The sequence below is a fragment of the Curtobacterium sp. 1544 genome, from assembly GCF_040544915.1.
Lineage (GTDB): Bacteria > Actinomycetota > Actinomycetes > Actinomycetales > Microbacteriaceae > Curtobacterium > Curtobacterium pusillum_C.
The window spans coordinates 1-56,736 of sequence record NZ_JBEPKX010000015.1; the positions used below are offsets into that span (position 1 = coordinate 1).

The following is a 56,736-nucleotide window of genomic DNA, read 5'->3' on the forward strand; positions in this document are numbered from 1 at the left end:
GCCCCCCACCCGGCGCGCCGGCCCGCGCCCCCCCCGGGGTGGGGGGGGTGGGGCCCCCGGGGGGGGGGGGGGGGGGCGGGGGGGGGCCCCCCCCCCCCCGGGCCCCCCCCCCCCCCCACCTCGATGCGTAGTGTGCGAGGTTCCGCGTACGGTGCGGGGCCGATCGGGTCGCACGCTGGACGGAACCTCGCACACTGCGGAGGGCCGGACGCAGAACCGCGCACCGTGCGGGGGTCGCATGGTGCGCGGTTCATGGGTCGGTGCCCGGTCGGTTACTCCGCGGACTCCCGGGCGGCGCGGGTCCGCCGGATCATCAGCAGCACCAGGCCGCCGAGCAGCAGGGCGGCCGCGAGGCCGATGCCCGTGCCCATCGCGAGCGGCGAGCCGGTGAACGCGAGCTCTCCCGCGCGGGGCGTGCCGCCGGTGGCCGACGGCGCGTGCGACGGCGACGCGGTCGGGTCGGTACCCGGGTCCGCGACCGGGGCTGCGTCGACGACGACCTGGAGCGAGGTGCTCGACGCCGCGAACGACGCGTCCCCGCTGTACGCGACCGCGACGGTGTTCGTGCCGACCGGCAGCGCGTCGGTCTCGCAGCTCGTCTCCGGCAGCGTGGCCGTGCACAGGACCGTGCCGTCCGCTGCGGTGAACGTCACCGTGCCGGTCGCACCCGCGGGCAGACCGGATGCGCTCAGGCGCACCTTCTTGCCGACGACCGTGTGGGCGGTGTCCGTGGAGGCCACGAGTTCGGTCGGCTGCGCGGTCACGACCAGGTCGAAGGGCTCACCCTCGGCCGGCTCGTAGTTGTCGTCGCCGCTGTACTTCGCGTGCACGCGGTACTTGCCACCGGGGAGGTCCGAGGGGACCGCACACGTGGTCTCCGGCAGCGTCGCGGTGCAGAGGACCGTGCCGTCGTCCGTGACGTAGTCGATGGTGCCGGTGGCGTCCTTCGGGACCTTCGGGGTGTCGAGCGTGGTCGTCTCGCCGTGCGTGACCGTCACCGTGGTGTCGGACGGGCCGGACGGGTCCGTCGGGTCGGACGGCGACGACGGAGTCGGCGTCAGCGTCGTCGACGCCTTGCGCACCGTGAGGTCCACGGCCACCGCGGTCGACGCCGCGTACCGACTGTCACCCGAGTAGACGGCCGTGACGGCGTGCTTCCCGGCGGAGAGACCGGTGACGTCGCAGCTCGTGTCCGGGAGCGTCGCGGTGCAGAGGACCGTGTCGCCCTCGCGGAACTCGACGGTCCCGGTCGGAGCGGCCAACGTGCCGTCCTGGCCCTCGAGACCGTCGACGCCGAGCGTCACGGTCTCGCCGTACGCCGCGGACTCCGGGTCGGCGGTCAGCGCGATCTCGGTCGGGACCTTCGAGACGACGAGCGATCCGGTGCCGCTGGCAGCGGTGTGGTCCGAGTCGCCCTGGTACGTCGCGGTGATGCCCCGCGTGCCGACCTCGGAGGTGGCGACGGTGCAGGACGCGACGCCCGAGGCGATCGTCGCGGAGCACAGCGTCGCGCCCGTCGTCGTGTCGGTGAAGGTCACGGTGCCGGTCGGCGTGGTGCCGCCCTGCGCTGCGCCCGACGCCACGGTCGCGGTCAGGGTGGCGCGGTCCCCCACGATCGCGGTCGCCTCGGACACCGTGACGGCGCTCGACTGCGGCTCGACGGTGACGGCGCGGGTGATCGTGATCGCCTCGGCGTCCGTCGATGCCACGACGGTCGACACGGTGGCGGTGCGGGTGGCGCCGGACACCGTGTACGGGATCGTCAGCTGCGGGAGGACGGTGCCGGGGGCCCGGTTCGCCGCTGCCTGGTCGCACGTGACGACCTGGCCGGACGCGGTGCAGGTCCAGCCGCCACCGGCCGCGGTCGCGGCAGCGGGCGTGAAGCCCGCGGGGAAGGTGGTCGTGGTGCGCACGAGCTGCGACTCCGACCCGCCGTCGGCGGACACGGTCGGGGTGACCGTGTAGGTGCCCGAGCCGGCGTGCGCGACGCTGGTCGTGCCTCCGGTCTGGGCGGTCAGCACCGGCACCGGACCGGCGGCCGTCGTCGTCTTGAGGTAGTTGACCTCGTGGATGTCGTTCTGCCCGCCGGTGCCGGCGACCCAGCCGTAGGTGAGCTTGTAGGGGTAGCCCGTCGCGGGGTCGATCCACGACGAGTCGATGTTCGCGGCGTTCCCCGACGTCGCGAGCTTCGGCAGTGCGCCCGTGACGACCTGCTGCGTGCCGCCGATGGAGGTGAAGACCACCGCGTACTGACCAGCCGGCACGGACACCGAGGTGTTCTCCTGCGCGGTCAGCGTCGACGACGTCGGGTTGACGACGATCTCGACCGGGACCTTCGCCTGGGCGCGGTCGGTGACGCCGGTCTTGTTGAGCGAGCCGGTGACCTGGGTCTTCGACTGCACGCAGTACCCGGTGGAGCCGTCACCCGGGCCGCGCACCGTCACGGCGTTCGCGTACAGGGTGCCGTTCGTCCCGGCGTCGGCGGTGCAGCCGGTTCCGCCGAAGTCGCGGTTCGCGAAGTTGCCGAACCGGTCGAGGCCGATGCCGAGGTAGGCGTGCGACAGCCCCTGCGCGCCGTTCGCGGCGCTCGCGCTGTACCCGAGCGACCCGCCGAGGTACCCGATCTTCGCCGGGACGGCCGGGTTGTACGGGTCCGTCGCGGCCAGGTAGAACACGATGCCGTCGGCCGAGTTGCCGTTGTACTGGTAGCTGTTGAAGACCGCGTCGATGCCCTTGGTGATCGGCACCGACTGCTTCGCGCCCACCCCGCCGGACTGGTTGTTCTCGTTCGAGGTCAGACGGAGCGCGCCGGACCCGTCGACGTCCGCCGTGTCGGAACACGTGGGGATCGAGCCGGTGTTCGAGCCGGACGACGGGCGAGCGGTGAGGCACGCGACGTTCCCGGAGGACGCCGTCGTCGCCGGCAGGATGTAGCCGCTGCCGGCGGTTGAGCCGGTGAAGCCCTCCTGCACGAAGGTGGTCTGCGCCGGAGCGGCGGCCGACGCGCTGGTCGCGCCTGCCCCCACGAGCGCGAGACCGGCGAGACCGGCGACCACGAAGCCGGCGAGGATGCTGCGAGCGCGCGCGACGGCACGCTTCTGGGGTTGTGTACGCACTGGAGCCCTGTTCAGTGAGAAGAGCGGTGCCGACGAGGAGCGTGCGCGCCCGGCTCGTCGGCTCGGGTGTTCACACCGTAGAGCCGGATCGGGTACTCGCGGGTCTCCAAACCGGAGTTCGCACCACAACTGGGGACACGCGCGGGGTGGATCCGCGCGCAGTGTGCGAGGTTCCGGGCACGGTGCGAGGTCGATCGGGTCGCACGCAGGGCGGAACCTCGCACACTACGGCGCGGGGCCGCGCAGCACCGCGGCGCGGGTGCGCGCACCGCGGCGCGGCGTGGGTCAGTCGCCGTGCACGATGCAGACCGCGTCGAGGTCGAGCGCGGCCTCGAGCGCAGCGGAGATGCCGGACTCGCCGTCCGCTCCCGCCGGGGTCACCGTGTCGACCCACCACAACGGCGTGGACAGGGTCGGGGCGTCCGGCAGGATCCGCTGGACCTCGTCGAGGGAGTCCACCCGCCGAACCCCGAGCACCGTGATCACCGGGTGCGTGGCGTCCCGGCAGACCTGCATCATCGGGCCGTCGTCGAGCGCCCGGACACCCCAGGTCTCGTCGTGCAGGAGCAGGGCCTCGGCGACGTCGCGCGTCTCCACTGCGTCCCGGCAGAGCAGGGTGACGTCACGGGGCACCGTGACCGCCGAACGCGTGCGATCCAGAACCGCCGTAGCTCGGACCGCCGGCTCCGCTGACGTGCCCGTCGAGCGTGCCCTCGTCGTGCGCGGGGTCGAGCGGGGCGCCGCCGACGAGTTGCAGGAAGCGGTCCTCGTCGATGCGGTCCAGGAACGCCTCGAGCGCCTCCCACCCGTCGTCGAACCGCACCACGAGCCCGCCGCCGCCGAACGTCGACGTGGTGGTGCGCGGTGGCGGCCAGACGCCGTCGCGGTCGAGGAACTGCGACGCCTCCGGTCCGACGACGACCGCGAGGGGCGTGGGTTCGCCGTGCGACACCGCGCGGACGAGGTGGTCGGCGTCTCCACGACGCTGCATCACCACGCCGAACACCGGCTCGACGTCGTCCGCGACACGGTGCACCGCGTCCAGCAGCTTCGTCGCGAGGGCCGGGTCTGCGCCGTCCTCGGGGATGGTCAGCACGGCGGACATCGTCTCGACGACGACCCCGTCGAGCAGGTGCGCGGTCATGGTCGCCGAGAACCCCTCGCCCACGGCGTACGAGGTCGAGATCGCCGGCGCCTCGTGCTTGGCGTACTGCGTGACGACCCAGCGGTCCCACGGCACGGTGAGCGGCTCCGCGGTGCCCCAGCGCGTCGGGCACGTGCCGACCGTCTCGCACAGGGCCTCGATCGCGGAGCCGATGTCGATCGCCCGCTCGGAGTGGTGTCGGAGCGTCAGGTCGATGCTGATCTGTCGCACGGAGTCCGTCGCGACGGGGTGTTCCGGCGACTGGGTGCCCACGAGCTCGGGGCCGCGCCGGACGAAGTCCTCGATGCCGGAGGCAGCGACCCCCGTGCGGCCGTCACGCAACGTGCCGTCGGGGGCGAGCACGGCCCACGCAGCCCCGTGTGCTCCCAACGCGTGCCGCAGGGCGGGGGTGATGGATGCCTCCTGGCCGGTGCGGAGCACGACCATGCGGCCGGACTCGGACGCACGTCGGAGCAGGGAGGCGAGCGCATCGGTCAGCCACACCACCGGCGAAGCGGACTCGACCACGATGGCGGGGCCGACCACGTCGTCGATGAGGGGATGCCTGACCATCCGGGTCCTCCTCGGGGTTGGCGGGACGCTCGATCCACCTGGACGGTACACACGAGGACGACACCTGTCCGTCAGGCGGGCGGGCTCACAGCGGAGACTCGGGTGCGCCCGGCTCGCGTCCTCGGGACGCCGCGGCAGCCGGCCTGGAGGCACGGATCGCGTCCGCCACGCGGCGCACGGTGGGCGCTCGGCTGGCTTCCAGCGGAGAATCCGCTAGGCTTGCGTCGTCCCACTGAGCGGGGTGCGCGAGTGTAGTTCAATGGTAGAACTCCAGCTTCCCAAGCTGGTAGCGCGGGTTCGATTCCCGTCACTCGCTCCGAAGCACGAAGGGCCGCCCGGATCGGGCGGCCCTTCGTCGTCCGGTCACGAGGTGGTGGGCTCGCCGTTCAGCGTGCTGATGGTGGGCGCGTGCGGCGTGGTCCCAGCCGGCCGAGGAAGGGTGAGCGGATGCGCCACCTCCGCTCGCCCCTCGTCGTCGCCGCGACGGCTGCACTCGTGCTCGCCGGGTGCGCGAGCGGCGGCAGCCCCGGATCGACGGGCACGCCGGCCCCGGTGAGCAGCACGCCGAGTCCGACCGCGACCAGCGTCACACCGGCCGACCGCGCCGCCGTCGCGAAGGCCCTCGCGGCGCTCGAACAGCAGTACGACGCCACCGTCGGGATCGTCGCGACCGACACGACGACCGGCGAGACGATCTCGCACAACGGCGACCGCCGCTTCGGGTACGCGTCCACGCTCAAGGCCTTCGCAGCCGCGCAGTTCCTGCGGTCCGTGCACGGTGCCGCCCGTGACGAACGAGTGCACTGGACCGCGGCCGACGTCACGGCGGCGGGGTACTCCCCGGTGACCGAGCAGCACGTGTCCGACGGGCTGACGTACTCGCAGCTGGCCGAGGCCGCGGTCCGGCAGAGCGACAACACGGCGCTCAACCTCGTCCTCAAGCGGATCGGCGGACCGAAGGGACTCGGCGACGCCCTCACCGAACTCGGCGACGCCACGACCCAGGTGGTCAACGACGAGCCGGCCCTCAACACGATCGAGCCCGGCAGCACCGAGGACACGACCACCCCTGCAGCGTTCACCGCCGACCTGGCGAGGGTGTTCGACGGGCACACGCTGAACGCCTCGGACACCGCGCAGCTCCAGGACTGGATGAGCGGCAACGCCACGGGCGACACCCTCATCCGCGCCGGCGCGCCGAAGGGGTGGACGGTGGCGGACAAGTCCGGTGGCGCAGGCGGCATCCGCAACGACATCGCCCGCATCCAGACGACCGACGGCCACGAGATCACCATCTCGGTCCTGACGACCAGGAACGACCCGGCAGCGAAGTACGACGACGCCCTGGTCGCGAAGTCCGCCGCGGCTGTCCTGCAGGCGTTCGCCACCGAGGACTGAGCGTCACACGGCGTCATCGACGACACGTGTCGGAAACGGACCGCAACTACGATCGCGACATGCCCTCCCCCACCGTCGTCGTCGGCGCCGGCATCATCGGCCTCTCCACCGCCTGGCACCTCGCCGAGCTCGGCCAGCGCGTCGTCGTGGTCGACAGCGGCCCGGCAGCGGGCGGGACGACGACCGCGGGTGCCGGGTTCGTGGGCCTCTGGGCAGCCGGCTACGCCTGGTACTGGAACGAGTCCGAACGGGACGTCGAGCAGTACGGCATCGACTTCTACCGCCGCCTCGCCGAGTCCGGGAACGGCCCGACGGGGTACCGCCAGAACGGCAACGTCTGGCTGACGGTCACCGACGAGGGCCGCGCCGACCACATCCCGCCGTTCGAGGAGCACCGGTTCCGCCCGGCGGGCGCACGCACGCTCACCCCGGCCGAGGCCGCCGACCTCGTCCCGGGCCTCGACCCGTCCGCGGTCACGGCCGGCTTCTTCCACCCCGACGGCATCCAGATCAGCGCGCCCGAAACGGCCGCGGCACTCATCGGAGCACTCGGCGCACGCGGCGTCACGTTCCGCGAGCACACCCCGGTCACCGGCCTGGAGGCACGGGACGGCTCCGTCACGGGCGTCCGGACCGCGAGTGGCGAGGTCATCGACGCCGCGAGGGTCGTGCTCGCCGCCGGCAGCTGGACGAACACCCTCCTCGCACCCTTCGGGCGCGAGCTGCCGACCGTGCGGGTGGTCGCGAGCCGCCTGGTGACGAAGCCGTTCGGTCTGCCGGGCACGCTGCCGACCCTGATGCTCCCCGAACTCCAGGGACTGTGGATCCGGGAGCACCGCGGCGGCCTGACGTACGGCGCGGGCCGCGGGTACGAGCCGCTCTTCGTCAGCGGGGCCGACCGCCGCACCGAACCCGCACGCCGGCCGGTCCGCCCCGACCTGCTCGACGCGATGCGCGAGTCCCTGCACCCGATCGTGGCGAAGCTGCTGCCGGACGCGGCGAGCGCACTCGGGGCGGACGAGACCGCCACGCAGGGCGTCGTCTCGATGACCGCGGACCGGAACTTCATCGTCGGTGCCGTCCCGGAGGTCGCTGGGCTCGTGGTGGCCGGCGGCGACAACGAGTCCGGTGTCACGCACGGTCCGGGCCTCGGGCGGATCGCAGCCGAGCTCAGCGTCACGGGCACGACCACGCTCGGCGACGCGAGCCGGTACGACCCGGCGCGCTTCCCCGCCGAGGCCCTGAGCGAGCAGGACGTCGTCGGGCTGATGCCCGCTCGCCGCGAAGCCGACGCCCGCCGCGCCGGAGCAGCAGCATGAGCACGAGCACTCCCGCCACCACCCACGTCGTCATCGGTGCCGGAGTCGTCGGCGCTGCGACCGCGTACGCCCTGACCGCCCGCGGCGAGCGCGTCCTCCTGGTCGAGCAGCACGAGCGGGGGCACCACAACGGCTCCTCGCACGGTGCGACCCGGATCTTCCGGCAGGGCTACGCCGACGCCGAGTACGTCGCGCTGACGACCCGCGCACTGGAGCTGTGGGAAGCGCTCGAGGCCGCGGGCGACACGACCCTGATCGACCGGACCGGCGCAGTGGACCACGGTCGACCCGAGGTCGTCGACGCCATCGCCGCGGCGCTCTCGGACGCGGGCATCCCGCACGAGACCCTCACCCCGGACGAAGCAGCTGCCCGCTGGCCCGGCATCGCGTTCGAGGGGCACGTCCTCACGCACGACACGGCCGGGCGCATCCACTCCGCCGAGGCGATCGAGCTCTTCCTCACCCTGGCCGAGCGCACGGGGCTCGCCGACCTCCGGTTCGACACCCGGGTCACCGGCGTCCAGGACCACGGCGACGCCGTGACCGTCACCCTGACGGCCGCCGCCGGCGACACCGAGGCGGTCCGCACCGCGTCCGTGGTGGCCGCGGTGGGCTCGTGGGCCCCCACGCTGATCGGTGACCTGCTCGCGGAACGCGGGGCGCGCCTCCCGGCCATCCGCGTCACCCAGAAGCAGCCCGCCCACTTCCCCAGCCACCTGCCGGACGAGGCCTGGCCGAGCTTCGTGCACTGGGCCGACGGCGACGACGTGTACGGCCTGCTCACGCCGGGCGAGGGCGTCAAGGTCGGGTTCCACGGGACGGGACCGGTCGTCGACCCGGACCACCGCGACTTCACGCCAGTACCCGCCGAGGCCGCGCGGCTGCAGGCGTACGTCGAGCGCTTCGTGCCGGGGGTCGACGCGTCGAAGCCGACGTTCATCAGCTGCCTGTACGACAACTCCCCCGACGAGGACTTCGTCATCGACCGTCGGGGCCCCGTCACCGTCGCCACCGGGTTCTCCGGCCACGGCTTCAAGTTCGCACCGCTGCTCGGCGACATGATCGCCGACCTCGCGACCGGCGGGGCACCCCATCCCCGCTTCTCCCTCTGACGCTCCTCCCCACAGACCCAGGACCCATGAAGACCCGACTGATCAGCGCCCTCGCGCTCACCGCGGCCGTCGCCGCCGTCCTCTCCGGCTGCGCCGACACCGGCTCGTCGACCGACTCCGACGTGGACGGCCTCGTCGTGGGCACCACCGACGTCGTCACCTCCCTCGACCCCGCGGGCGCCTGGGACCGTGGCAGCTACACGGTGCAGACGCAGCTGTACCAGCACCTGCTCACCTACCCGGCCGGGAAGACCACCACGAGCCCCGAGGTGGCGAAGTCCTGCGACTTCACCGACGGCACCCACTACGTGTGCGAGATCCGCGACGGCCTGCAGTTCTCGAACGGCGACGACCTGACCGCGAAGGACGTCGTGTTCTCGTTCGAGCGCCAGGTGACCCTCGGGTCGTCGAACGGACCGGGCTCGCTGCTCGCCAACATGGCCTCGGTCTCGGCGTCCGGCAGCACCGTGACCTTCACCCTGAAGCAGGCGAACGACCAGACGTTCCCGTACGTGCTCGCGAGCATGGCGGGCGCGATCGTCGACTCGAAGGTGTTCTCGAAGACGAAGGTGCACGCGAACGCCGGGGTCGTCGGCTCCGGGCCCTACGCGCTCGAGCAGTCCGCCGACAGCGGAGCGACGATCGCCCTCACCGCGAACGAGCACTACGACGGCTCTGTTCCGGCGACGAAGCACGTGACGATCAAGCAGTACACGAAGTCCGCCGACCTCAAGCTCGCCGTGCAGAAGGGCGACGCGGACGTCGCGTACCGCCAGCTCACGCCGACCGAGGTGACCTCGCTGTCGAAGGACGACGGGCTGCAGCGGGTGCAGGGCAACTCCGGTGAGATCCGGTTCCTGGCGTTCAACCTCGACACCATGCCCGGGAAGGACGCCGCGCAGAAGCAGGCGATCCGGCAGGCCGTCGCCGCGTCGGTCGACCGGGCAGCGATCGCGAAGGACGTCTACCAGGGCACCTACGCGCCGGCTTGGTCGATCGTGCCGACCGGGTTCGCCGGGGCGACGGACGCGTTCGAGGACCTGTCCGGGGACTCCGCGAAGTCGATCCTGCAGGACGCCGGCGTGACCACCCCGGTGACCCTGCCGATCGAGTACACGACCGACCACTACGGCTCGGGCTCCGACGACGAGTACGCGCTCATCAAGGAACAGCTCGAGGACACCGGGCTGTTCCGGGTCGACCTGCAGTCGGCGAGCTGGGACACCTACGTCGGCAACGTCGGCAAGAGCGAGTACCCCGTCTTCCAGCTCGGCTTCTTCCAGGACTACCCGGACGCGTCGTCCTACCTGACGCCGGCGTACGGCTCGGCGGACGTGAACCTGCTCGCGAACGGGTTCGACGACACGACGGTGCAGGGGCTCGTCGCGTCCCAGGCCGTGCAGCCGGACATCACGAAGCGCAAGGCCGAGATCGAGCAGATCCAGCAGGACACCGCCGAGTCGGTGCCGCTCATCCCGCTGCTCGCCGGGCAGGAGAACGTGATCGGGCAGAAGTCGCTCACCGGGCTGTCGAAGTCCGTCGACGCGTCCGGACTCTTCCGCATCTGGGAGATCGGGCGCTCGTGAGCCCGTCTTCCCTGCGCACCGCGGTCCGCGACCGGATGGCGGAAGGCCTCGACGACCTCGCTGCGCTCGTCGCGATCCCGTCCGTGCACGATCCGGCCGTGCAGTCGCTCGACGACTGCCACGAGGTCGCCTCCGCCGTGCGGGGCGCGTTCGCGGACCTCGGCCTGGAGGCGCGGCTCGCCACCACCGCGGACGGCTCGCAGGCGGTCATCGCCTCCACCCCCGCACCCGCCGGCGCACCGACGGTGCTGCTCTACGCGCACCACGACGTGCAGCCCGCAGGCGACGTGGAGGCGTGGACCAGCGATCCGTGGACCCTCACCCCGCGGGACGGCCGGCTGTACGGCCGCGGCGCGGCGGACTGCAAGGGCGGGATCGTCACGCACCTCGTGGCACTCCGGGCGCTGCGCGACGTGCACGGGTCGTTCCCCGTCGGGCTCGTCGTGGTCGTCGAGGGCTCGGAGGAGCAGCCGACCGACGGCCTCGAAGACTACGTCGCCGCGCACGCCGACTCCTTCGCCGGGGTCGACGCCGCCGTGGTGATGGACGCCGGGAACGCCGCTGCCGGGGTGCCCGCGCTGGTCACCTCGCTCCGGGGCACCGCGGGTGTGGAGCTCCGGGTCCGGGCACTGCGCGGCAACGTGCACTCGGGGATGTTCGGCGGCGCCGCACCCGATGCCCTCGCCACCCTCGTGTCACTCCTGGCCTCGCTCCGGAACGACGCGGGCGACACGACCATCGACGGGCTCGACGCCTCCGGCACCTGGGACGGGCTCCCCTACGACGCCGGACGGTTCGCGTCCGACGTCGGCATGCTCGACGGCGCCGTACCGATCGGATCCGGGGACCCGGCATCCCAGGTCTGGGCACGACCGGCGGTGACGATCGTGGGGATCGACGCACCGGCAGTCGCGGGGTCCTCGCCGTCCGTGCAGGCCACAGCGGGCGCCGCGCTCAACCTCCGGGTGCCGCCGGGCGTCGACCCCGTCGCGGCGGGTGCGCTGCTCGTGGCGCACCTGGAGCGGCGGGCACCGGCCGGGGTCGAGGTGACTGCGCGGGTCGTCGGCGGCGGTCCGGGGTTCTCCGCGACCGCGGGCCCGTACTCCGACGCGTTCCGGGCTGCGTTGGCATCGTCGTACGAGGTGTCGTCGGTGGGCTCGCTCGGCGGCGGTGGCTCGATCCCGCTCTGTGCGACGTTCGAGCGGGCGATCCCCGGGGTCGAGGTCATCCTCGCGGGGGTGTCCGAGCCCGCGGCGAACGTGCACGCCCCGGACGAGAGCGTCGACCCCTCGGAGATCGAGCACATGGCCCTGGCCGAGGCGACGTTCCTGGCCGCGCTCGCCGCACGCTGACCGCGCCTCCGGTCACCCGGCGGCCGGCACCGGTGCCTTCCTCCGGGTCCGGACCTGCAGCACACCCGTCAGGAGCAGCACGACCAGCCCGATCGCGAGCACCACGAGCCCGGCCAGGAACCCGATCACGACGAGCAGCAGGGTCTCGGTCGACATCCCGCCGGAACCGCCCGTCGTCGAGGCCGCGGCGACCTGTGCCTCGGACCCGTCCGTCGTGGCGGCAGCGGAAGCGCCCGAGACCGTGAACGGCACCGCGACGATCGTGCCGCGGTCACCGACGAGGACGACGTGGTGCCCGCCTTCCGACAGGCCCGCCGTGTCGACCGTGCCCGTGGCCGTGCCGTCGGCGACCGTGAAGTCGCCTGCCTGCACCGGCTCGGAGTACGTCCACGCCGTGCCGCCGGTGTCCTCGCCGGACCAGGCCAGCGAGAGGGCGAGCTCGTCGCCGGCACGGACCTCCTCGGGCAGTCCCGCGTCGGACGCCGACACGACGTCGATCTCACCCGCCTCGATCTTGCGCTGCAACTCATCCGAGTCCGCTGCCGGGGCGGTCGGCGGTGCGGCGGCAGCCGGCGCCTTGGCCGAGTTCGGGTTCTTCGCCGGCGGAGCGGTGACCGCGGCGTTCCGGATCGTCGGCGCGCTCGCGGCCGGGGGCATCTGGACGACGGGCGGCTGGATGACCGTGGTGCCGCCGTTGCCGCCACCGCTCGTCGGGCCGGTCGGCAGTGCGCCGGGGACGGTCTGCCCGGCGAAGTACACCGGGGTGAACGTCTCGAGGGCGGCGTCCTGGGCACCGTGCGCGCCGATCGTGATGATGCCGCACTGCACGGCACCCGACAGGCAGTCCACGCGCTTCGTCGACTGGCCGGTGAACGTGGCCTTCGCGACGACACCCGACTGCGTGAACCCGGCGTTCACCGTCCCGCTGAACTTCGCGGTCGCCGCTGCGCCGGTCCCGGTGTTGTCCGGCCACGCGACGAAGCCCTGCCCGTCCTGACCACCGCTCCCACCGCCGGGGATGTAGTCGTAGCCGTTGCCCGCGGCGCCGCCGGCACTGGGGTACTTCGTGACGTAGCCGAACAGCACGTACAGCCCGGAGCCGTTCGTGTGCTTCGAGAACGCCGATCCCTTGACGGTGAGCGTGCTGCCGGCCGCGGTGGTCGTCAGGCCGGTCGCCGGCTTGACGTTGGTCGACGCGCCGCGGGCGTTCTTCGCTCCCGTGATCGATCCGTCCGCGCCGACGACGGTCGAGCCGCCGGTGCCGCCCGGGTCGGTCGGGGCGGTCGGCTCCTGCACGGTGACGCGCAGGGTCGCGGTGCTCGACGCGACCCTCCCGATGACGGTGTCGCCGATGCCGTTCGTCGCGATCGCCCGGTACCGGTCGCCGTTCAGCGCCTCGGTCGCGGTGATCCGCAGTGTGGAGGTCGTCGCGCCGGACACCGACCCACCGTCCTGCACGTCGGCCCAGCCGGAGGGGGTCTGCTTCTGCCACTGGAGCGTCGGTGTCGGCGAGCCCGTCGTCGTGGCCGTGAAACGGACCTCGGCCGGGGTCGCGCCGCTCACGGTGCCGTCCGCGGCCTTCGTCGCGCCGGTCAGGGTGACCGCGACGTCGGCGGGCTGCTTCGTGAACGCCGGCGTCGTGACGACAGCGAACGTGCGGAGGCCCTGGCCGGCGGGGTCCGTCGCGGTGTTCGTCACGCCGAGGACCACACGGCCGTCGGCGGTGAGGACGAACGGGTCGCCCGTGTAGTTGTTGCCCGGCGAGTACTCGGCCACGACGGTGCGAGCAGTGCTGCCGTCGATCGGGTAGGCGCGGAGGACGTTCCCGGCGTCGGCGCTGCCGGGGGCTGCGACCCAGAGACGCTTCGCGGACTCGTCGACGGCGAGGAACGCGGCGCCGCCGTCCCGGTCGATCGTGGTCGTCACCGACGGGGTGCCCCGGAGTGCGACGGCGCGGAGCTTCCCGTCACCGTCGTTGCTCCACCACGCCCGTCCCTGCGAGTCGACGACGGTCCCGCCGGCGGCGGCCGAGGTCGCCGCCGCACCGATCGACACGTCGGCGACGAGGGCACCGCTGGTGAGGTCGACGACCCGTGCGAGCGCGGCGCCCTGGTCGAACGACACGGCACGCTTCCCGCTCCAGTCGACGCCGACCGAGCTGATCGTCCCGGCGACGGAGCCGATCAGCGTCGCGGTCCGGGTGACGGCACGGACGGTCCCGCCGGCGGGGCTGGGGCCGATCGGGTTCGACGTGCCCGAGTCGGTGGCGGCCACGCGCTGCAGTCCGGCGGAGCCGCCGTTCGCCGCCGGGGCGATCTGCGCGATGATCGAGCCGTCGGCGGGGTCGACCGAGAACGCCTTCGCGGCGGGCACGGCCACCGAGGGCTTCACGTGCACGACGTTCCGGTAGGCGGCGTCGGCACCGCGCTCGACCACGACGTAGCCCTGCACGTTCGCACCCGTACCGCCGAACTCCGCGGCGGGCAGCGAGGCGGTGGCGACGATGTTGCCGGTGGACGGGTCGATGCTCGGCCTCGAGGTCGCGACGCCGGGGTCGATCGGCCCGGCGACCCGCTTGCCGTCGTCGTCCAGCACCAGGTAACTGGCCTTGGCGGTTCCGGCAGCGGGGACCTGGACGACGACCAGACCGTTCTTCGCGTCGCGGAGGACCGTCGTCACCCGCCCGATGGTGGTGTCACCGGCGGTGGTCTGCACGCCGGTGCTCACGAGGCCCTGGACGCCCGGCTCGCTGAACTGCTCGTCGGGATCCGACCCCTCGGCCGGCCAGCCGCCCGTGACGTGCACGGACAGCGGGTCGAGCGCGGTGCCCGCCGAGTAGAACTGCGTCGGGTTGCTCCCGCCGGTGATGTCCGCCGCGAACGCCGCAGCGCCCGCCGCCGTGATCGTGGTCGGCAGGTCGGTCCACGAGTAGTCGCCCGCGGTCACCGCCCGGGTGCCCTTCGTGACGTCGATCGTGGCGAAGGCGATGCGCTTGGTGCCCGGGTCCGAGGTCGTGGCGCCCGTGGTGGGGTCCACGAGCCGCACGTCCACCCCCGCGGTCATCGTGCCCGAGGTCGGCGTGAGCTCGATCGTCGGGTCGCTCAGCGTGATGACGAACGTGTGGGCGCGGTAGTCGAACACGACCTTGCCGGACCCGTTGACGGTGAGCTTCCGGGTGCTCGCGTCGTAGGTGCCGTCGGCCGCGGCGAACCGGAACGTGCCGTCACTCTGCTTCGTGGCACCGTCCGACGCCGACTGGCCGGCCGCGGGCACGTAGTTCCGGAACGACTTCTTGAACCCCCAGTCCAGCGTGCCTCCGGAGACGATGGAGGCGCCGGAGCCCGCGGCGACGGCGGGGACCGTGCCGACGATGGCCGACGTCAGGCCGATGATCGCGGCGACGGTGACGCCGAGCACACGGAGGTGCAGTGGCGGTCGGGTCTGGGTGTGCATGGGTTCCTCGGGTGGGATCGGGTGGATCGGGGCGGGAGAGAAGGGGGTGCCCTGGACGGCGGCCAGCCGCCCAGGGCCGAGGGTCACCAGTTGACGGGGACCTGGACCTCGTCGAGCTCGGCGGGGTCGTTCGCGACGCCGTGCGCCGAGAACGTCTGGACGAAGCACTGGTACTGGCCGAGAGCGGTGTTCGCGGCCTTCGTCTTGGTGGCGTCGTAGTCGCAGTTCACGGTCGCCGCCGCGTCGCCGGTGTGGTGCGGGTCGGCGGTGTAGCTCTTCGCGACGTTCAGCGTGGTGGTGAACCCGCCGGAGGCCGAGAACGCGCTCTTCGAGACCCACTGCGCCGAGCCGAACCAGCCCGAGTTGGTGAAGTAGTCCGCTTCCTTGGGGCCGTACACGACGTACACGCCGAAGCCGCGCCCCTGGGCGTTGCCGTCGAAGCCGTCGCCGGTGACCGTCACGGTGCCGCTCCCGACGCCGTTCACCGCGCCGCTGCCGTCGGTGACGACCGACGCCGGTCCGCTGACGGACAGGCTCGCGCCGAACTCGTTCGTGACCGCGGTCGCGGCCGAGGCGCTGACGGCCGGCAGGACGGCCAGCCCGATCGCCGCGACCCCTGCCGCGAGCGTGACGCCGAACGTGCGCATGGTTCTTGCCATGGTGTTCCCTCTCAGTTGTTGACTGGTGTTGCAGTGCGGGTGCCCCCTGTGGACCCCGACTCCTCAGCGCGCCGTGCCGCCCGACGGGCGTGCACGATCGCGAAGACGACGAGCGCCGCGACCGCGACGACGAGTGCGGCGAGCCCGCCGAGCACGATGCGCAGCACGCTCGGATCGATGCCACCGGCATCACCGCCGGCAGCCGCGGCGACCGCGGTCGGCGTCGCCGTCGGGGTGGTGGTCGCCGAGGCGGTCGCAGAAGCACTCGGTGCCGTCGTCGCCCGAGCGGACGCGCCCGCCCCCGGCGTCGCAGCGGCGGACGGACTGGAGGCACGACCCGCCTCCGTCGCGCCGGCCTGCGTCTGCCCCGTGGCTGGCCCGGTGCTCCCGGCGAGCGTGCCGCCCGTGCCGTAGAGGTTCTGCACCGAGACCGGCGTGAACGACTCGTTGTTCGCGTTCGACACCCCGTGCGCGCCGATCGTGATGATCCCGCACTGCACGCGCGCGCAGTCGACGGTCCTCGCGGCGCCGTTCCGGTCGAGCGCCTGGAACGTGGAGCCGGGCACCTTGAGCGTCGCCGACCAGGTGCCGGTCGCCGAGTCCACGGTGCCGCCGTTCGCCGCGTAGCCGGTGGAGCTGCCCTCGAACGCGACGAAGTCCAGGTACCCGGTGGGGTTCGACTCGTCGTCGGGGACGTAGCTGTAGTCCACGCCCGTGGCGCCGCCCTTGCTCGGCTGCCAGGTGCCGGCGACGGTGCCGAACGCGACGTAGATGCCGCCGTACCCGTTCTTGATGCCCTGGAACCCGGAGCCGTTCAGCCGCAGGGTCGTGAGGTAGGTGGAGTCGACCTGGTTCGTGACCTCGGGGTGGCCCTCGATCGCGACGCTGACCCGGCCCGCTGCCGAGGCGGGCGCGGCTCCGGCGAGCAGGAGCGCACCGGAGGCCGCGGCGACGAGCACCCCGGCGAGCGCGGCGCGGAGCGGGCGGTGGGTTCGGGTGGTCACTGGACGGCCTCCTGGCGGGTGGGGACGACGACGGGGGTTCCGGAGTGCGGGTCCGGCAGGACGGTGACGGGGTGCCGGTAGACGGTGCTGATCCGTTCGGCGGTGATGACCTCGTCCGGGGTGCCGTCCGCGACCAACCGGCCGTCGGCGAGCATCGCGACCCGGTCGGCGTACGCCCCGGCGAGGGTGAGGTCGTGCAGGACCACGACGACCGCTCCCCCGGCGGCGGCGTGCGCGCGGGCGATCCGGAGCACGCCCTCCTGGTGGCGCAGGTCGAGCGCCGCGGTGGGCTCGTCGAGCAGCAGCACGGGTGTCTCCTGCGCGGTGATCCGGGCGAAGGACGCCCGTGCGCGCTCCCCGCCGGACAGCGAGGGGAACGTCTGGTCGATGCGGTCGGCGAGCTCCACCTGGTCGAGCACGCGTGCCACGACCCGGTCGTCGTCCTCGGCGCGGTCGGTCCCGCGCCAGGGCGCCCGCCCCATCCGGACGACCTCGCCGACCCGGAACCCGAACGCGACGGCGTGCTCCTGTTCGAGCACCGCGCGGCGCCGGGCGGTGGCGATCGGCGGCTCGGACCCGGCCGGCACCCCGTCGACCGTGACCGTGCCGGTGTGGTCGACGTCGCCCGCGATCGCCCGGAGCAGCGTGGACTTGCCGGCACCGTTCGGTCCGACGAGGGCGAGCACCTCGCCGCGCTCGACGACCAGGTCGACGTCGGTGAGCAGTGCGCGGCGCCCGACGACCACGCCGAGGCCGCTGACGGTCACCCCGGTCACGCGGGTCGCGCCGGTCATGCCCAGCCTCCCGACCGTCGGCGTGCGCGGCGCAGGAGCCAGAAGAAGAACGGCCCGCCGACGAGCGACGTGAGCATGCCGATCGGCAGGTCCGCGTACGGCACGAGCGTCCGGGCGAGCAGGTCCGCGATCGTCAGGAGCAGCGCGCCGCCGAGCGTCGAGACGAGCAGCAGCGGGCCGTGCGCCGGGCCGATGAGCATCCGCATGAGGTGCGGGACGACGAGCCCGACGAACGCGATGATCCCGGCGAACGCGACCGCTGCCCCGACGAGCAGCGCGACGACGACGATCGCGACGATCCGGACGGCCTCGACCCGGACCCCGACGTGCCGGGCGGCCCGGTCGCCGAGCGACAGCAGGTCGAGGGAGCGGGTGAGCACGACGGAGCCGGCGAGCCCGAGTCCGACGACCGGGGCGATCGCCGCCGCCTGGTCCCACATCGAGCCGTTGAGGGACCCGAGCTGCCAGAACACGATCTGCTCGCGGGCCTGCTGGTCCCCGAGGAAGGTGAGGAACGCCAGCCCCGCCCCCGTGAAGGCGTTCACCGCGATGCCGGTCAGCAGGAGCGTGACGACCTCGGTGCGTCCGCCCGCGCGGGACAGTCCGTAGACGAGCATCGTCGCGACGAGTCCCGCAGCGAACGCCATGAGCGGGGTCGTCCAGTACCCGGCGAACTGCAGACCGAACACGATCGAGGCGCAGGCTCCGAAGGCGGCGCCTCCCGAGACGCCGACGACCCCGGGGTCCGCCAGCGGGTTCGCGAACACCGCCTGCATGAGCACCCCGGCCGCGGCGAGTGCGGCGCCGATCAGGAGCGCCATGACGACCCGAGGGAACCGGATCGTCCAGAGCGCCTGCGTGACGAGGTCGTCCGAGGGTCCGGCGACCGGCAGTCCGATCGAGCGTCCGACGGTGCGGAGCACCTCGGCCGGGGAGATCCCGAGCTGCCCGACGCTCGCCGACACGAGCGTGGCGACGACGAGCGCCACCACCAGCGCGACCGTCAGCAGCGTGATCCGGCCGACCCGTGACCTGGACGCAACCGGCGGTGGGACCGCGACGTTCGGGGCGGGCGCGACCCGCGCCTCCAGACCGGTCATCGCGACCGCTCCGGAGCGTAGATCGCCGCTGCCAGCGCGGCCACGATCTCGGGCGTACGCGGCCCGAAGCTCATCACCGTCGTGTCGGCCATGTCCACGATGCGGCGGTGCTGCCCGGCCGGGGTCTTCGCGATCGCGGGGACCCGCTGCAGCAGCCCGTCGACGCCGCCCACCGACTCGAGGCCCTTCGTCATCATGATCACGAGGTCGGGCTTCATGGCGACGAGCGCTTCGGCGTTCACCGGCCGCATGCCCTTCCAGTCCTGCTCCGTCGCGATGTCCCGCCCGCCGACCGCGTCGATGAGCGAGTCCGCGCCGGACTCCTGGCCGAAGAGGTAGTAGATGCCGGCGTTCCCCCGCACGTACAGGAAGACCATCCGGAGCTTGTCCGCCTCCGACTGCGGGGCGATGCGCGCGACCTGCGCGGCGACGGCTTCCTGCTGCTCGTGCACCTCGTCGACCAACCGTGCACCCGTCTCGGGCACACCGAGCGCCGTCGCGACCTGGTCGATGATCCGGTCGGTGTTCGAGGTGTCCCGGTGCGAGTCCACGACGACGACCGGGATCCCCGCCTTCCGGATCTGCAGGACGACGTCCCAGGGGCCGAGCGACGTGTCCGTGAGCAGCACGGTGGGACGGAGCGCGAGGATCGCCTCGGCGGAGAGCTCGTGCCCGTTCTGGGTGACGAGCGGCAGCTCCTCGGTGCCGGCGAACCCGGTGGAGACGTCGCGTCCGACGAGGTTCCCGCCGAGGCCGAGGCCGTACACGGTCGACGACAGCGTGCCGTAGACGTCGAGCGCGAGGATGCGGTCCGCGCTCGTCACGGTGACCTCCGTGTCCTGGTTGTCCGTGACGGTGACGGGCAGCTCCGGCTCGTCGACCGTGCTCGCCTTCGGCGGCAGGTCGGTCGTCAGGGTCGCGGTGCTCGCGCCGGTGACGGACTTCGCGTCGGTGACGGGGGCGATGGCCTGGAGGCTCGTGGCCGGGTCCGTCGCGCTCGTCGCGGAGTCCGCGGTGCGGGCTGCGGCGGTGCCGGCTTGTTCCGGCGCGCCGCCGGCGCTGCACCCGGTGGCCACGGCGAGGACGACGAGGGCGGAGGCGGCGGCCAGGAGGGCGCGGCGGCGTGACGGCATGGAAGGGCGATCCCCGGGGAACTGGAACGAAAGGCGAGTTAGGTTAGCCTCACCTGAGTGTTAACTTAGGTGAGGCTAACCTGACTTGTCCAGCGGTCGTCTCCGCTACGGTTGTCGGGTGCGAATCGTCGTGGCTCCGGACTCCTTCAAGGGCACCGCGACGGCAGCGTCCGTCGCCGAGGCGATCCGCGAGGGCTGGCTGTCCGTGCGACCGGACGACTCCGTGACGCTCGCGCCGATGGCCGACGGCGGCGAGGGCACGCTCGACGCCTTCGCGACCGCCGTCCCCGGTGCGGTCCGCGTCCCGATCACGGTCACCGGACCGGACGGCTCCCCCGTCGACACGTCCTGGCTCCGACTGCCGGACGGCCGTGCCGTGGTCGAGCTCGCGGCGACGAGTGGGCTCCCCCTGCTCGGCGGGGACCTGCTGCCGGACACCGCGACCTCGCGCGGGTTCGGCGAGACGATCGCCGCCGCGCTCTCCTCCGGGGTGACCGGCCTCGTGCTCGGGATCGGGGGCAGTGCGTCGACGGACGGCGGTTCGTCCGTTCTCGACGTCATCGGCGATCTCCCGCTGCCGTCCGGCGGGGTCGTCGTGCTCACCGACGTCACGTCACCGTTGCTCGGGCCGACGGGTGCCGCCGCGGTCTTCGGGCCGCAGAAGGGCATCACGCCCGACCGGGTGGCCTCATTCGACGACCGCTTGGCCGCCTTCGCGGGGCGCTTCCCTGACGTCGACCCCTCGACGCCTGGCGCCGGTGCCGCCGGCGGCGTGGGGTTCGGGCTGCTGGTGTGGGGCGCGACGCTCGCGCGAGGGGCCTCGGCGGTCGCGGACGTCCTGGGACTCCCGGCACTGCTGGACGGGGCCGACGTGGTGGTCACGGGCGAGGGGCGGTACGACGGGCAGAGCGCCGCGGGCAAGGTGCCGTCGGTGGTGCGGGCCCTGGCGGCGTCGCACGCTCCCGCTGCTCGGTCGATGCTCGTCGCGGGGGCGATCGATGCCCCGCTGGACGACTACGACGCCGCCGCCTCGCTCACCGTGCTCGCGACGCAGACCACCGGCGAGCCCGCCGACGCCCTGGCCGACCCGCTGCGGTTCGCCCGGATCGCCGGGCAGCGGTTGGCGAGGCTCGCCTGAAGGCTTCAGCGGATCCAGTTGTCGGAGGCTGTCGCCCGGATCCCGGACCTTCTCCCTCGAGCAGCCGGTCGGGCGCAGACCAGCCTGCGTTGCCCTCGTTCTGGGGATCGACCCTGTGACACGCATCAGTATCCTGACTCGATGAGCGCTGCGCCGGGCTGGTACGACGACCCACAAGACCCGACCATCGTGCGGTACTTCGACGGCCTGGGCTGGACACCTCACACGCAGTACAAGCAAAACGGGAGCGTCCCGGCCCGCCCAGTGACCCGACTCTCTCGGGAGCGGGACGTTCCGCTTCGATCACGACGTGAGTTGCGAGCGCAGCAAGCTGGTGCCGAACCAGCTGTGCCCGGAGCAGCGCCCCAGAAGCGAGAGCGGTTGTCGAAGAACGAGGCACGTGCACGGCTCGCTGCGGCTGAGGGGACCATCGCGCGCCACGGGCTCCGACGATTCGAAGAGATCGACTCGTACCGAGAGTCGGTAGAGGCCGAGCTCGCCGCCGAGCGGCAGGCCGCGCTCGAGGAGTCTGCGTCGCTCCGCAAGGAGGCGTCGGAAACGCTCGACGAGAGCCGACGGCTCGTTGCCGAAGAACAGTCGCGAGCCTCGCGCGAAGCACTCGAGCGTCGAACCCAGAGCGAGCAGCAACTCAATCAACTCCTCGCCGACCTTCGTCTCGCACGCGCGGAGCTGGAGGAGGTCTCCCGCACACTCGTCGGGTCCCAGACGGCCGCGGAACTGCAGTCCGTAGGGCTCTTCGACTACGAGCACCCGGCCGGGTCGTCGGCGGCGCTCGCGACGTCGCTCGAGGCGCTCAGGAGCCGCATCAAGAACGCGGTACGAGACAAGGTCGCCGTGTCGTCGACGATGAACTTCACGTTCAACAACTCCGCGGCGCAGGGCAGGAAGTTCGTGAACGACATGACGAAAGTCCTGCTCCGCGCTTACAACGCAGAGGCCGAGAACGCCGTCAAGGCGACACGAGCCGGGAACCTGCACACCGCACAGGCCCGATTGTCGCGCGCCGCCGAACAGATCGCGAAGAGCGGTCAGATGATCAGTCTCCGCATCACCGATTCCTACCACCGGATGCGTCTCGAAGAACTGGAACTCGCTGCGCGTCACCTGCAGGCCGTGCAGGCAGAGAAGGAACTCGAGCGGGAGCGACGCGCAGAGCTTCGCGAGCAGCGGAAGGCAGAACAGGAACTGCAGGTCGAGCGCGACCGCCTCGAGAAGGAACGCGGCCACTACCTGGCGACACTCGCAGCACTGGAAGCGAACGGAGATCTGGACGGTGCCGCTCGGATCCGCTCGAAGCTCGAGGACGTCGATCGCGCAGTCGCCGACGTGGACTACCGTGCTGCGAACGTGCGAGCCGGGTACGTCTACGTCATCTCCAACGTCGGAGCCTTCGGTGAGCGCATGGTCAAGATCGGTATGACGCGACGGCTCGAACCCATGGACCGGGTGAACGAGCTCGGCGACGCTTCCGTCCCGTTCCGGTTCGACGTGCATGCCCTGTTCTTCGCCGACGATGCGGTCGGCATCGAGACGATGCTGCACCAGCACTTCGCCGAGCAGCGGGTCAACCGCGTGAACCTGCGACGAGAGTTCTTCTACACGACCCCCGAGGCAGTCCTCGCTGCGCTGAAGGACCACCACGTCGAGATCGTGAGCTTCGCGGTGGAGCCTGAAGCACCGGAGTACCGCACCAGCCTAAACATGGTTGAGGAGGCCGCCAGCGTTCGCTGACGAGCGACGGTCGCCGAGCAGTCTGCGGCCGGCCGCCTTGCATTCCGCCCCAGGGGTGTCCCATCCGTACCTCCCACGCTGTGGCGCGCTCCAGCAGACTGGAGCAGGACCGGATCCGGTCCTGAAGCAACCCCACGAGGAGACCATTGCGCACCGTCAACGCGTACGCGGCCCCGTCCGCCACGGAACCGCTCGTCAAGACCACCATCACCCGTCGTGACCTCGGCCCGAACGACGTCGAGATCGACATCGCCTACGCCGGCATCTGCCACTCGGACATCCACACCGTCCGCGGCGAGTGGGGCGAGATCCAGTACCCCCAGGTCGTCGGCCACGAGATCGTCGGCCACGTCGCCTCCGTCGGCGAGAACGTCACCAAGCACAAGGTCGGCGACCGCGTCGGCGTCGGCTGCATGGTGAACTCCTGCGGCGAGTGCGAGAACTGCCTGAAGGGCGAAGAGCAGTACTGCCTCAAGGGCAACATCCAGACCTACGCGGGCGTCGACCCCGCCGACGGCAGCATCACCCAGGGCGGCTACTCGCAGGCAGTCGTCGTGAACGAGGACTTCGTGCTGCGCGTCCCCGAGTCGCTCGACATCGAGAAGGTCGCGCCACTGCTCTGCGCCGGCATCACCCTGTACTCGCCGCTGCACCACTGGAAGGCCGGCCCCGGCAAGAAGGTCGCGATCGTCGGCCTCGGCGGGCTCGGCCACATGGGCGTGAAGATCGCCGCCGCGCTCGGCGCCGAGGTCACCGTCCTGTCGCAGACCACGTCCAAGCAGGAGGACTCCCTCCGCTTCGGTGCCGTCGCCCACTACGCGACGAAGGACCCGGAGACGTTCGAGAAGCTCGCGAACTCCTTCGACCTCATCATCAACACGGTGTCGGCGAAGATCCCGATGGGTGCCTACCTGGGCCTGCTCGCGGTCGACGGCACCATCGTCAACGTCGGTGCCCCGTCGGAGCCGCTCGAGGTCCCCGCCTTCGCCCTGATCGGCTCGCGTCGCAGCTGGGCCGGTTCGGCCATCGGCGGCATCCGCGAGACCCAGGAGATGCTCGACTTCTGCGCCGAGCACGGCATCCTGCCGGAGACCGAGCTCATCAGCGCCGAGTACATCAACGAGGCGTACGAGCGCGTCCTGTCGTCGGACGTCCGGTACCGCTTCGTGATCGACGCGGCGACGCTGGCGTAGCGACCCGCGTCCTCCACGCGACCAGTGAGGAACTGGAGGCGCGGTGCCAGCTGGCACCGCGTCTCCAGTCCGTGACGCACATCAAACCGACCGTTCTGTACACTTCAGATTGTGAACACTGTATGCAAAACGGCGGAGTGATCGGTCGTGCTCGAGATCCCGAACGGACTGACCGAAGCCCATCGGATGACGTTCTACCGTGTCGTCTTCATCGACGCGTCGCTGCGCTTCGGGTGTCGAGGCGATGCGTCGCCCCGAAGCGGGACGCCGTCGCACGGTCGCTGAGCCATCCGACACGCGCACCACGCAGGCGGGACAGCGCCACGCACGACAGACTCGACCCATGACCACCACGGCCCACGAGGGCACCCCTCCCCTCGTGTCCGTCGCGGGCACCGACACGGACGCCGCCGTGAGCGACCTCGCCGGCATGTACGCCGGCCGCTCGTGGCGGTCCGATCGCACCGACGGCTCGTACTGGTACCGCTACGTCGGTGTCGGCGACGACCGGATGAGCATCCGCCGGTCGCAGATGCACGGGTCCCTCCGCGGCGACGCGGCCGTCGAGGGCGAGGTCGTGGTCCAGTGGATCGACGACGGCGTTGCCGCGATCGACGCCGGCCGTGACGAGGTCCGGATGCGACCGGGAGTCCCGACGCTCTTCCCGATCGAGCAGCGGTTCAGCATCGACTACACGAACTGGGACCAGCGGCTCGTGCACCTCGACCGCGGGCTCGTGCTCGACGTCGCGTCCGAGCGGTACCTGGTCGACGGGTCGGTCGACTTCGACCGGAACGCCACCCCGACGGCCGAGTCGATGACCCGGTGGCGCACCGCGGTCGCGTCATCGATCCGGGCCCTCCGTGAGCAGGGTTCGGAGTCGCTCGCGTGGCACGAGTCCCAGCGCGAGACCACCAGGGCGCTGCTCGACATGTACCGGTTCCGCGCAGAGGTGGCACCGATCGGCTGGGGCGAGCACCGGAACGCCCGGATCCGCACCGCCGTCGAGCACATCCACGCGCACGCGCACGAACCGTTGACGGTGTCCGACCTCGCCCGGGTCGCCGACCTCAGCGTCCGCGGCCTGCAGGAGGCCTTCCACCGGACCCTCGACCGGTCGCCGATGCAGTACCTCCGCGAGGTCCGGCTGCGCCGCGCCCACGAGGACCTGCTCCGCGCCTCCCCCGCCCAGGTCGCGGTCGCGGACGTCGCGGCGCGCTGGGGCTTCACGCACATGGGTCGGTTCTCGGGCGAGTACCTCCGCCGGTTCGGCGAGTACCCGAAGGTGACGCTCCGGCGCTAGCCGACCTCGTCGCCCGACGGCAACGCCGCGCACCAGTCCACGGACCCCGCGTCGATGCTCGCCTCGAGCGCTCCCGAGGTGGCGTCGACGATGCTCACGAGCTCGCTCGTCGCCGACTTCGTCGCGACGGCGACGAACTGCCCGTTCGGTGACGGGCAGACCGCGGTGACGCTCGCGTCCTCGGGGACGGTCACGGGCAGCCTGGAGGCGCGGCTCCCCTCCACGCGCACGATCCGTTGCGAGATGGTCCCGTCCGACCGCACGTCCCCCACCACCCGCAGGTAGCTGTCGTCCGTCAGCTGGGCGATGCGCCCGAGGTAGGCGGCGTCGGTGCTGGCATCGGGGGCCTGCAACGCCGTGCGCTTGCCGTCCGTGAGGTCGAGGCGCACGATGCCGGTCCCGGTCTCGACCACGGCGGTGGTGCCGGTGCCGACGAAGCCGTGCAGGTACGTGGCGCTCCCGAGCCGGACGGCGTCCGTCCGGCCGCTCATGTCGACGAGCACGAGGTCGTCGCTGCCGGTCCGGACGAGGGCGCTCTCGGTCCGCGGCACGTACGCCCACTGCGCGACCGTCATCGGGACGGCCCCGGTCACCGGCTTGCCGCTCCCGTCGACCGCGGTCGGCAGGTGCGTCCCGGTCATGTCGACGACGTACAGCCCGACGTTGCGGGACTGCCCGGTCGAGGTGTCGGCGTACTCGAACCCGAACGAGGCGCCGTCGTCCGCGGCGTGCAGGGCGGTGACGCGGCCCTCGGCGGTCGGCAACGTGAGGTGCTCGACGGGGGCGTCCTCGTCCTGCACCCCGCCGGCGAGCGGCACGATGTCGACGGAGGACCCGGCGTCCGTCCCGCTCACCACGACGAGCGACCGGCCGAGGCGGACGTACTCCGTGATGCCGGTCGCCTGGTACACGGTGGTCGCGCCCCCGGCGTCGAGGGACCGGCGGACGATGCGGTCCTTCGCGCCGGCGTCACCCGGGACGAGCGCGAGGACGTCGGTACTCCCCGTTCGGATCGAGGCACGGAGGTCCGAGGTCGCACGCTGCCCGGGGGCGCGGACGCCCGCGACGGTGACCGTGTAGTCGCGGTCGTACGCCAGTGGTCCGGCGAACTCCACGGCGATCGTGTTCCCGCTCGAGGTCACGGTGTGCGCTGCCGCCGGGCTGACCCGGACGTCGGCGGCGGACACCCGCTGCAGTGCCTGGTTCGCGGTGAGGATCACGCGCTGGGCCGGCCGGGACACCAGCCCGGAGGCGTCGTACGAGACGTCGCGGAGTCGGGGTCCCTGCTGCGAGCCGACGACCGCGGCGGCCGTGCCGACGACGACGAACACCAGGACCGTGGCGACGAGCCGGCGGCGGAAGCGGTTCCGGGGCCGACGGCGCTGCATCGTCTCAGCCTCAGTACTCATACGGGTCCTTCGGCTGCGCGATCTTCTTGACCGTCGCTGCCTTGATGACGATCCGGGCGTCCGCCGACTGGTCAGGGTTGGCGGCGAGCGCGCCCGTGACGGTGACCCACTGGTCCTCGTCGGGGACGGTGCCGTTCGTGACGACCCCGAGCCCGACGGGCTGGGCGTCCACGGCGCAGCAGCTGATCACGAACCGGGTCAGCGTGAACGAACCGTCCGACCCGGCCACGACGAACCCGGAGAGCCGCACCTGCTTGCCGACGAGCGACGTGGTGTCCGTGGTCTGGCGGATGAGGGCGGCCCAGTCCTTCACGCCGTACTCCGACGTGTCGACGGAGCCACTGCCGAGCAGGGACACCGCCGCTTCCGATCCGGTGGCGTTCGACAGGGTCGCCGAGTCCACGCTCCGCTGTTGCGCGGTGCGGGCGGAGAGGGTCGTCGGGGGCAGGACGAGCATGGCGGCGGTGACCCCGATCGTGACGAGCGCCGCCACCCCACCCAGGATGACCCGCGTGAGGCGACCCGCGCCTCCAGGCCGCTGCTCGTGTTCCTCGTCGTCGTGACGGTGCTCGTGCCCGCGCGCCACGACGACCAGGCCGGCCACCGACGCGGGCACCGCGACGGCCGCGAGCACGATCGTGAACACCGAGTACCGCGGGTTGATGTACAGGTCGAGGTGCCCGGCGAGGGCGAGCCACAGCGTGCAGAGCGCCACCGCGAGCACCGACCCGAGGCCGAGGTACGCGGGCAGGCGCGACTCAGACGAGGACATTCATCACCAACCCGACGGTCGCGGCGAACAGGACGCAGACGACGGCGAGCAGCACCAGGAAGCGTGCGCGGAACGTCGTTCGGAGCAGGGCGATCATCTTCACGTCGATGATCGGCCCGATGATGAGGAAGGCGGTGATCGACCCGGGCAGGAACGTCGACGCGAACGACAGCGCGAAGAAGGCGTCCACGTTCGAGCACAGCGACACCGTCATCGCCAGGAGCATCATCGCAGCGACGGACAGCACCGGGTTCGCGCCGATCGACACGAGCGTGGACCGGGGCACGGCCACCTGGATCGCGGCGGCCAGTCCGGCGCCGACGAACAGCGCGGGCATCATCGTCGCGGTCTCGCCACCGAACTGCGCGGCGCTCTCCCGCCAGCGGTTCCGGGACCGCGGGGCACCGATCGCCGCACGGCAGCGGGCCTCGAACGCGGGCAGCAGCAGGTCGGCCGGACGGCGGTGCGCGGCGACGATCCAGCCGACGAGGTTGGCGATCACGAAGCCGCCGACGATGCGGACGGGCAGGATCCAGCCGGACCAGCCGAACGCCTGCGCGGTGCTGATGATCACGAGCGGGTTGAGGATCGGGGCGGCGACGAGGAACGTGACGGCCTCGGCCGGCGTGAACCCGCGCATCATCAGGCCCCGGGCGAGGGGCACGTTCCCGCACTCGCACACCGGGAAGAGCATGCCGATCAGGGAGATCACGGCCCGGCGCGGGATCGGGCGCTGCGGCAGGGCCTTCTCGAGCGCACCGACGGGCACCCAGACCTCGACGACGATGGACAGCACGATGCCGAGCACCACGAACGGCAGGGACTCGACGACGACGCTGATCGCCAGGGTGAGGAAGTCCTGCACGACGTTCGGCAACCCCGCGGTCCCGACGGCCGGGGACAGCAGGCGGATCCCGAGCAGCACGACGACGGCGAGCAGCACGAGCCCGGGGCCGGTGAGGGCCCGCGATCGGGAGTCAGCGCGCTGCGGCGGCCGGGTGGTCGTCGTCACCGGGCAAGGATAGGCGACGGACGTTGCCGCGCGGGGCGGCGCGGCGCACGGTGCGACGCGTCGCACGGTACGAGGCGCGCGCAGTGTGCGAGGTTCCGGTCACCGTGGGACGCCGCGAGCCTCGCACCATGCACGGGACCTCGCACCATGCCCACGGGACCTCGCACCGTGCGAGGCCTCGGGCGCCCCGCGACGCCCGCAACGACCCACCTCAGCCCGCGGCGACCCCGTCGAGGTGCCGGTCCAGCACCTCGATCGCCCAGTCGCCGGACTCCCCCGGCGCGAGCCGCACGACGTGCATCGCGAGCCCGTCGATCAGCGCGTGCAGCCGCCGGACCTCGTACTCACGATCGGTGGCGGGCACCCCGACGAGCCCGAGGATCTCCTCGCTCCACTCCCGCATCTCGTCGACGACCCGGTCGAGTGCCGGCCGGAGCTCGGCGTCGGTCAGCGCCGCGTTCCCGAGCGCGAGGTAGACGTCGAGCTCGATGACCCGCTCCTCGTCGAGGGGCAGCAGCTCGAGGACGATCCGGTGCGCGCGGTCACGGCCCGAGATGTCGGACGCGATCGACGCGATCCGCTCCCGCGTGCGGTCGAACACGAGCGTGATGGTGTGCTCGCGCATGCTCGACTGCGTCGGGAACACGTAGCGCACGGTGCTCGGCGGCAGCCCGGCCTCGGCGGCGACGTTCCGGACGCTCAGGGCCCCGAGGCCGTCCCGCGCGAGGACGCGGCACGCCGCTTCGGACACGGTGCGGCGCCGTTCCTCGACGTCGATGCTCCTGGTCACGCCCCCATACTCGCACAGTTGTGCTACTTTCGAATTCGTACTCGTACTCGCACACTCGTACGACTCATGGAAGGAGATCGTCATGGCATGGGTGATCCTCGTCCTGTCCGGCGTCCTCGAGGCCGTGTGGGCCACCGCCCTCGGCGCCTCGAACGGCTTCAAAAAGGTCGTCCCGACGATCGTGTTCGTCGCAGGCATGGCGCTGAGCATGGTCGGCCTGGCGTTCGCGATGAAGGAGATCCCGGTCGGCACCGCCTACGCCGTCTGGGTCGGCATCGGCGCATCGCTCACGGTGATCGTCGCGATCCTCCGCAAGCAGGAGGCCGCCTCGGTCGCCCGGATCGCCCTCGTGCTCGGGCTCGTCGCCTGCGTCGTCGGCCTCAAGGTGGTGAGCTGAGGTGCCGTGGATCGTCCTGTTCGTCAGCGCCGCGCTCGAGACCGTGTGGGCGACCACCCTCGGCGAGAGCGACGGCTTCACCGTCCCCGGCCCGACGATCGTGTTCGCGATCACCATCGTGGTGAGCCTCGTCGCGTTCGGCTACGTCCTGAAGCACATCCCGATCAGCACGGCGTACGCGGTGTGGACGGGGACCGGTGCTGCCCTGACCGTCCTGTGGGGCATGGCGACCGGCGCCGAGCCAGTGACGGTGCTGCGCGTGCTGTTCATCGCCGGCATCGTCGGCTGCGTGGTGGGCCTCAAGCTGGTCCCCGCCCGCCCGGTCACTCCCGCGCCCGCCGCGCCGGCCGCCCCGGCCCGAGACTCGGCCTGAGCGACAGAACTCGCGCCCCGAGACCCGAGGACCGTCGCCCGGCCCGAGTCTCGTGGCACGGCAGACGCAACGCACCCCGGAACGGACTGGAGGCGCGGTGCCAGCCCGCACCGCGCCTCCAGTCCGTCGGTGGTCGCGCCCACCTCGCATGGTGAGCGCAGCGAGCGTCAGACCGACGCGCCCGTCCACTCGTCCTCGGCGGCGACGTGGTCGCTGCCCGCCGTGCCGGCGGCCAGCGCCGCGGCCGCACGAGCCGCGTGCGACGGCGGGTCCGACGGCACGTCCGCCGGACGCCCCTCGTCGTTGATCGTGCGGAGCGCGGGCACGATGTCCTCGGCCAGGATGTCGATCTGCTCGAGCACCGTCTTGAGCGGCAGCCCCGCGTGGTCGACGAGGAACAGCTGACGTTGGTAGTGCCCGACGCTGTCCTTCATCGCGGCGTACCGGTCGATGACCTGCTGCGGGGAGCCGACGGTGAGCGGAGTCTGGTGGGTGAAGTCCTCCATCGAGGGGCCGTGTCCGTACACCGGCGCGTTGTCGAAGTACGGGCGGAACTCGTCGATCGCGTCCTGCGAGTTCTTCCGGGCGAAGAACTGCCCACCGAGGCCCACGATCGCCTGGTCGGCACGCCCGTGGCCGTAGTGCTCGAAGCGCTGCCGGTACAGCCCGACCATCTGCGCGGTGTGCTCGATCGGCCAGAAGATGTTGTTGTGGAAGAAGCCGTCGCCGTAGTAGGCGGCCTGCTCGGCGATCTCCGGCGTCCGGATGGAGCCGTGCCACACGAAGGGCGGGACGCCGTCGAGCGGACGCGGAGTCGACGTGAAGCCCTGCAGTGGCGTACGGAACTTGCCTTGCCAGTTGACGACGTCGTTCTCCCAGAGCTGGCGGACGAGTGCGTAGTTCTCGATCGCCAGGTTGACGCCCTGGCGGATGTCCTGGCCGAACCACGGGTAGACGGGACCGGTGTTGCCGCGGCCCATCATGAGGTCCATCCGGCCGTCGGAGATGACCTGGAGCATCGCGTACTCCTCGGCGATGCGCACCGGGTCGTTCGTGGTGATCAGGGTCGTCGAGGTCGAGAGCGTGATGTGCTTCGTCCGGCCCGCGAGGTAGCCGAGCATGGTGGTCGGCGACGACGCCACGAACGGCGGGTTGTGGTGCTCGCCGGTGGCGAAGACGTCGAGGCCGGCCTGGTCGGCGTGCTCGGCGATCGTCAGGATGTCCCGGACGCGCTGGGTGTCGTCGGGGGTCTGCCCGGTGGTGGGGTCGGTCGTGACGTCACTGACCGTGAAGATGCCGAACTGCATGATGCGCCGCCTTCCGCGAATTCGATGCGTTTGCATCGACTTGCTGGGTACAACGTAGCGCAGCCGCCGGCATTCCCGCCAGGAGCCGCTACGCCGCGTCGTCCTCCAGGACCCGCCCGCGCAGCACCTTCGACTCCCGCCAGAGCATGTACGCGCCGGTCCACACGAACATGATCGCGACGAGCGCCAGGCACGGGAACAGGAACACGAAGTCGAGCGTCGTCCCGATCGGCGGCGCCCCCGGCATCGCCGACCGGAGCGCCGGGAACGACAGCAGGGTCGCGCTCAGCCAGATGACGTTCGCGAACTCGAGCTTCCGCCGCAGGATCGCCGCACCGATCGTCACGACGGCCATCAGCGTCGTGAACAGGATCGCGAGGATGTAGAACGACACGATCACGACGCTCAGGGTGTCGCGGTGTCCGTCGATCTGCATCGGGACGAGGGTCCGACCGTCCTGCTGCTCACCGGCACTCCGCTCGGCGTTCATCACCCACGGGCGCGCCGAGTTCGACATGTCCACCTCGAACGGCACGGCAGCGCTGGTGTCGTCGTTCTGCACGCTCAGTTGGAAGTTCGTGAACGGCTGGTCGAACGGGTACGAGGTGTCGCCACGGTCCAGGGTCAGCGTCAGCGAGGTCGCGTCCACCACCGACTGCCCCGGGAACGTCACCACGCTCGTCGTCACGCCGCCGCTCGAGACCTCGATGCGGAGCGGCTTCGATATCTCACCGGCCTTCTCGCCCTCGTACATCCCGTGCGGGATCGGCAGCACGTTCGCCTGCATCACCCGGTTCGACAGGTCGACGTCCTGCACGCTCATCCGCAGGGTCATGTAGTTCCCGGTGGGGCTGTTCGACCCGCTCACCGGCACCGCGGTCGTGGTCTTCAGCGCGCCGGAGAGCCCGATCACGACGTAGTACACCGCCAGGAGCACCACCGCGACGAGCAGGATGATCGGCGCCGGGTTCCTGCGGGGGCGCTTCTCGGTGGGTGCGTCGGTCGTCTGCGTCATCGGTTGCTCCCGGACGGTGGATCGGTGGTGGGACGGGGACTGGTCGGACTGGAGGCACGGCTCGGCTCCGGCGGACCGGATCCGGTCGGCGACGTGGTCGCCCCTGCGGCGGGGCCGGAGGCGGCGCGTCGACCCGCGACGGTCGCGGCGAGCGCGAAGAGCAGCATCGCGAGGAGCGGTACCATCGCGCCGGGGAACTCCGTGACGTTGAACGTGGTGATCTGGTCGGCGAGCTGGGATGCCTCGGTCTCGCCCTTCGCCACCGCGGTGGTGACGGTGATCGCGTTCGCCTGCGACGCCCGGTTCGACGCGAGGGAGATCTGCTGCACGGCGGTGTCCGGGGCGTTCACGGGGTCGGCGTACACGCGGACGTCGACGTCCGCCTGCTGCCCGGGGTCGAGCGGGATCATGCAGGAGAACGAGGTCGTGGCGACGGTGCAGTCGAGCGGCTGGTCGTCCACCTTGACGTTCACGTTGCGGTAGACCATGCCGGTCGACATCCGGGCCTGGAAGGTGATCGCGACCGTCGCTCCGGAGGCGTTCGGGCCGAGGGTGCCGCGCATGTCGGAGGCCGTGCCGGGGACGATGCGCTGGGTCCCGAAGCGGAGGTTCATCGCCATCGGGCCGCTGTTCACCCCGTCGCCGTCGCCGTCGCCGCTGCCGTCGCCTGACCCGTCGCCGGAGCCGTTGCCGGCGCCGGGGACGGGTCTGGACGGCGTGCTCGGGGTCGCCGGTGCCGACGACGACGGCTGGCCGGCGTCCCCGGAGGCGGACCCGCCGCTCGCGCCGGAGCCGCTGCCGTTCCCGGGGCCGCTGCCGGCACCGGCACCGGCACCGGTGCCGCCGGAACCGTCACTGCCGGAGCCGCCGGGGGCCGTACCGCCGGACCCACCCGTGGAACCGCCGCCGGTGCCGGGGACGGGAGTCGTGCCTCCAGGCGGGGTGGCCGGTGCGCGCACCGTGAAGCGGGTGCTGCCGGCGTCGGACTCGATGCCGCCGACGGTCTGCGTCGCCGTCAGCGTGACCGCGCCGAGCGGGAAGGTGCGGTCGGGCGTGCACGAGAACCCGGTGCTCGCCATGCCGGTGGCCGTGCACAGCACGGTGTCGCCCTGCCGGACGGCGACCGTCGCACCGGGCAGGACCCCGTTGCCGAAGACGCCGACCCGACGCGCGACGATCGACGAGCCGTTCGCCGGCGCCGTGATCACCGGCGCGGTCGGGGCGGACGTGACGAGGGTGCTGCTCGAGTCGACGGGCGAATCCGGGTCGGTCGACGACGACGCCCTCGTGGCGATCGGGAACGACGTCCCGGGCGCGGTCCCCGAGGGCGCTGCGACGGTCAGCCGGAACACCCGCTCGCCGCCGGACGCCATCGTGCCGAGCTGGACGCCGGACGCCAGGGTCGCGCAGTCGAACGCCGTGCCGTCGAGCTCGCACACCGGGACCTGGAGCCCGCCGGTGTCGGCGGTGAAAACGACGCCCCGGGCCTCGCCGTCGCCGGCGTTCCGGACGGTGACGGTGTGCACGGCCGGGAAGCCGGCGTAGAGCGGGGTGCCGCCGGTCTGCGTGATCGCGAGTCCGGCCTCGGCGAGGACCGTGAACGTGCTCGTCGCAGCCGGCGACATCTGGCCGAACCGGTCGGTCTGGGTCGCACTGATCGTGTGGGTGCCGACGGCGAGCGGTGCCGCCGGGGCACAGGACCACGTCGACTCGGCGCTCGCAGCGACGGTGCACAGCGGGTCGCCGTCGAGCGTCGCCGTCAGGGTCGTGCCGGTCGTGGTCGCGGCACCGGCGGTCTTCGTGCCGGTGATCGTCGGCTGGGTCACGATCGACTCGTCGCCGGCGGGCGGGGCGGTGATCGCGGGGGCGGCGGGGGCCGGCGGGGCGACGACGGTGATCGCGTACGGCGCTGCCGCTTCGAACGGTGTGATCACGGACGATCCCGTGAACGCGCCGAGCGGCGCCGCTGGGTCGATCGTCATGGTGATCGCGACCTGGTTGTTCGGACCCCACGTGCTGAAGCCGCACAGGGCCTGCTGGCCACCGTTCGCCGGCGCGCACGAGAACGGCCCGAGACCGGGAGCAGGAACGGACTGCGCCGAGGTGATCGTCGTGTTCGGCGGCGCCGTGATCGTCCACGTCCCGGTGCCGGCGTTCTGGTTCTGCACCACCGCCTGCACCGAGCTGCCGGGGACTCCGCTGGGGGCCGCGCCGACCTGGACCATCGCCGAGGCGGCGGCCGTCGGCACGAGCGCAGCGACACCGACCATGATCAGACCCAGGGCAGCGGCGATCGTCCCACGTACTCGGCGACCTCGCGCCACGGTGTGCTGCACCCGCATGGTTCCCTGTCCGCCGCGGGTCCCTGGTCCGCCGACGCGGGCCACGCTAGTCGTCGTTCTGCCCGGGTTCCGGACGCGTTACAGGGCTGTAACCCTCGCGCGTGCGATTGCAACTGTGACGCTCACGCGGGGACGGCCTCGGTGTCGGTGCGCGCCGCGTGGTGCATCCCGTCCGCGAACCACACGATCGTCACGACCGCCAGCACGCTCGCGCTCGACGCCATCCGCCCCGCCACGAGGATCGCTGCGTGGTCGTGCGCACCGCCCGTCACGCCGTACACGAGCGCCGCGACGCCCACGAGGAACGTGACCCCGGTCGCCACGAGGAGGACCCCGGTCACGACGCGGCGCGGTCCCCGGTGTCCGTCCCGGTCGCCGCGCTCACCGCGGTCCACGCTCGGCCCGAACGCCCGGACGACCCCGAGCCAGAAGAGTGCGATGGCGCACGCTCCGATGATGTCGCTCACCCGGTGCCAGCCGTAGACCACGGTCTGGTTCGCGACGAACACCGCGTACGCCGCACCGATCAGGGTGACGATCGGTCGGAAGCGCCGCGGGGTCACCATCAGCACGGCGAACAGTGCCGCGAGGGCGATCGTGGCGTGGCCCGAGGGGAACGAGTTGGGGGTCGTCGACTGGGCGATCTCCGGGCGCTCGGCGATACGCTTGACGAGCGTCGAGGTGGCCGCCGCCGCGAGCACGACGACATCGGCTCCGAGCCCCACCGCGAGCCGACGTCGAGCGAACGCGACGGCAGCGATCACGACCAGGAGCAACAGGATCACCGGCACCGAGATGACGTTGAGCGCAGTGTCCGACCCGAACAGGTCGGACTCCCGGACCCCGCCGAGTGCGGCGTCCTCGACCCGCTGCCCCACCGGCGTCAACACCGCCGCCGCGTAGACGAGAGGCACGATCACGAACCCCAGAGCCGCCAACAGCCCCCACCGCAACCGTCGCGAGACACTCGGTCCACGCGATGCAGGTGCGTTGCGTTCGGGCGTTCGCGTCACCGGACTGGTCCTCCTCGGGGTGCTGGTCGTCGGCCTCGTCACGCGCCTGGCGACGCGCGTGCGATTCGGACGGTCGGGGTCCGACACGATACCGTTGGAGCGCCGGTCGGAGGCTGGGAACGCACCGATCGGGCTCGCGCGGGTGAACGCACCGGCGCACATCGCCGGACCGACGTACAGCGCGTCGGCTGCGTACGAGGAGGAAACCGAAGTGGCAGTCAAGGAACCGAGCATCACCGCTTCCCCGAACCGTGGACTCGCGCTCACGGTCGGCGCGATCCTCTTCGTGTGGGGCATCCTCGGCTTCTTCTTCGCTGCCGACGGCGACCCCGGGTTCTTCAGCCGCCAGGGCGGCATGCTCTGGAACGCGTTCGGCGTCAACCCGCCGCTCGCCCTGATCTGGGTGATGCTGGCCGCCGTGCTCCTCATCGTGGGTCTCGGCAACACGATCGGGTCGCGCAACGGCAACATCCTGGTCGGCGCCGTGCTCGTCGTGCTCGCCGTGTACGGCTTCGTGTTCGTGAACACCTCGGCCAACATCTTCGCGCTCAACACCACGGACAACGTGTTCCACGCGATCGTCGGTGTCATCCTGCTCCTGACGGCGTTCGGTGCCGACAAGCAGAACCTCCGCGCACTCCGGGCGGACGCCGCTCGCGCCTGAGTCCTCGCGTCCACGAACGCCCCGCCCGCCCACGTGGCCGGCGGGGCGTCGTGCGTCCGGGCGTCGGGGCGTGGGGTGTCGGGCGTCGTGGTCGCCGAGGTCGCACGACTCGCCGTGTGCGCGCCGCCGAGGTCGCACGTTCTGCCGCCCACTCGGCGCTCGGGCGGCACTTCGCGCGACCTCGCGAGCGCGCGAGCGCGCGAGCGCGCGAGCGCGCGGGCGTCAGGCCTCGTCGGGCTCCGGGGCCTTCGGTGCCTCGAGCTCCGTCGCCACCACGCGCGGTGCCTCGGACATGAAGCGCCGGACGTCGAGGTCCACGATGATGTCCTGCGGCCGCAGCGGTCGGGTCAGGTAGAGCCCCTCGAGCGAGGTCAGCCGCGACAACGCCACGTACGTCTGCCCAGCGCTGAACACCCGGTTGCCCAGGTCGACCACGGCCCGGTCGTACGTGCTGCCCTGCGACTTGTGGATCGTCACCGCCCACGCCAGGCGCAACGGGAACTGCTGGAACTCCCCCACGGTGTCCTTCTTGAGTTCCTTCTTGTCCGGGTCGTAGGAGTACTTGAACTTCTCCCACACCGACGGCTGGACCTCGAAGGACTCCCCGTCGACGTCGACCCACACGGTGTCCCGGATCGTCTGCACGATGCCGAGGGTGCCGTTCACCCAGCGCTGGTCGGGGTCGTTGCGCAGGAACATCACGTGCGCGCCGGGCTTGAGCTCAAGGGCTTCGTCGGCGGGGAAGTTCCGCCCGCCGAAGTCGCCGTTCACGTCCGCCTTCGCCGTCTTCACCTTGCCCGGCAGCCGGTCGAGCGCGGCCTTGTTGATGCGCGCCACGGTGTCGTTGCGGGTCGCGAGGGTGATCGCGTCGTCGGGTGCGGGTCGTGCCCCGGCGGCGTTGAGCTGGCCGGCGACGTCGGCCGTGACACGTCCGTGCCGCACGGCCGTGAGCATCGCGGCGAAGGCGTCGTCCCGCTGGCGGTGGACGGTCGCGAGTTCGATGATGTTCAGCTCGGCCTCGAGCCACACCTTCGCGTCGAAGAACCACATCGACCGGTAGTGGTCGGTGAAGTACGCGCGCTCGTCGCCGTCGCCCGGGACCGGGGGCAACTGGTACGGGTCGCCGAACATCACGACCTGCACGCCGCCGAACGCCTCGAACTGCCGACCGCGGGCCTTCCGGAGCGAGCGGTCCATGGCGTCGAGCAGGTCGGCGTTCACCATCGAGACCTCGTCGATCACGAGGGTGTCGATGGTGTTGAGGAGCTTCCGGGTGTCCGGTCCCTGTCGCAGCTCGGCGTCCGCGATGAGACCGATCGGCAGGCGGAACAGCGAGTGGATGGTCTGTCCGCCGACGTTCAGCGCGGCGACACCGGTCGGCGCGCAGATCACGACCTGCTTCTCGGTGTTCCACGACAGGTGGTTGAGGAGCGTCGACTTGCCCGTCCCCGCACGCCCGGTGATGAACACGTGGTCGCGGGTGTGCTCGATGTACTCGAAGACCGCCCGCTGCTCGGCACTCAGCTCGACGCTCATCGGGTCACCGCGGAGTCGTCGCTGCTGTCGTCGAAGTCCGGTACGTCGGACGCGCTCCCGTTCGCGCCCCGGTTCGGACGTCGCGCCCCGGTGTGTGCGGGCGCGATGTCCGCATCGGGGCGCAATCCGTCGGACGCGGACGCGGACGCGGGCGCGCGCGAAGCCGCCTCGCGCCGCACGCGGACGAGCACCACCACGACGACGGTCACGAGCACGACGGCACCGGCGACCACGAGCAGGGCACCCGCGCGCGCCTGGTCGACGAGCGGGTCTGGCCCCCACGTCCGGCCCATCGCGCCGAACCACGACGCCTGCAGCAGCCCGAGCGGCCCGCGCATCGCGATGCCGAGCGAGACCAGGCCCGCTGCGACGACGACCGCACCGGCGATCCGGACGAGTGCCGCGGGCACTGAGGCGCGTCGGGCACCGGCCGCGATCGGCGTGAGCAGGGTCGGCACCGCGAGAAGCCCGACGAGCAGGAACACGACGTCGATCACCGTGCGCCCGGTGGAGTCGCTGACGGACCACCGGAGCGCGTCGGTCACGAAGAACGCCCACCACACGGCGGCGAGGAACACGAACGCCGGGAACGGCTGCACGAGGTAGCGCACCGCGGCGTTGTCGAGCAGGACCCCGGCCCACTCGCGCACACCGGTGCTGTCGTCGTCACGCGGGTGCACGGCCGCGCGGACGAGCCGCACGGGCGCGGCGGCCCAGAGCAGAGTCGGCACGACGAGCCCGAAGAGCAGGTGCGCGCCGACGTTCGCCGACACCAGGAACCGGTCGTAGGTGTGCAGCGAACCCGACGTCGCCACGACGAGCGAGACGAGGGCGATGCCCAGTGCCACCGTGCGGCGGACGGGCCAGTGTTCCCCGCGCCGACGGAGCCGCAGGACCCCGGCGGCGTACGTCGCGGCGACGAGCACGGCCGCCATCAGCCAGAACAGGTCGATGTTCCACGCCGTCAGCCAGCCCCAGGCACCGGGTGCGTGCGGCAGCGTGTCGTCCGTCAGCAGCTCGGCCGGCGACGGGTTCGTGGTCTTGCTCAGCGCGATCTGGTCGACCGGGGTGGCCGTGCGACCGAGTGCGGCGGCGAACCCGCTCGCGAGCCCCATCACGGCCAGCTCGACGACGATCAGCGTCCAGAACGGGCGCCGACGGTCTAGCGCGACGGTGAGGGAGCGGATGGCACGCTGCCGCTGCACGGCCCCGAGGACGCCCATCGCCACGATGGCCGCGATCTTCACGAGCACCAGCACCCCGTACGGGGTGAACAGGTTCGAGAGCGCCCCGACGCGGATCTGTGCGGAGGCGACACCGGACACGGCGACGAGCACGAAGCAGCCGAGGGCGATGCTCGAGTACCGCCCGACGACCAGGGCGAGGCGGTCCGCGTCGATCACGGGGCGGAGCAGCACGAGCATCACGAGTCCGCCGACCCAGAGCGCGGCGCCCACCAGGTGCAGACCCAGCGCGGTGACCGCGGCGTCGTGGCTGGCCGTGCCCGCGGCGTGCCCCTGCTGCGCGAGCGGGATGAGGCCGATCATCGAGACGCCGGCGGTCAGGGCGACCATCCCCCGCGAGCGCACGGCGAAGCACAGCACGGTGACGGCAGCCGCGACGAGGACGGTCACGAGCCAGGCGAGCCCGAGGTCCGTGCCGGTGAGGAACACCCCCATCGACTGGCCGAACTGCTCGTCGAGGCTGACCTTGGAGCCCGCGACGCTGAGGAACGTGAAGAACGTCGTGACGGCGGAGGCCACCGTCCAGACGCCCGCGGCTCCGGCGGCGACGTCGATCGCCCGGTTCCACTCCGGAGCCGTGCGCGACAGCCCGACGGTCGCGAGCGCCAGGCCACCGATCGTGGCCGCGGCGGAGAGGTCGACGACCAGCCGGGCGATCGGGAGGCCGAAGCGCACCACGGTGCCCGGGTCGGCGATGAGCGCAGCGTTGGCCCCACCCCCGATGACGAGGGCGACCAACAGGGAGACGAACCCGACGAGCAGCAGCACGGCGGGGCCGGCGATGCGCGCGATCCGGTTCACCCGTCAAGCCTAGGCGCTGCCCCACCCGGCCACGGAATCGAGTGGGCCGACCTGTGGACGGCGATCCGTGCCTCCAGGCTGGGGATGGGTGACCACGCGCCGCAGGCACCGCGGCCCCGGGAACGACGAAAGGGACGGCCGGAGCCGTCCCTTCCAACGCGGAAGCAGTCCTACTTGACCGCAGCCTTCAGCTTCGAGCCGGCGCTGACCTTGACCGAGTCGCTCGCGGCGATCTCGATGGCCTCACCCGTCTGCGGGTTGCGGCCGGTGCGCGCGGCGCGGTGGGTCTTCTCGAAGGCGATCCAACCGGGGATCGTGACCTTGGTGCCGTCGGCAACCGAGCCGGAGACGACGGAGAAGAGCGCGTCGACGACGCCGTTGACGGTGGCCTGGCTCTGGCCGGACTCCTGCGCGACGGCAGCGACGAGCTCGGTGCGGTTCAGTGACTTGTCAGCCATGGATGTCCTCCTCGGACTTCTTGCAGTATCGGTCGGACGACTTCTCGTCCGGCGCCCGGAGCGGGTGCCCCGTGCCGCGGGACCGCAGGCGTGCTGCCCGGCGGAACCGGAGTCGAACGTACCAGCCACCTGGGACGAAACCCGCCGACTCGCCCGGATTTCCGGGGTTGTCGGGGTACCAGTGAGGCAGAAGTGACCGATGTGACGAAGATGTCCCCCGAAAGCACGAACGCCCCGCCACCACTGGGGTGACGGGGCGTTCGCGGAAGCTGGTGCTTACCAGGAGCTCTTCGTGATGCCCGGCAGCTCGCCACGGTGGGCCATGTCGCGGAAGCGGACACGGCTGATGCCGAACTCACCGAGGTGGCCACGGGGGCGGCCGTCGATGGCGTCGCGGTTGCGGTAGCGCACCGGCGACGCGTCGCGCGGGAGCTTCTGCAGGCCGACGCGAGCAGCCTCACGCGACTCGTCGGAGCCGTTCGGGTCCACGAGGGCCTTCTTCAGCTCGAGACGACGCTCGGCGTAGCGCGCGATGATCTCGGCACGCTGGTTGTTCTTCGCGATCTTGCTCTTCTTCGCCATGCTTAGCGCTCCTCACGGAAGTCGACGTGCTTGCGGATCACCGGGTCGTACTTCTTGAGCACGAGACGGTCCGGGTTGTTGCGACGGTTCTTCTTGGTCACGTAGGTGAACCCGGTGCCCGCCGTGGAGCGGAGCTTGATGATCGGACGAACGTCCTGACCCTTCTTGGCCATCAGATCTTCTCCCCACGGGCGAGGAGATCCTTGACGACGGACTCGATGCCGCGTGCGTCGATCACCTTGATGCCCTTAGCGCTGAGCGTGAGCGTGACGTTACGACGAAGCGAGGGCACGTAGTACGTCTTCTTCTGCACGTTCGGGTCGAAGCGGCGCTTCGTCCGGCGGTGCGAGTGCGAGATGTTGTGTCCGAAGCCGGGGGTGGCTCCGGTCACCTGGCACACTGCTGCCATGGTTTCCTCCTGAGGTACCGTGCGACCGATCGGCCGCACCCAAGTTCACTTGCCTGGCACGCACGCGCTGCCGCTCGGTCTGCGACCGGGCTGTCAGCGAGGGGGTTGTGCGCGCCGCCCAGGCCCGCGGACCCTGTCGAAGGGGCCGTGAGCACCGCGCGACCGCGGCGTTCGCGACGGTCGGAGGGCTTGGAACAACTGGGCTCGCCGCGCGGACGCGGAGAACCAAGGGTCAAGCGTACGCGACGACCGGGCGTGTCGCAAACCGCCGATGCCAGGTCGGCGGCCTGGAGGCACGCCCCGCGTCCGGCGTGCACGTCCAGTGAGCAGGAATCGTCGGGTCACGTGCGGTCACCCGACGATTTCTGCTCAGTGAACGCGCGGACGCCCGCCCGGGACGCGCCCTACCGCGCAGGCGCCTGCGTCGGCGCGGGCGCCAACGCCTGCACCATGAGCTCGCCGAGCTCCCGCGGCGCCGTGAACATCGGCCAGTGCCCCGTCTCGAGCCCCACGATCGAGAGCTCCTCGGTCGCCACGAGCTCCGCCGCCCACGTCTGGTGGTCGGCCACCATCGTCGCGAGGTCCGTCGCCGGGATCTCGCACGTGATCACCGTCGCCGGGATCGTGTGCCGTGCGGCGTCCGAGTAGTGGAACCGGTCCGAGGGCACGGCCGCGGGCTCCGGGATCGCCCGGTGCTCGAAGGCCTCCCGCAGTTCAGGCGTCATGCCCCGCACGGTCGCCGGCTCCCACACGTCCCACGAGGGCAGCGGCACGACGCCGTCCACCACGGGCAGTTCGTCGTTGACGCAGCCACCCTCCGGTCCGGGGAACGTGTCGACGTACAGCAGGTGCGCGACGAGCGAGGGCCGCTGGTCCGCTGCCATGTACGCGATCGGCCCCGCCCCGGAGTGCCCGGCGAGCACGACGGGTTCGTCAGCGGTGGCCACGTCGTCGAGCTTCTCGACCAGCGCGGCGACCTGCTCGTCGAGCGTGTCGCCGTCGCGGGTGACCGCCTCGACCGAGTGACCGGCGGCGCGGAGCACCGGGGCCACCTCGTCCCAGGCGCTCGCGTCGAGCCAGAATCCGGGAACCAGGATCACGTGCATGAGGCGGAGACTACGCGCCGGTGCGGGCTGCGGTGCACGAAGCGCACTCGCCGAAGATGTCCACCACGTGGCTGGCGTTCGTGAAGCCGTTCGCCGCGGCGACCTCCTGCGCCCACCGCTCCACCGGGTCGGCCTCGATCTCGACCGTGCGGCCGCAGTTCCGGCAGATCAGGTGGTGGTGGTGCGCGTCGGTCGTGCAGGCGCGGTACAGCGACTCACCGTCCTGCTGCAGGGAGTCGGCGTCACCCTCGGTGGCCAGGTCGGAGAGCGCCCGGTACACCGTCGCCAGTCCGATCGTGGAGCCGTCGTCCCGCAGGTGCTGGTGCAGCGCCTGCGCGCTCACGAACCCCTCGGTGCTGGAGAGCGCGGTGCGCACCGCTTCGCGCTGCCAGGTGTTCCGCTTCGGCTTCTGCACGGCGTTCATGCGGTGGCTCCTTCCTTGCGGCTCGCGTCGGTCGACGCGTCCGGCGTTCCGGCCTGGAGGCGCGGTGCGCCCCCGCCTCGTTGGTCCCGACCCACGATCCGGTCACGTCCACGGCGGTCCTTGCGTCCGCCGACGATGCGGCAGACCACCCAGATCGCGAACGAGATCGTCGTGACGTAGGGGCTGATCGGCAGCCCGCCGCCGAGGGCGAGCAGGATCCCGCCGACGACCGACACGACCGCGAACACGGTCGACAGGATCGGCACGACGACCGGGTGCGAGCTGAGGCGCAGTGCCGCTGCCGCCGGGGTGACGAGCAGGGACAGCACGAGGAGCGCGCCGACGATCTGCACCGACACCGCCGTCGCGAGTCCGAGGGCGAGCATGAACACGATCGCCAGGGTCCGCACCGGGATGCCGGCCGCCGCCGCCACGTCGGGGTCGACGGACGAGAACATCAGCGGGCGCCAGATCACGAGCAGCGTCGCGACGACGATGGCCGCGATGACGATGAGGAACGTCAGCTGCGGGTTGTCGACCGACACGATCTGGCCGGTGAGCAGCCCGAACTTGTTGGCCGCGCGGCCCTTGTAGAGCGCCAGGCAGAGGATGCCGAGCCCGAGCCCGAACGGCATGAGCACGGCGATGATGGAGTTGCGGTCGCGGGCCCTCGAGCCGAGCAGGCCGATGAGGAGCGCCGCGATGACCGACCCGACGAGCGACCCCGTGACGACGTTGACGCCGAGCAGCAGGGACGCACTCGCTCCGGCGAAGGACAGCTCCGAGATGCCGTGGACCGCGAAGGGCATGTTCCGGGCGACCACGAACGGACCGATCAGGCCGCCGACGATGCCGAGCACCGCGCCCGCCCAGATCGAGTTCTGCACGAGCACGACGAGCTCGCCGTAGTCCTGGAACGAGAAGATCGTCGACCAGACGTCCATCAGATCCGTCCTTCGTCCGGTGACGGAGCGTGCGGGTCCGGGTCGCAGTGGTGGTCGTGCGCGTCGTTCGCGCCGACGATGACGATCCGCCCCATGGTCCGGACGACGTCGACGGGCGTGCCGTACAGGTCGGAGAGCACGTCGGTGCGCAGGACCTCGTCCGGCGAGCCGATCCGGAACCGGCCGCCGGCGATGTAGAGCACGCGGTCGACGACGTCGAGGATCGGGTTCACGTCGTGCGTGACGAACAGCACGGCAGCGTCCTGCTGTCGGCGCTGCCGGTCGATGAGCTCGGTGACACCGCGCTGGTGGCGGAGGTCGAGCGAGATGAGCGGTTCGTCGCACAGGAGCAGTGCGGGGTCGGCGGCGATGGCCTGCCCGACGCGGGTGCGCTGCTGCTCCCCGCCGGAGAGCTCGGCGACCGGGGCGTCCGCGAACGCCGTCGCCCCGACCTCGTCGAGGATGCGGTCGACCCGGACTCGCTCGGCACGGCTCGCGGGCAGGATCCCCCACCGCGACCCGGTGACGCCCTGCGCGATCATGTCCCGCGCGCGGAGCGGGGTCCCGGCGTCCATCAGGCGCTGCTGCGGGATGTACCCGATCTTGCGGTGCCCGCGACGGACCGGCTGGCCGAGGAACGACATCGTGCCGGAGGTCAGCCGCTGCTGCCCGAGCACGGTCCGCAGCAGCGAGGTCTTCCCGGCACCGTTCGGCCCGAGCACGGCGACGAACTCGCCCGGCGCCAGGTCGAGGTCGAGGTGCGACCAGAGCCGGCGCGCACCGTAGGAGAGCTCGGCGTCCCGCAGCGCGAGCACGGCGGAACCGCCACTGCCGGCGGCAGTGACGGTTCGCGAGGGACTCTGGAGGGCGGTCACTTCTGGAGCGCCGCCTGCACCGCGTCGATGTTCGCCTGCTGCCACGAGACGTAATCCTCCCCCTTCGGGAGCGTCTCCGTGACACCGACGACCGGGATGCCGTTGTCCTCGGCCGCCTTCTTGACCTGTTCGGTCTCCGGGCTGGAGGTCTGGTCGTTGTACGCCAGGACCTTCACGGTCTTGTTCGTGAACAGCTTGAGGGTGTCGTTGAGCGCGGCCGGCGGGACGTCGTCGCCCTCCTCGATCGCCTCCGAGAAGCCCTCGGGCGTGACGTTGTCGAGCCCGATCGCGTCGAACAGGTAACCGGGCACGGGCTCGGTGTACGAGACCTTCTCGCCCGCGTACGTCTTCTTCAGGTCGGCGGTCGCGGTCTCGAGCCCCTCGAGCTTCGTCGTCAGCGCGTCGGCGTTCTTCGTGAACTCGCCCTTGTCCGCGCTGTCGAGCTCGCCGAGGCGCTTCGACACGTCGGCCACGAGCTTCACCATCGTCGGGTAGCTGTAGAACACGTGCTCGTTGAACTCCGAGTCACCACCCTTGTCCAGCCCGGACAACTTCACGACGTTGATCGTGTCGGCCTTCGTGCTCGACGCGTCGGCGAGCGTGGTCATGAAGTCGTCGTACCCGCCCCCGTTCTCGATGAGGAGGTCGGCCTTCGACACGGCGAGCTGCGTCTTCGCGCTGGACTCGAACGAGTGCGGGTCCTGCGACGGGTCGTTGAGGATGCTCGTGACGGACACGTGGTCGCCGCCGATCGCCTCGACGATCGAGCCGTAGACGTTCGTGGAGGCGACGACCCGGACGGTGCCGTCGCCCGAGGCGTCACCGGAGGCAGAGGACGTCGCGCAGCCGGTCAGGGCGAGCGCGGCGGCGCCGGCGACGAGCGGCAGGGCGAGGAGACGGTTGTGCATGTCCTCGAGCGTAGAGCTAGTTGATAACGGTTGTCAAAACCAGTATCAGCCCCATGACGGACGGGAGGCGGGGGGGGCCCGGGGGCCCCCCCCCCCCCCCCGGGGGGGGGGGGGGGGGGGCCCCCCCCCCCCCCCGCCTCCCGTCCGTCGGGAACTCGCGTTCTACGGCTTCGTGGCCGCGTCGATCGTGTTCTCCGCGATCGTGTCGTCCTCACGCCCGGGCGCCCGGAGGTTCCACTTCCTGATCACGAAACTGAACAGGAAGTAGTAGATCACCGCGTACCCGAGGCCGATCGGGATGAGCCAGATCGCCCCGTCGGCCTTGCCGAAGTTCAGCACGAAGTCGATCGCATCGGCCGAGAACGAGAACCCGTCGTGGATCCCGAGCGCGTTCACGAGGGCGAGCGACGTGCCCGTGAGGACCGCGTGGATGACGTAGAGCGGGAACGCCACGAACATGAACGAGTACTCGAGGGGCTCGGTGATGCCGGTCACGAACGAGGTGAGCGCGGCCGAGATCATGATGCCGCCGACGAGCTTGCGGTTCTGCGGCTTGGCGTTGCGCCAGATGGCGAGGGCACCAGCCGGCAGGGCGAACATCATGATCGGGAAGAACCCGGTCTGGAAGATGCCTGCGGTCGGGTCGCCCGCGAGGAAGCGCGGGATGTCGCCGTGGACGATGTCACCGGCGGCGTTCGTGAAGCTCCCGAGCTGGAACCACGGGAAGAAGTTCAGCAGCTGGTGGAGACCGATCGGGATGAGCATCCGGTTCGCGAACCCGAAGATGCCGCCACCGATGACGGCGTTGTCCGCGACCGCGGTGCCGGCTGCGGTGAGCGCGATGTCGAATTACCGGTAGACGAAGGACATCAGCACAGCGATCACGAGGCCGGCGGCCGCAGTGAGGATCGGGACGAGGCGACGTCCGGAGAAGAAGCCGAGGAAGTCGGGCATCTTCGTCCGGTGGAACTTCTCCCACATCACTGCGGAGACGAGGCCCATGACGATGCCGCCGAGCACGCCGTAGTTGATGACCGCCTGGTCTCCGTTGGCGTTCTTCACACCGTCGAGCACGACCGGGGACATCACCGCGAACACCTGGTACATGACCATGTAGCCGACGACCGCGGCGAGCGCCGTCGTGCCGTCCGACTTCTTCGCCCACCCGATCGCGATGCCGACGGCGAACAGCAGCGGGAGCCACGTGAAGATGGCCTGTCCCGCAGCCGAGATGACACCGGCACCGGTCTCGAAGCCAGGGATCGCGCCGAGGAGGTCCGGCTGCCCGATCCGGTTCAGGATGCCGGCCGCGGGCATGACCGCGATCGGGAGCAGCAGGCTCCGTCCGAGCCGCTGCGCTTGGGCGAAGAGACGCGACTGCTTCTTCGGCTTCTTCTTCTCCGGCACGTCCGTGGCAGTGGTGGTGCTCATCGGAAGTCCTCTCGTCATTGGGTGGAGCTGTCGGGGTGAGTTGAGTCGTGCAGCCAGCGCAGGTAACCTCGGCGGTACCACCAGGTCCGGTCCTGTCCGGTCATGACCAGTTCCGTAGTCTGAACCGAGACCGGGCGCATGGCAACCTGGCGCTCACACCCTTAACGAGGAGGAAACGATGGCTGACATCAAGGCCGCCGACATCATCGCCGCGCTCGGCGGGGTCGACACGATCGAAGAGGTCGAGGGCTGCATCACGCGCCTCCGCGTCGAGGTGGAGGACGGAGACCTCGTCGACAAGGCGGCGCTGCAGGCCGCCGGGGCCCAAGCCGTCGTCGGTGGCGGCACCGGCTGGCAGGTCATCGTCGGCACGGTCGCCGACAACCTCGCGCAGGACATCCAGGACGAGCTGTGACGAGCGTCCGGACCCCGTTCGCGGGCCCGGTCGTCTCGCTGGCCGACGTGCCGGACCCGGTGTTCGCCGGGCAGCTCGTCGGTGCTGGCGTCGCGGTGGACCCGACCGGCGTCGAGGGTGCGGTCACCGCGGTGGCGCCCGTCGACGGCTCGATCGTGAAGCTGCACCCGCACGCCTTCGCCCTGCAGGGCTCGGCGGGGACCGACGTCCTCGTGCACGTCGGTATCGACACCGTGAAGCTCTCGGGCGAGGGCTTCGAGCTCCTTGCCGCCGAGGGTGACACCGTGAGCGCCGGTGACCCCGTCGTCCGGTTCACCCCCTCGGTGATCTCGGCCGCCGGCTACTCGCCGATCTGCCCCGTCGTGGTGCTCGGCTCCGCGCCGGACTCCATCGCACAGGACACCGTCGGCACGACTGTCCGCGAGGGCGACGCCCTCTACGAGGCGTAGTCGCCCGACGGGCGCACCACGCGCCTCCAGGCCCGACCCTCGCCGAAGCGACAGTGTGCTGCCGGAACCCGGCGGCACACTGTCGCTTTCGCGTACCTGACGCTGCGGACCCGCCCTACACGACCGCCTGCGGCGCCGTCGCCGTGACCTCCATCTGCACGCGGTACCGGTCCGACCGGTACCACGAGCGGGTGTGCTCCACGGGGCGCTCCCCCGTGTACGACACCCGGTCGAACTCGAGCACCGGCGCACCCGTCTTCGTCCCGAGCAGCGTCGCCACGTCGTCCGCGGCGGGGTTCGCCGCGACGGTCTGCTGCGCCCGGTCGATGGGCGTGCCGTACTCGGTCGCGATGATCGAGTAGACGGACCCGGACAGGTCGTGGTCGAGCAGCCCGGGGAACGCGTCCGCCACCAGCCAGGCGTCGTCGATCGACACCGGTGCGCCGTCCGCCATCCGCAGGCGCTTCACGTGGAAGGCCGGGACGTCCGGGTCCAGGCGCAGCGCGGCGGCGGTGTCGGTCGGTGGGACCTTTTCCTCGCGCACGAGCACGACCGTCGTCGGCACGTGCCCCATCGCACGCATCTCCTCGGTGAAGGACGCCAGGTGCAGCGTGGACTGCACGGGACGGTGCGCCACGAAGGTGCCCTTGCCGCGGACACGCTCCAGGTAGCCCTCGTTGACGAGCTGTCCGAGGGCTTCGCGCACGGTGATCCGCGAGACGCCGTACTCGGCGATGAGCTGCCGTTCGGAGGGGATCGCGGCGCCGGGCGCGAGGCGCGAGGTGGCGAGCTCGAGGAGGATGCGCCGCAGCTGCTGGTGCTTCGGCTCGGCGCCCTCGGTGATGCGGCTCGTCATGCGTCCCTCGTGCTCCGTCGCTGGTCGTCAGGGTGGTCATGCGCGGACATGACCAGTTGGCATCACAGTAGCGAGTCCCCCTCGGAACGCCAACGTGCATGACAAGATGACGGCCGTGACAACCGTGGTGATCGTCGACGACGAGACGCTCGTCCGCTACGGCTTCGAGCTGATCCTCGGTGCCGCGCCGGACATCGACGTCGTGGCCACGACCGGGGACGTCGACGCCGTGCAGGTCATCCGGTCGCACGCACCCGACGTCGTGCTCCTGGACGTGCGGATGCCGCGGGTGAACGGTCTCGAGGTCCTCCGCGAGCTGCAGACCCTCGCCGATCCACCGGCGGTGGCGATGCTCACCACCTTCGACACCGACGAGTACGTCGGTCAGGCCATGGAACTCGGCGCCGCGGGGTTCCTGCTCAAGGACACCGATCCCGAGGGACTCGCCGAGTACGTCCGGGTCCTCGCCCGCGGCGGGGTGGTCCTCGCACCCGGCGTCGACCGGTCTCGTCTGTTCGCCGCGCGGCCTCCGGGACAGGTGCCGCCGTCGCTGTCCGAGCGCGAGCACGCGGTCCTGCGGCTGGTCGCCGACGGCGCGAGCAACCCGGACATCGGGCAGCGCCTCGGCGTGAGCACCGGCACCGTCAAGGAGGACGTCCGCGGCCTCCTCGCCGCGTTCGGCGTCCCGACACGGGTCCAGCTCGCACTGCGTGCGGCCGAGGCGGGACTGCTGGATGGCTGAGCAGTCGGCGGCCACCCGCCTCCGGCGGGTCCTCACCGCGACCGACGGGAGGCTCGACCGCCTCGTCGACGCCGGCCTGCGCTGGGCGCGCACCCACCGGGCACCCTGGTGGCTGGTCGACGCGTTCTTCGTCGCGGCCGCCGTCGCCGACGCCGTGCTCGACATCTCGGGAGCGACGACGGTCGAGACGTGGTTGTCGCTGCTGGCGGCAGCGGCGCTGCTGCTCCGTCGCCGGTTCCCGGTGCTCGCGTTCGCCCTGACGGTGCCCGGACTGTTCGTCGGGTCCGCGGTGGTCGCCGCCAGCATCGCGCTGTTCACCCTCGGGGAGCGCACGGACCGTCGCTGGCTCATGCTCCTCGCCGCGCTCGTGCAGTTCGTCGGGTTCGGCGGGTTCGTGGGACCGCCGCAGACCCTCGACGAGATCGTCGTGTCCGTCGTCTACGCCCTCATCTTCGCGCTCGGCCCCCTCGCCGTCGGGCTGCTCGTGCAGACCCGGGCACGCCTGACCGAACAGCTCGACCTCGCCCGGCGCGCGCAGGAGGACGAGCGCCGGCAGGCAGCAGCGGTCGCGCTCTCCCGTGAGCGGGCGCTCCTGGCGCGGGAGATGCACGACGTCGTCTCGCACCAGGTCACCCTCATCGCCGTGCAGGCCGGGGCGATGCAGATGGCGGGGCGGGACGAAGCCGAGCGTGGGTTCGCCCGGACCATCCGGCAGTTGTGCGTCGTGACCCTGCAGGAGCTGCGCGAGATGGTGCAGGTGCTCCGGGCGTCCGGCGGCACCGACCGCGAGATCGCCCCGCAGCCGGTGCTCGCCGACCTGCCGCGGCTCGTCGCCGAGAGCGGCCTGGAGACCAGCACGACCGTCGACCTGCCGGACACCCTCTCGCAGCCGCTGCAGCGCGCCGTGTACCGGTTCGTCCAGGAGGGGCTGACGAACGTCCGGAAGCACGCCCCCGACGCGACCGTCCGGGTGAGCGGCCGGATCCACGCCGGGCAGGTGCTCGTGGACGTCGTGAACGGGCCGGCCCGAGCCGACCGTCTCGAGCTCCCCGGGTCCGGCCTCGGGCTGATCGGCCTCGGCGAGCGTGCGTCGCTCCTCGGCGGGAGCATGGAGTCCGGTCCGCAGCCGGACGACGGGTTCGCGCTGCACCTGCGGCTCCCGGTCGAGCACGTGCCGGCCGCTCGCTCGGTCTGACCGTCATCCTCCGAGCCACCTGGACTGGCCGATCGGCCATCGTGGTTCACACCCCGGAGCGATGACGCGGAGCCCGCGACCGGCTGGGATGAGATCGTGGCACCTCAAGCTCTGCTCGGACGACTCCGTCGCTTCCCGGTCTCCGTCGTCGTGGCCGTCGTGGCGGCCGTCCTCGTCGTGTCCGCCCGGATGGCCCACGCCGAACCCGACTTCCCGCACCACCCGCCCGTCGCCTGCTTCGCGCTCGTCGCGGTGGTGCTGACGACCGTCATCGCGGAACGCTCGCTCGGTTCGCTCCGGACCCTCGTCATCGGCGTCGCCGCACCCGCGATCGCCGTGCTCGGGACCCTGGCCACGGTGTCGATCGGCGCCGCGTTCGGCGAGGCGCACGCGGAGTTCGCCGTCGGCCAACCGCTCTTCGCGCCCTCGATCGTGGCCGCGGCGTTGCTCGGTGCGGCCACCGCCTCGATGCCGACCCAGCACCGCTGGCGGACCCGGGCCGCGCTGTGGACCGTGGTCCTGACGCTCGTCCTGTTCGCCGGCCACGGGTCGGACCTGGCGCGTGCCCTGGCGACCCTGCTCGGGACCGCAGCCGGCGTGTTCGTCGTGCGCCGTGCCTCCAGGCCGGAGACCCGCACCACCCGCGATGCGGTGAGCGCACGCACGTTCGTCGTGAGCGCCCTCATCGCGCTCGGCGCGGGCACGCTCGTGACCCTCGTCGTCCCGGACCCGGACGGCGTGCTGTCGGTCTTCGTGGACGCGATGAGCGACCGCTCGGTCGTCGTGGTCGGCGTCCTGCTCCTCTGCGCGGCCTGGCTCGTGCACCGCGGCCGACCTGCCGGGTTCGCCCTGGCGACCGGCGTCCTCGTCGTCCTGATGGTGGTGCTGGTGGACGTGTTCGTCATCGAGCCGGTGCGCTCCGACGCCGTGCAGTGGCAGGGCCTCGGCCTGGACGCCCTGGAGTGGCAGGTGACGCTCCTCGGTGCGTGGCTCGTGCCCGCCGCCGTCCTGCTCGCCGTCCTCGGGCTGCACGGCCGGCTCGTCCGCAAGCGGTTCCGCGCCGCCGGCCCGTGCCGCGACGACCTCGTCGAGATGCTGCGAGACGGCGATGCCGGGACCCTCGGGCACATGGGCACCTGGCGCGGGAACGCGACCTGGACGCACCCGGACGGCCTCGGCGCGGTGGCCTACCGCGTGCGCGGCGACGTCGCGCTCACCGTGTCCGACCCGGCGTGCGCGGCGGCCGACCGTGCCGCGGTGCTGGCCGCGTTCACGGCGTTCTGCGAACGGAACGGGTGGGTGCCGGCGTTCACGAGCGTGCACGAGCCGGTGCGGGAGATCCTCGTCGCCGAGGGCTGGTCCGCCCTGCCCGTCGGGGTCGAGTCCGTGCTCGACGTGACCGCGTTCGACCTGCGCGGCAAGAAGCGCCAGGACCTCCGCACCGCGTCGAACCGGGCCGACCGTGAAGGCGTCCGCGACGAGTGGACCACGTTCGGCGCGCTCGACGACGCACGTCGCGCCGAGGTCGAGTCGATCTGCACCCGCTGGGCCGCCGACCGTCGACTGCCCGAGATGGGGTTCACCCTCGGCGGGTTCCGCGAGCTCGACGACCCGGACGTCCGACTGATGCTCGCCGTCGCGCCGGACGGCCACGTGACCGCGGTGACGAGCTGGCTGCCCGTGTACGAGCACGGCACGCTGACCGGGTACACGCTCGACGTCATGCGCCGCGGCGAGGACGGGATGCCCGGCGTGATGGAGTTCCTGATCGCCCGCACGGCGCTCCGTGCCCGGGACGCCGGACTCACCACGATCAGTCTGTCCGGGACGCCGCTCGCCGCGCACGCCGGCGCCGGGTCGCTCGTCGCGCGCGGCTCGATGCTCCTCGCCCGGGTCCTCGAGCCCGTGTACGGGTTCCGGTCGCTGCAGCGCTTCAAGGAGAAGTTCGGCGCACGGCACGAGCCGCTCTGGATCGTCGTCCCGACGGCCCTGCACGTGCCGCGGGTGGCCAGGGCGCTGGCGTCGGCGTACGTCCCGGGGCTCCGACCGAAGCACCTGTGGGCGCTGCGGCAGGCGCACCGCAGCGCGGCGACCGACCGCAGCAACGCCGTGCGCTCGTGAGCCCGACCGAGTGGCTGCTCGCGACGCAGCTGCAGGCGCCGTCGAAGCTCGTCCCGATCGACGTCGCGTTCGCGGTGCTCGCGGTCGTCGTGCTGCTCCCGGTCGTCCGGTCGTGGCGTGATCGCCGTGCATGGCGGTCCGTCGGACTGCGGGCCGCGATCGCCGGCGCAGCAGCCGTCGTCGTGCTCGTCGTGTGCTGGATCGTGAGCGACGTCCTGAACCTGTTCGGGGTCGCCCTCAGCCCGGTCACCCGGATGTGGGTCGCGATCGCGGCAGCCGGTCTCGCCCTGGCCGTCACCGCCATCGTGCAGGGCGGACGATGGCGCCGGGTGCTCGCCGTGGTGCTCGTGCCGGCAGCACTCCTCGTCCCCGCACTCGGGGTGAACGTCGAGTTCGCCAAGTACCCGACGCTCGGGACCGTCGTGCAGAGCAACCCCTACCCCGCACTCGACCTCTCCTCCGCGCCCCTGCCCTCGCAGCCCACCGTCGGCGAGGTCCGCACCGTCGACATCCCCGGCAGCCGCTCCGACTTCCCGGCCCGCCCCGCGGTCGTCTACCTGCCACCAGCCGCCCTCGTCCGCGATCCCGCGCCGCTGCCCGTGGTCCTCGCGTTCGCCGGCCAGCCCGGCGCCCCGAGCGACATGTTCACCGCCGGGCAGATGGGTGCCGTACTCGACGCCTACGCTGCAGCGCACCACGGTCGCGCCCCGATCGTCGTCTCCGTCGACCAGCTCTCCGCGCCGGGGCTGAACACCATGTGCGTCGACTCGCGGCTCGGGAAGTCCGCGACCTACGTCACCGAGGACGTCCCCCGCTGGCTCACCGCCCACCTGCCCGTCACCACCGACCGGCAGGCGTGGGGCCTCGTCGGCTTCTCGCAGGGAGCGACCTGCGCCATGCAGTTCCTCACCGGAGCGCCCGACCGGTTCGGAGCGGCCCTCGCGATCTCGAGCGAGATGCAGCCGACGGACCAGAGCCCGCAGCACAGTGCCGACCAGGCCTTCGGCGGGTCGCTGGCGGCGTGGAAGGCGGCTGCCCCGATCGCGCAGATGCGAGCACACGGGCTCGGTGGGCACGCCGTCTGGTTGACGGCGGGGTCCTCCGACCACGCGTTCAGTCGCAACGCCCGGGTGCTCGGTGCGGCCGCGCGGAAGGCCGGGGCGCGCACCGACGTCGCGTTCGCGCCCGGCAGCGGTCACGACTGGAACACCGTGCAGTGGTCGCTGCGCACGGAGTTGCCGCACGAGGCCGACGTGCTGTTCGGGGCGCTGCGGTGAACCACGTCGTCATCGGCGTGGTCGCCCTCGTCGCCGTCGTTGCTCTGACGCTGTGCCCGCTTGCCGCGGTGCCGGTGACGGGAGCACTGTTGGCCCTCACCACGATCTGCGCAGCGTTGGGCGGTGCCCCGCGGAACCGTCACGACGGTTGACGACGATCATCGATATTCACATCTGACGTTTTTGACATCGCCGTTCACTTCCTGCCACGATGAGGCGCCTCGATAGGGGGCAGTGAAAGGGGAATGATGCAGAACACGAAGGTGAAGGTCCTCCTCTGCATCGGGCTGTCGATCGGTCTGATCGCAGGGACCGCCACGACCGCATCGGCCACGCCGGACGAGGTCCTGGGGTCGGGCTCCGAGGCCGGTGGTGTCGTGATCGCCGACTCCGGAGCCGGGTCGACGGGCGAGACCTCGGGGGTCTCAACGAGGGCGGGCGACGGCGGGGGCGGGAGCTTCTGGCAGTGGGGAGTCGGCAAGGACGACACGTGGTCGAACTACTTCCGTGAGAAGCGGTGCCACGGAGCCACTGCGGTGGGCAAGAAGTCCAAGCGAGTGTCCAACGTCCCTGGCGGCAAGTACGCGATGGCGATGACGCCGAAGGCTTCCAGTGGCAACAAGGCGTTCTACCACAACTGCTGATCGCGCCACGGGCGCTCCCACCGGGAGCGCCCGTGCACGCCGATCCCGGACGAGTAGGCCTGTCGTCCGATCCGTCACGATGGCGTACGTCGTCCCGCCGCTCCTCGCGTTCGTGCTGGGCTTCATCGGCCTGACACAGGTGAGCGAAGCCGGACTCGTCGGAGCGTCGTCGACAGTGACCGCGGCGGCGGGCAGCGAGACCGGATCCAACAAGCGAGTCGCTGCCGCCCTCGAACGCATCGCGCGGGCCGAGGACGCGACCATCGCGCGCGTCGTGGCGGACAGATCGGCCCCCACCATTCGGCGCGTGGCACTCGTCACCGATGCTCCGGCGAGCCGGGGTGAATCGTGGCTCCGAGACGGCTACGCGGACTTCTCGAGCGCCATGACGACGGACGTCCGGCCCATGGCAGACCTGGACCAGTTCGACCCCACTGGGACCTACGACGTGTTCGGTGACGAACGAGCGCGACGAGCGACCGTCGTTGCGCTGACGAGGGTGGGCTACGACGTGACGTCTGAGCGCACCCCGCTGCTCCGTCGCGTCGGGATCGCCGACGGCATCAACGGGGCACTCGGCCTCATCGCCGTCCTGAACCTGGGATCCTCGGTCTTGTGCTTGATGGGGACGGTCGGGTCGCCCCGCCGTTGCGCGGTGCGGCGACTGCACGGGAGGGGCACCGCGTCAATCCTGCTCGCCGAACTGGCAGAGACCCGAACCGCCTTGCTCATCGTCGCGATCGCGACCCCGTGCGCGGCGATCGGGCTCGCGTTCCACAACGGGCTGGCGGATGTGATGACGTTCGGCGTGGCGGTCGCGATCCTCTCCGGAGCACTTCTCGCTCCCCTCGTCGCCACGCACGCAGTCGGCACGCTCGTAGCGTGCCGCCGACCGATGGCCGAGGCGCTTCGAGGCGCACGGCCACCTGGGCCGCTCTTGGTCGTGCTCCAAGGAGCACGCGTCCCGGCGCTCCTCCTGCTCGTCGCGGCGGCGTTCGACCTCGTCGGGGCCGTCGCCGTCGTTCGATCAGGCAGCGCTGAGCGCGACCTGCGGGCCGCCGGGGAAACGGTCCAGCTCTGGGTCACCCCGGACCCACGCCCAGTGGACACGCAATCGTACTGGGACCGGATCGGCGACTTCGCGGGACGTGCTCTCGTCCACGGAGACGCGCTTCTCGCAGCACCGGTCGAGGTGTCCACGGGGCACGGCCGGAGCGTGGCACCCGCGTTGTTCGTGGACTCCGGCTACCTGCAGCTGCAGGACGTCCGCGCGGAGGACGGCACTCGTCTCACCAACGCGGGCCGGGGCATCTCAGTCTGGCTGCCCGAGCACACCGACATCGACTCGGATCGGCTCGTCCAGGCCCTGTCCGAATGGGAGCTCCGAGACGCGCCAGCCGCTGCGCTCGCAGGCATCACGGTCGGCCGACTCGCCGCACAGGAGCTGTACTCGTATCCCGGTGATTCGACGTCGCGGGCATGGCTCGACGACGCGATCTTGATCGTCGTGCCGGAACCGGCTTCGGCGTTCTCTGCGGATCTCCTCGGCTCATGGCTGTCCAGTGGGGACGTCGTGTTCGGCTCGCGGGTCGCCGCCGAGCGCGCAATCCGAGCGTCCGATGTCGACCGGGAGTTCAGCGCCGTCGTCGATGTGGGGCAAGTGGCCGCGGAAGAAGCTCGGATTGCCGCGCGCATGGTCGGGATCGGAGTTGCCGGAGTGGCGAGCGCCTTCGTCGTCAGCGGGGCGCTCGCTGCGCTCAGCGCGATCGCGCATCGACGCCGGTACGGCCGCGCTCACTTCGCGAAGGTCGCTGCCGGCACGCCCTTCTTGCGGGCGAACGGCAGTCTTCTGGTGATCGAAGCGATGCTGCTGACCGTTTCCGCGGTCGTCACGATCAACACCTGGTGGGGTCTCCGGCCCGACGGAGCCGGACTCCACTCGTCACTGGACCCAGTCACCCAGACTGCGGGAGTCGCGGCTGCGTTCGCCGCTGGCGCGCTCGCTCTGGTCTGTGTCACCAGCCTGGCGGCGATCGCGACGACGGCGAGGGGTGTCGCCCGAACACGAGGGAACGGATCATGATGATCGAAGTGCG

Annotated in this window: 51 protein-coding genes, 1 tRNA gene and 1 pseudogene (1 of these 53 only partly in view); 23 read left to right on the plus strand and 30 right to left on the minus strand. The window is 71.6% G+C overall.

The annotated features are described in order from the left end of the window. Positions 1–272 precede the first annotated feature (272 nt). The 3 genes from ABIC61_RS10405 to ABIC61_RS10415 form a co-directional block, all read right to left on the minus strand. On the minus strand, positions 273–3,116 hold the full coding sequence (locus tag ABIC61_RS10405) for an Ig-like domain repeat protein (RefSeq protein WP_354029838.1): 2,844 nt from the start codon (positions 3,114–3,116) through the stop codon (positions 273–275). A gap of 285 nt (positions 3,117–3,401) precedes the next feature. Next, complete coding sequence (locus ABIC61_RS10410) at positions 3,402–3,749, minus strand: hypothetical protein (RefSeq protein ID WP_144757036.1); 348 nt, start codon at positions 3,747–3,749, stop codon at positions 3,402–3,404. Beyond that, the gene (locus ABIC61_RS10415) at positions 3,739–4,833 is read right to left on the minus strand and encodes a DUF6177 family protein (RefSeq protein ID WP_354029839.1); all 1,095 of its coding nucleotides are present in this window, start codon (positions 4,831–4,833) and stop codon (positions 3,739–3,741) included. Before ABIC61_RS10415 ends, ABIC61_RS10410 begins: the two co-directional genes overlap by 11 nt. 245 nt (positions 4,834–5,078) lie before the next feature. Between ABIC61_RS10415 and ABIC61_RS10420 the strand changes: the two genes are divergently transcribed. From ABIC61_RS10420 to ABIC61_RS10445, 6 genes are all read left to right on the plus strand, one after another. Beyond that, positions 5,079–5,149 (plus strand) — tRNA-Gly (locus ABIC61_RS10420). 131 nt (positions 5,150–5,280) lie between these two features. Beyond that, on the plus strand, positions 5,281–6,231 hold the full coding sequence (gene bla / locus ABIC61_RS10425) for a class A beta-lactamase (protein ID WP_354029840.1): 951 nt from the start codon (positions 5,281–5,283) through the stop codon (positions 6,229–6,231). A 59-nt stretch (positions 6,232–6,290) separates the two neighbouring features. Further along, complete coding sequence (locus tag ABIC61_RS10430; RefSeq protein WP_354029841.1) at positions 6,291–7,550, plus strand: NAD(P)/FAD-dependent oxidoreductase; 1,260 nt, start codon at positions 6,291–6,293, stop codon at positions 7,548–7,550. Then, a complete protein-coding gene (locus ABIC61_RS10435; protein ID WP_354029842.1) occupies positions 7,547–8,662 on the plus strand; it encodes an FAD-dependent oxidoreductase in 1,116 nt (371 codons plus the stop codon). The genes ABIC61_RS10430 and ABIC61_RS10435 overlap by 4 nt, the downstream gene beginning before the upstream one ends. 26 nt (positions 8,663–8,688) lie before the next feature. Next, entirely contained in the window at positions 8,689–10,248 is a 1,560-nt protein-coding gene (locus tag ABIC61_RS10440) for an ABC transporter substrate-binding protein (protein ID WP_354029843.1), read from the plus strand. After that, on the plus strand, positions 10,245–11,600 hold the full coding sequence (locus ABIC61_RS10445) for a M20/M25/M40 family metallo-hydrolase (RefSeq protein WP_354029844.1): 1,356 nt from the start codon (positions 10,245–10,247) through the stop codon (positions 11,598–11,600). Before ABIC61_RS10440 ends, ABIC61_RS10445 begins: the two co-directional genes overlap by 4 nt. A gap of 12 nt (positions 11,601–11,612) precedes the next feature. On the opposite strand, the gene ABIC61_RS10450 is transcribed toward ABIC61_RS10445, so the two are convergent. The 6 genes from ABIC61_RS10450 to ABIC61_RS10475 all read right to left on the minus strand — a co-directional run bounded on the left by ABIC61_RS10450 (position 11,613) and on the right by ABIC61_RS10475 (position 19,743). Continuing rightward, positions 11,613–15,053 (minus strand): HtaA domain-containing protein, encoded by a 3,441-nt coding sequence (locus ABIC61_RS10450; protein WP_354029845.1) that lies wholly within the window; start codon positions 15,051–15,053, stop codon positions 11,613–11,615. 83 nt (positions 15,054–15,136) lie between these two features. Then, positions 15,137–15,712: a hypothetical protein gene (locus ABIC61_RS10455; RefSeq protein WP_354029846.1), complete on the minus strand. Its 576-nt coding sequence runs from the start codon at positions 15,710–15,712 to the stop codon at positions 15,137–15,139. Between the two features lie 11 nt (positions 15,713–15,723). Continuing rightward, positions 15,724–16,716, minus strand: a complete 993-nt coding sequence (locus ABIC61_RS10460; RefSeq protein ID WP_354029847.1) for a hypothetical protein — start codon at positions 16,714–16,716, stop codon at positions 15,724–15,726. Further along, positions 16,713–17,510, minus strand: coding sequence for a heme ABC transporter ATP-binding protein (locus ABIC61_RS10465; RefSeq protein WP_354029848.1), 798 nt, complete (start codon positions 17,508–17,510; stop codon positions 16,713–16,715). Before ABIC61_RS10465 ends, ABIC61_RS10460 begins: the two co-directional genes overlap by 4 nt. After that, the gene (locus ABIC61_RS10470) at positions 17,507–18,610 is read right to left on the minus strand and encodes a FecCD family ABC transporter permease (protein ID WP_354029849.1); all 1,104 of its coding nucleotides are present in this window, start codon (positions 18,608–18,610) and stop codon (positions 17,507–17,509) included. Before ABIC61_RS10470 ends, ABIC61_RS10465 begins: the two co-directional genes overlap by 4 nt. Further along, positions 18,607–19,743: a heme/hemin ABC transporter substrate-binding protein gene (locus tag ABIC61_RS10475; RefSeq protein WP_354029850.1), complete on the minus strand. Its 1,137-nt coding sequence runs from the start codon at positions 19,741–19,743 to the stop codon at positions 18,607–18,609. Before ABIC61_RS10475 ends, ABIC61_RS10470 begins: the two co-directional genes overlap by 4 nt. Before the next feature lie 118 nt (positions 19,744–19,861). Between ABIC61_RS10475 and ABIC61_RS10480 the strand changes: the two genes are divergently transcribed. From ABIC61_RS10480 to ABIC61_RS10495, 4 genes are all read left to right on the plus strand, one after another. Continuing rightward, entirely contained in the window at positions 19,862–20,881 is a 1,020-nt protein-coding gene (locus ABIC61_RS10480; protein ID WP_354029851.1) for a glycerate kinase, read from the plus strand. A 141-nt stretch (positions 20,882–21,022) separates the two neighbouring features. Beyond that, positions 21,023–22,633 carry an SNIPE associated domain-containing protein gene (locus ABIC61_RS10485; protein WP_354029852.1) on the plus strand — a complete coding sequence of 537 codons (1,611 nt, stop codon included), beginning with the start codon at positions 21,023–21,025 and terminating at the stop codon, positions 22,631–22,633. Positions 22,634–22,779: 146 nt separating this feature from the next. Then, positions 22,780–23,826: an NAD(P)-dependent alcohol dehydrogenase gene (locus ABIC61_RS10490; protein ID WP_144757008.1), complete on the plus strand. Its 1,047-nt coding sequence runs from the start codon at positions 22,780–22,782 to the stop codon at positions 23,824–23,826. A 343-nt stretch (positions 23,827–24,169) separates the two neighbouring features. Then, complete coding sequence (locus ABIC61_RS10495) at positions 24,170–25,129, plus strand: AraC family transcriptional regulator (protein WP_354029853.1); 960 nt, start codon at positions 24,170–24,172, stop codon at positions 25,127–25,129. Here ABIC61_RS10495 and ABIC61_RS10500 read toward each other — a convergent pair. The 4 genes from ABIC61_RS10500 to ABIC61_RS10515 all read right to left on the minus strand — a co-directional run bounded on the left by ABIC61_RS10500 (position 25,126) and on the right by ABIC61_RS10515 (position 29,112). Further along, positions 25,126–26,538, minus strand: a complete 1,413-nt coding sequence (locus ABIC61_RS10500) for a hypothetical protein (protein WP_354029854.1) — start codon at positions 26,536–26,538, stop codon at positions 25,126–25,128. The genes ABIC61_RS10495 and ABIC61_RS10500 overlap by 4 nt on opposite strands. Next, positions 26,528–27,310 (minus strand): TIGR03943 family putative permease subunit, encoded by a 783-nt coding sequence (locus tag ABIC61_RS10505; RefSeq protein WP_354029855.1) that lies wholly within the window; start codon positions 27,308–27,310, stop codon positions 26,528–26,530. Before ABIC61_RS10505 ends, ABIC61_RS10500 begins: the two co-directional genes overlap by 11 nt. Beyond that, on the minus strand, positions 27,297–28,322 hold the full coding sequence (locus ABIC61_RS10510) for a permease (RefSeq protein ID WP_354029856.1): 1,026 nt from the start codon (positions 28,320–28,322) through the stop codon (positions 27,297–27,299). The genes ABIC61_RS10505 and ABIC61_RS10510 overlap by 14 nt, the downstream gene beginning before the upstream one ends. A 211-nt stretch (positions 28,323–28,533) precedes the next feature. Further along, the gene (locus ABIC61_RS10515; RefSeq protein ID WP_354029857.1) at positions 28,534–29,112 is read right to left on the minus strand and encodes a TetR/AcrR family transcriptional regulator; all 579 of its coding nucleotides are present in this window, start codon (positions 29,110–29,112) and stop codon (positions 28,534–28,536) included. Between the two features lie 82 nt (positions 29,113–29,194). On the opposite strand from ABIC61_RS10515, the gene ABIC61_RS10520 reads away from it, so the two are divergent. Together ABIC61_RS10520 and ABIC61_RS10525 are read left to right on the plus strand one after the other, a co-directional pair. Next, positions 29,195–29,509, plus strand: coding sequence for a DMT family transporter (locus ABIC61_RS10520; RefSeq protein ID WP_079237952.1), 315 nt, complete (start codon positions 29,195–29,197; stop codon positions 29,507–29,509). Position 29,510: 1 nt separating this feature from the next. Continuing rightward, positions 29,511–29,882 (plus strand): DMT family transporter, encoded by a 372-nt coding sequence (locus tag ABIC61_RS10525; protein WP_354029858.1) that lies wholly within the window; start codon positions 29,511–29,513, stop codon positions 29,880–29,882. A gap of 167 nt (positions 29,883–30,049) precedes the next feature. Here ABIC61_RS10525 and ABIC61_RS10530 read toward each other — a convergent pair whose 3' ends face one another. From ABIC61_RS10530 to ABIC61_RS10545, 4 genes are all read right to left on the minus strand, one after another. Beyond that, complete coding sequence (locus ABIC61_RS10530; protein WP_144756994.1) at positions 30,050–31,189, minus strand: CE1758 family FMN-dependent luciferase-like monooxygenase; 1,140 nt, start codon at positions 31,187–31,189, stop codon at positions 30,050–30,052. A gap of 88 nt (positions 31,190–31,277) precedes the next feature. Continuing rightward, a complete protein-coding gene (locus ABIC61_RS10535) occupies positions 31,278–32,204 on the minus strand; it encodes a DUF4436 family protein (RefSeq protein WP_354029859.1) in 927 nt (308 codons plus the stop codon). Next, a complete protein-coding gene (locus ABIC61_RS10540; RefSeq protein ID WP_354029860.1) occupies positions 32,201–34,474 on the minus strand; it encodes an Ig-like domain-containing protein in 2,274 nt (757 codons plus the stop codon). Before ABIC61_RS10540 ends, ABIC61_RS10535 begins: the two co-directional genes overlap by 4 nt. A gap of 194 nt (positions 34,475–34,668) precedes the next feature. Beyond that, entirely contained in the window at positions 34,669–35,460 is a 792-nt protein-coding gene (locus ABIC61_RS10545; protein ID WP_354029861.1) for a phosphatase PAP2 family protein, read from the minus strand. 310 nt (positions 35,461–35,770) lie between these two features. Between ABIC61_RS10545 and ABIC61_RS10550 the strand changes: the two genes are divergently transcribed. Beyond that, positions 35,771–36,223, plus strand: coding sequence for a DUF4383 domain-containing protein (locus ABIC61_RS10550; RefSeq protein WP_186322113.1), 453 nt, complete (start codon positions 35,771–35,773; stop codon positions 36,221–36,223). A gap of 222 nt (positions 36,224–36,445) precedes the next feature. Here the strand turns inward: ABIC61_RS10550 and ABIC61_RS10555 are convergent, their stop codons facing one another. From ABIC61_RS10555 to ABIC61_RS10610, 12 genes and pseudogenes are all read right to left on the minus strand, one after another. Next, positions 36,446–37,759 (minus strand): ATP-dependent DNA helicase, encoded by a 1,314-nt coding sequence (locus tag ABIC61_RS10555; protein ID WP_144756985.1) that lies wholly within the window; start codon positions 37,757–37,759, stop codon positions 36,446–36,448. Next, the gene (locus tag ABIC61_RS10560) at positions 37,756–39,804 is read right to left on the minus strand and encodes a bifunctional copper resistance protein CopD/cytochrome c oxidase assembly protein (protein WP_354029862.1); all 2,049 of its coding nucleotides are present in this window, start codon (positions 39,802–39,804) and stop codon (positions 37,756–37,758) included. The genes ABIC61_RS10555 and ABIC61_RS10560 overlap by 4 nt, the downstream gene beginning before the upstream one ends. 170 nt (positions 39,805–39,974) lie before the next feature. Beyond that, positions 39,975–40,262, minus strand: a complete 288-nt coding sequence (locus ABIC61_RS10565; RefSeq protein ID WP_071299873.1) for an HU family DNA-binding protein — start codon at positions 40,260–40,262, stop codon at positions 39,975–39,977. Positions 40,263–40,538: 276 nt separating this feature from the next. Continuing rightward, positions 40,539–40,844: a 30S ribosomal protein S14 gene (rpsN, locus tag ABIC61_RS10570; RefSeq protein ID WP_070417144.1), complete on the minus strand. Its 306-nt coding sequence runs from the start codon at positions 40,842–40,844 to the stop codon at positions 40,539–40,541. Positions 40,845–40,846: 2 nt separating this feature from the next. After that, positions 40,847–41,017 carry a 50S ribosomal protein L33 gene (gene rpmG, locus ABIC61_RS10575; RefSeq protein ID WP_022908193.1) on the minus strand — a complete coding sequence of 57 codons (171 nt, stop codon included), beginning with the start codon at positions 41,015–41,017 and terminating at the stop codon, positions 40,847–40,849. Then, the gene (rpmB, locus tag ABIC61_RS10580; RefSeq protein WP_022903747.1) at positions 41,017–41,253 is read right to left on the minus strand and encodes a 50S ribosomal protein L28; all 237 of its coding nucleotides are present in this window, start codon (positions 41,251–41,253) and stop codon (positions 41,017–41,019) included. The genes rpmG and rpmB overlap by 1 nt, the downstream gene beginning before the upstream one ends. Before the next feature lie 404 nt (positions 41,254–41,657). Further along, positions 41,658–42,359, minus strand: coding sequence for an alpha/beta fold hydrolase (locus tag ABIC61_RS10585; RefSeq protein WP_354029863.1), 702 nt, complete (start codon positions 42,357–42,359; stop codon positions 41,658–41,660). Between the two features lie 10 nt (positions 42,360–42,369). After that, a complete protein-coding gene (locus tag ABIC61_RS10590; protein ID WP_070417146.1) occupies positions 42,370–42,783 on the minus strand; it encodes a Fur family transcriptional regulator in 414 nt (137 codons plus the stop codon). Continuing rightward, positions 42,780–43,727 (minus strand): metal ABC transporter permease, encoded by a 948-nt coding sequence (locus tag ABIC61_RS10595; RefSeq protein WP_354029864.1) that lies wholly within the window; start codon positions 43,725–43,727, stop codon positions 42,780–42,782. Before ABIC61_RS10595 ends, ABIC61_RS10590 begins: the two co-directional genes overlap by 4 nt. Beyond that, positions 43,727–44,602, minus strand: coding sequence for a metal ABC transporter ATP-binding protein (locus tag ABIC61_RS10600; protein ID WP_354029865.1), 876 nt, complete (start codon positions 44,600–44,602; stop codon positions 43,727–43,729). Before ABIC61_RS10600 ends, ABIC61_RS10595 begins: the two co-directional genes overlap by 1 nt. Continuing rightward, a complete protein-coding gene (locus ABIC61_RS10605) occupies positions 44,599–45,510 on the minus strand; it encodes a metal ABC transporter solute-binding protein, Zn/Mn family (protein WP_354029866.1) in 912 nt (303 codons plus the stop codon). Before ABIC61_RS10605 ends, ABIC61_RS10600 begins: the two co-directional genes overlap by 4 nt. Positions 45,511–45,672: 162 nt before the next feature. Next, positions 45,673–46,941, minus strand: a pseudogene (locus ABIC61_RS10610) (PTS transporter subunit EIIC). A 178-nt stretch (positions 46,942–47,119) separates the two neighbouring features. On the opposite strand from ABIC61_RS10610, the gene ABIC61_RS10615 reads away from it, so the two are divergent. Beyond that, positions 47,120–47,356: a PTS sugar transporter subunit IIB gene (locus ABIC61_RS10615; RefSeq protein ID WP_354029867.1), complete on the plus strand. Its 237-nt coding sequence runs from the start codon at positions 47,120–47,122 to the stop codon at positions 47,354–47,356. After that, positions 47,353–47,805, plus strand: a complete 453-nt coding sequence (locus tag ABIC61_RS10620) for a PTS sugar transporter subunit IIA (protein ID WP_354029868.1) — start codon at positions 47,353–47,355, stop codon at positions 47,803–47,805. Before ABIC61_RS10615 ends, ABIC61_RS10620 begins: the two co-directional genes overlap by 4 nt. Positions 47,806–47,920: 115 nt before the next feature. Here the strand turns inward: ABIC61_RS10620 and ABIC61_RS10625 are convergent, their stop codons facing one another. Continuing rightward, positions 47,921–48,661: a GntR family transcriptional regulator gene (locus ABIC61_RS10625; RefSeq protein ID WP_354029869.1), complete on the minus strand. Its 741-nt coding sequence runs from the start codon at positions 48,659–48,661 to the stop codon at positions 47,921–47,923. Positions 48,662–48,767: 106 nt separating this feature from the next. Between ABIC61_RS10625 and ABIC61_RS10630 the strand changes: the two genes are divergently transcribed. From ABIC61_RS10630 to ABIC61_RS10665, 8 genes are all read left to right on the plus strand, one after another. Continuing rightward, the gene (locus ABIC61_RS10630) at positions 48,768–49,403 is read left to right on the plus strand and encodes a response regulator transcription factor (RefSeq protein ID WP_144756965.1); all 636 of its coding nucleotides are present in this window, start codon (positions 48,768–48,770) and stop codon (positions 49,401–49,403) included. Continuing rightward, complete coding sequence (locus ABIC61_RS10635) at positions 49,396–50,598, plus strand: sensor histidine kinase (RefSeq protein ID WP_354029870.1); 1,203 nt, start codon at positions 49,396–49,398, stop codon at positions 50,596–50,598. Before ABIC61_RS10630 ends, ABIC61_RS10635 begins: the two co-directional genes overlap by 8 nt. Before the next feature lie 96 nt (positions 50,599–50,694). Then, positions 50,695–52,719, plus strand: a complete 2,025-nt coding sequence (locus ABIC61_RS10640) for a bifunctional lysylphosphatidylglycerol flippase/synthetase MprF (RefSeq protein ID WP_354029871.1) — start codon at positions 50,695–50,697, stop codon at positions 52,717–52,719. Further along, on the plus strand, positions 52,716–53,996 hold the full coding sequence (locus ABIC61_RS10645; protein ID WP_354029872.1) for an alpha/beta hydrolase: 1,281 nt from the start codon (positions 52,716–52,718) through the stop codon (positions 53,994–53,996). The genes ABIC61_RS10640 and ABIC61_RS10645 overlap by 4 nt, the downstream gene beginning before the upstream one ends. Next, on the plus strand, positions 53,993–54,148 hold the full coding sequence (locus ABIC61_RS10650; protein WP_354029873.1) for a hypothetical protein: 156 nt from the start codon (positions 53,993–53,995) through the stop codon (positions 54,146–54,148). Before ABIC61_RS10645 ends, ABIC61_RS10650 begins: the two co-directional genes overlap by 4 nt. Positions 54,149–54,244: 96 nt before the next feature. After that, on the plus strand, positions 54,245–54,640 hold the full coding sequence (locus tag ABIC61_RS10655; protein ID WP_354029874.1) for a lactococcin 972 family bacteriocin: 396 nt from the start codon (positions 54,245–54,247) through the stop codon (positions 54,638–54,640). A gap of 307 nt (positions 54,641–54,947) precedes the next feature. After that, positions 54,948–56,723 carry a bacteriocin-associated integral membrane family protein gene (locus tag ABIC61_RS10660; RefSeq protein ID WP_354029875.1) on the plus strand — a complete coding sequence of 592 codons (1,776 nt, stop codon included), beginning with the start codon at positions 54,948–54,950 and terminating at the stop codon, positions 56,721–56,723. Beyond that, on the plus strand, positions 56,723–56,736 hold the beginning of the coding sequence (locus tag ABIC61_RS10665) for an ABC transporter ATP-binding protein (RefSeq protein WP_354029876.1). It continues 625 nt past the right edge of the window; only the first 14 of its 639 coding nucleotides appear in the window; it begins with the start codon at positions 56,723–56,725; its stop codon lies beyond the right edge, outside the window. Before ABIC61_RS10660 ends, ABIC61_RS10665 begins: the two co-directional genes overlap by 1 nt.

What these genes read in the sequence shown, in the direction of transcription:
- ABIC61_RS10415 (WP_354029839.1), bottom strand. Translation starts at nt 4,833, where the DNA reads ATGGTCAGGCATCCCCTCATCGACGACGTGGTCGGCCCCGCCATCGTG.
- bla (WP_354029840.1), top strand. Translation starts at nt 5,281, where the DNA reads ATGCGCCACCTCCGCTCGCCCCTCGTCGTCGCCGCGACGGCTGCACTC.
- ABIC61_RS10430 (WP_354029841.1), top strand. Translation starts at nt 6,291, where the DNA reads ATGCCCTCCCCCACCGTCGTCGTCGGCGCCGGCATCATCGGCCTCTCC.
- ABIC61_RS10435 (WP_354029842.1), top strand. Translation starts at nt 7,547, where the DNA reads ATGAGCACGAGCACTCCCGCCACCACCCACGTCGTCATCGGTGCCGGA.
- ABIC61_RS10440 (WP_354029843.1), top strand. Translation starts at nt 8,689, where the DNA reads ATGAAGACCCGACTGATCAGCGCCCTCGCGCTCACCGCGGCCGTCGCC.
- ABIC61_RS10450 (WP_354029845.1), bottom strand. Translation starts at nt 15,053, where the DNA reads ATGCACACCCAGACCCGACCGCCACTGCACCTCCGTGTGCTCGGCGTC.
- ABIC61_RS10455 (WP_354029846.1), bottom strand. Translation starts at nt 15,712, where the DNA reads ATGGCAAGAACCATGCGCACGTTCGGCGTCACGCTCGCGGCAGGGGTC.
- ABIC61_RS10465 (WP_354029848.1), bottom strand. Translation starts at nt 17,510, where the DNA reads ATGACCGGCGCGACCCGCGTGACCGGGGTGACCGTCAGCGGCCTCGGC.
- ABIC61_RS10470 (WP_354029849.1), bottom strand. Translation starts at nt 18,610, where the DNA reads ATGACCGGTCTGGAGGCGCGGGTCGCGCCCGCCCCGAACGTCGCGGTC.
- ABIC61_RS10475 (WP_354029850.1), bottom strand. Translation starts at nt 19,743, where the DNA reads ATGCCGTCACGCCGCCGCGCCCTCCTGGCCGCCGCCTCCGCCCTCGTC.
- ABIC61_RS10485 (WP_354029852.1), top strand. Translation starts at nt 21,023, where the DNA reads ATGAGCGCTGCGCCGGGCTGGTACGACGACCCACAAGACCCGACCATC.
- ABIC61_RS10495 (WP_354029853.1), top strand. Translation starts at nt 24,170, where the DNA reads ATGACCACCACGGCCCACGAGGGCACCCCTCCCCTCGTGTCCGTCGCG.
- ABIC61_RS10500 (WP_354029854.1), bottom strand. Translation starts at nt 26,538, where the DNA reads ATGAGTACTGAGGCTGAGACGATGCAGCGCCGTCGGCCCCGGAACCGC.
- ABIC61_RS10505 (WP_354029855.1), bottom strand. Translation starts at nt 27,310, where the DNA reads ATGTCCTCGTCTGAGTCGCGCCTGCCCGCGTACCTCGGCCTCGGGTCG.
- ABIC61_RS10520 (WP_079237952.1), top strand. Translation starts at nt 29,195, where the DNA reads ATGGCATGGGTGATCCTCGTCCTGTCCGGCGTCCTCGAGGCCGTGTGG.
- ABIC61_RS10530 (WP_144756994.1), bottom strand. Translation starts at nt 31,189, where the DNA reads ATGCAGTTCGGCATCTTCACGGTCAGTGACGTCACGACCGACCCCACC.
- ABIC61_RS10535 (WP_354029859.1), bottom strand. Translation starts at nt 32,204, where the DNA reads ATGACGCAGACGACCGACGCACCCACCGAGAAGCGCCCCCGCAGGAAC.
- ABIC61_RS10540 (WP_354029860.1), bottom strand. Translation starts at nt 34,474, where the DNA reads ATGGTCGGTGTCGCTGCGCTCGTGCCGACGGCCGCCGCCTCGGCGATG.
- ABIC61_RS10555 (WP_144756985.1), bottom strand. Translation starts at nt 37,759, where the DNA reads ATGAGCGTCGAGCTGAGTGCCGAGCAGCGGGCGGTCTTCGAGTACATC.
- ABIC61_RS10565 (WP_071299873.1), bottom strand. Translation starts at nt 40,262, where the DNA reads ATGGCTGACAAGTCACTGAACCGCACCGAGCTCGTCGCTGCCGTCGCG.
- rpsN (WP_070417144.1), bottom strand. Translation starts at nt 40,844, where the DNA reads ATGGCGAAGAAGAGCAAGATCGCGAAGAACAACCAGCGTGCCGAGATC.
- rpmG (WP_022908193.1), bottom strand. Translation starts at nt 41,017, where the DNA reads ATGGCCAAGAAGGGTCAGGACGTTCGTCCGATCATCAAGCTCCGCTCC.
- rpmB (WP_022903747.1), bottom strand. Translation starts at nt 41,253, where the DNA reads ATGGCAGCAGTGTGCCAGGTGACCGGAGCCACCCCCGGCTTCGGACAC.
- ABIC61_RS10585 (WP_354029863.1), bottom strand. Translation starts at nt 42,359, where the DNA reads ATGCACGTGATCCTGGTTCCCGGATTCTGGCTCGACGCGAGCGCCTGG.
- ABIC61_RS10590 (WP_070417146.1), bottom strand. Translation starts at nt 42,783, where the DNA reads ATGAACGCCGTGCAGAAGCCGAAGCGGAACACCTGGCAGCGCGAAGCG.
- ABIC61_RS10595 (WP_354029864.1), bottom strand. Translation starts at nt 43,727, where the DNA reads ATGGACGTCTGGTCGACGATCTTCTCGTTCCAGGACTACGGCGAGCTC.
- ABIC61_RS10605 (WP_354029866.1), bottom strand. Translation starts at nt 45,510, where the DNA reads ATGCACAACCGTCTCCTCGCCCTGCCGCTCGTCGCCGGCGCCGCCGCG.
- ABIC61_RS10615 (WP_354029867.1), top strand. Translation starts at nt 47,120, where the DNA reads ATGGCTGACATCAAGGCCGCCGACATCATCGCCGCGCTCGGCGGGGTC.
- ABIC61_RS10625 (WP_354029869.1), bottom strand. Translation starts at nt 48,661, where the DNA reads ATGACGAGCCGCATCACCGAGGGCGCCGAGCCGAAGCACCAGCAGCTG.
- ABIC61_RS10630 (WP_144756965.1), top strand. Translation starts at nt 48,768, where the DNA reads ATGACGGCCGTGACAACCGTGGTGATCGTCGACGACGAGACGCTCGTC.
- ABIC61_RS10635 (WP_354029870.1), top strand. Translation starts at nt 49,396, where the DNA reads ATGGCTGAGCAGTCGGCGGCCACCCGCCTCCGGCGGGTCCTCACCGCG.
- ABIC61_RS10655 (WP_354029874.1), top strand. Translation starts at nt 54,245, where the DNA reads ATGCAGAACACGAAGGTGAAGGTCCTCCTCTGCATCGGGCTGTCGATC.